55 protein-coding genes and 3 pseudogenes (2 of these 58 cut by a window edge) are annotated in these 54,721 nt (G+C 71.6%); 29 read left to right on the top strand and 29 right to left on the bottom strand.

Annotated elements, in window-relative coordinates; translation table 11 throughout:
- A protein-coding gene (locus ACZ6S4_RS16030; RefSeq protein WP_465475657.1) for an AAA family ATPase crosses the window boundary here: on the top strand, window positions 1–816 show its 3' end. Its footprint begins 1,974 nt before the window's first position; the window shows 816 of its 2,790 coding nt (coding positions 1,975–2,790); its start codon lies beyond the left edge, outside the window; the stop codon is at window positions 814–816.
- A gap of 18 nt (window positions 817–834) precedes the next feature.
- Here ACZ6S4_RS16030 and ACZ6S4_RS16025 read toward each other — a convergent pair whose 3' ends face one another.
- Window positions 835–1,512 carry a response regulator transcription factor gene (locus ACZ6S4_RS16025; protein ID WP_465475656.1) on the bottom strand — a complete coding sequence of 226 codons (678 nt, stop codon included), beginning with the start codon at window positions 1,510–1,512 and terminating at the stop codon, window positions 835–837.
- Window positions 1,509–1,778, bottom strand: a complete 270-nt coding sequence (locus tag ACZ6S4_RS16020) for a hypothetical protein (protein ID WP_465475655.1) — start codon at window positions 1,776–1,778, stop codon at window positions 1,509–1,511. Before ACZ6S4_RS16020 ends, ACZ6S4_RS16025 begins: the two co-directional genes overlap by 4 nt.
- Window positions 1,779–2,132: 354 nt before the next feature.
- Between ACZ6S4_RS16020 and ACZ6S4_RS16015 the strand changes: the two genes are divergently transcribed.
- The 5 genes from ACZ6S4_RS16015 (at window position 2,133) to ACZ6S4_RS15995 (ending at window position 4,829) form a co-directional block, all read left to right on the top strand.
- Window positions 2,133–2,777: a hypothetical protein gene (locus ACZ6S4_RS16015; RefSeq protein WP_465475654.1), complete on the top strand. Its 645-nt coding sequence runs from the start codon at window positions 2,133–2,135 to the stop codon at window positions 2,775–2,777.
- A 30-nt stretch (window positions 2,778–2,807) separates the two neighbouring features.
- Entirely contained in the window at window positions 2,808–3,197 is a 390-nt protein-coding gene (locus tag ACZ6S4_RS16010; RefSeq protein WP_465475653.1) for a Crp/Fnr family transcriptional regulator, read from the top strand.
- 421 nt (window positions 3,198–3,618) lie between these two features.
- Window positions 3,619–4,266, top strand: a complete 648-nt coding sequence (locus tag ACZ6S4_RS16005) for a hypothetical protein (protein ID WP_465475652.1) — start codon at window positions 3,619–3,621, stop codon at window positions 4,264–4,266.
- Between the two features lie 70 nt (window positions 4,267–4,336).
- Entirely contained in the window at window positions 4,337–4,726 is a 390-nt protein-coding gene (locus tag ACZ6S4_RS16000; RefSeq protein ID WP_465475755.1) for a FadR/GntR family transcriptional regulator, read from the top strand.
- Window positions 4,647–4,829 (top strand): hypothetical protein, encoded by a 183-nt coding sequence (locus ACZ6S4_RS15995; RefSeq protein WP_465475761.1) that lies wholly within the window; start codon window positions 4,647–4,649, stop codon window positions 4,827–4,829. The genes ACZ6S4_RS16000 and ACZ6S4_RS15995 overlap by 80 nt, the downstream gene beginning before the upstream one ends.
- An 8-nt stretch (window positions 4,830–4,837) precedes the next feature.
- Here ACZ6S4_RS15995 and ACZ6S4_RS15990 read toward each other — a convergent pair whose 3' ends face one another.
- Window positions 4,838–5,215 carry an ABC transporter permease gene (locus ACZ6S4_RS15990; RefSeq protein ID WP_465475651.1) on the bottom strand — a complete coding sequence of 126 codons (378 nt, stop codon included), beginning with the start codon at window positions 5,213–5,215 and terminating at the stop codon, window positions 4,838–4,840.
- Between ACZ6S4_RS15990 and ACZ6S4_RS15985 the strand changes: the two genes are divergently transcribed.
- The 3 genes and pseudogenes from ACZ6S4_RS15985 to ACZ6S4_RS15975 form a co-directional block, all read left to right on the top strand.
- Entirely contained in the window at window positions 5,204–5,584 is a 381-nt protein-coding gene (locus tag ACZ6S4_RS15985) for a methyl-accepting chemotaxis protein (protein WP_465475650.1), read from the top strand. The genes ACZ6S4_RS15990 and ACZ6S4_RS15985 overlap by 12 nt on opposite strands.
- A gap of 71 nt (window positions 5,585–5,655) precedes the next feature.
- Window positions 5,656–6,600 (top strand): acyltransferase domain-containing protein, encoded by a 945-nt coding sequence (locus ACZ6S4_RS15980; protein WP_465475649.1) that lies wholly within the window; start codon window positions 5,656–5,658, stop codon window positions 6,598–6,600.
- A gap of 62 nt (window positions 6,601–6,662) precedes the next feature.
- Window positions 6,663–7,046 (top strand): annotated as a pseudogene (locus ACZ6S4_RS15975) (hypothetical protein); the annotation flags it as partial.
- 84 nt (window positions 7,047–7,130) lie between these two features.
- On the opposite strand, the gene ACZ6S4_RS15970 reads toward ACZ6S4_RS15975, so the two are convergent.
- Window positions 7,131–8,111 carry a helix-turn-helix transcriptional regulator gene (locus tag ACZ6S4_RS15970; protein WP_465475648.1) on the bottom strand — a complete coding sequence of 327 codons (981 nt, stop codon included), beginning with the start codon at window positions 8,109–8,111 and terminating at the stop codon, window positions 7,131–7,133.
- 79 nt (window positions 8,112–8,190) lie between these two features.
- On the opposite strand from ACZ6S4_RS15970, the gene ACZ6S4_RS15965 reads away from it, so the two are divergent.
- The gene (locus tag ACZ6S4_RS15965; protein ID WP_465475647.1) at window positions 8,191–8,619 is read left to right on the top strand and encodes a RidA family protein; all 429 of its coding nucleotides are present in this window, start codon (window positions 8,191–8,193) and stop codon (window positions 8,617–8,619) included.
- Between the two features lie 109 nt (window positions 8,620–8,728).
- Here ACZ6S4_RS15965 and ACZ6S4_RS15960 read toward each other — a convergent pair whose 3' ends face one another.
- The gene (locus ACZ6S4_RS15960) at window positions 8,729–9,325 is read right to left on the bottom strand and encodes a TetR/AcrR family transcriptional regulator (RefSeq protein WP_465475646.1); all 597 of its coding nucleotides are present in this window, start codon (window positions 9,323–9,325) and stop codon (window positions 8,729–8,731) included.
- A complete protein-coding gene (locus tag ACZ6S4_RS15955) occupies window positions 9,318–10,154 on the bottom strand; it encodes an alpha/beta fold hydrolase (protein WP_465475645.1) in 837 nt (278 codons plus the stop codon). The genes ACZ6S4_RS15960 and ACZ6S4_RS15955 overlap by 8 nt, the downstream gene beginning before the upstream one ends.
- Window positions 10,155–10,280: 126 nt before the next feature.
- Here ACZ6S4_RS15955 and ACZ6S4_RS15950 point away from each other — a divergent pair, with 126 nt between their 5' ends.
- Window positions 10,281–11,309, top strand: coding sequence for a serine hydrolase domain-containing protein (locus tag ACZ6S4_RS15950; RefSeq protein WP_465475644.1), 1,029 nt, complete (start codon window positions 10,281–10,283; stop codon window positions 11,307–11,309).
- 6 nt (window positions 11,310–11,315) lie between these two features.
- Here the strand turns inward: ACZ6S4_RS15950 and ACZ6S4_RS15945 are convergent, their stop codons facing one another.
- Window positions 11,316–12,722, bottom strand: coding sequence for a diguanylate cyclase domain-containing protein (locus ACZ6S4_RS15945; protein WP_465475643.1), 1,407 nt, complete (start codon window positions 12,720–12,722; stop codon window positions 11,316–11,318).
- A gap of 113 nt (window positions 12,723–12,835) precedes the next feature.
- On the opposite strand from ACZ6S4_RS15945, the gene ACZ6S4_RS15940 reads away from it, so the two are divergent.
- The 3 genes from ACZ6S4_RS15940 to ACZ6S4_RS15930 all read left to right on the top strand — a co-directional run bounded on the left by ACZ6S4_RS15940 (window position 12,836) and on the right by ACZ6S4_RS15930 (window position 16,627).
- A complete protein-coding gene (locus tag ACZ6S4_RS15940; protein ID WP_465475642.1) occupies window positions 12,836–14,833 on the top strand; it encodes an ATP-binding protein in 1,998 nt (665 codons plus the stop codon).
- A 206-nt stretch (window positions 14,834–15,039) separates the two neighbouring features.
- Entirely contained in the window at window positions 15,040–15,984 is a 945-nt protein-coding gene (locus ACZ6S4_RS15935; protein ID WP_465475641.1) for an NADP-dependent oxidoreductase, read from the top strand.
- Between the two features lie 142 nt (window positions 15,985–16,126).
- Window positions 16,127–16,627, top strand: a complete 501-nt coding sequence (locus ACZ6S4_RS15930) for a cupin domain-containing protein (RefSeq protein WP_465475640.1) — start codon at window positions 16,127–16,129, stop codon at window positions 16,625–16,627.
- A gap of 226 nt (window positions 16,628–16,853) precedes the next feature.
- Here ACZ6S4_RS15930 and ACZ6S4_RS15925 read toward each other — a convergent pair whose 3' ends face one another.
- The 4 genes and pseudogenes from ACZ6S4_RS15925 to ACZ6S4_RS15910 form a co-directional block, all read right to left on the bottom strand.
- The gene (locus ACZ6S4_RS15925) at window positions 16,854–18,335 is read right to left on the bottom strand and encodes a gluconokinase (RefSeq protein WP_465475639.1); all 1,482 of its coding nucleotides are present in this window, start codon (window positions 18,333–18,335) and stop codon (window positions 16,854–16,856) included.
- Window positions 18,336–18,349: 14 nt separating this feature from the next.
- The gene (locus ACZ6S4_RS15920; protein ID WP_465475638.1) at window positions 18,350–19,747 is read right to left on the bottom strand and encodes an acyl-CoA synthetase; all 1,398 of its coding nucleotides are present in this window, start codon (window positions 19,745–19,747) and stop codon (window positions 18,350–18,352) included.
- Window positions 19,748–19,850: 103 nt separating this feature from the next.
- The gene (locus tag ACZ6S4_RS15915) at window positions 19,851–20,093 is read right to left on the bottom strand and encodes a hypothetical protein (RefSeq protein ID WP_465475760.1); all 243 of its coding nucleotides are present in this window, start codon (window positions 20,091–20,093) and stop codon (window positions 19,851–19,853) included.
- Between the two features lie 145 nt (window positions 20,094–20,238).
- Window positions 20,239–20,292: pseudogene (locus ACZ6S4_RS15910) on the bottom strand (hypothetical protein); the annotation flags it as partial.
- A 63-nt stretch (window positions 20,293–20,355) separates the two neighbouring features.
- Between ACZ6S4_RS15910 and ACZ6S4_RS15905 the strand changes: the two are divergent.
- Entirely contained in the window at window positions 20,356–20,526 is a 171-nt protein-coding gene (locus tag ACZ6S4_RS15905) for a hypothetical protein (protein WP_465475637.1), read from the top strand.
- Here the strand turns inward: ACZ6S4_RS15905 and ACZ6S4_RS15900 are convergent.
- Genes ACZ6S4_RS15900 through ACZ6S4_RS15885 form a run of 4 tightly spaced genes read right to left on the bottom strand, consistent with a single transcriptional unit; the run spans window position 20,500 to window position 24,735 of the window.
- A complete protein-coding gene (locus ACZ6S4_RS15900) occupies window positions 20,500–21,192 on the bottom strand; it encodes an SGNH/GDSL hydrolase family protein (protein WP_465475636.1) in 693 nt (230 codons plus the stop codon). The two genes, ACZ6S4_RS15905 and ACZ6S4_RS15900, sit on opposite strands and share 27 nt — an antisense overlap.
- Window positions 21,189–22,211 (bottom strand): alpha/beta hydrolase, encoded by a 1,023-nt coding sequence (locus ACZ6S4_RS15895; RefSeq protein ID WP_465475635.1) that lies wholly within the window; start codon window positions 22,209–22,211, stop codon window positions 21,189–21,191. The genes ACZ6S4_RS15900 and ACZ6S4_RS15895 overlap by 4 nt, the downstream gene beginning before the upstream one ends.
- Complete coding sequence (locus tag ACZ6S4_RS15890) at window positions 22,208–22,966, bottom strand: hypothetical protein (protein WP_465475634.1); 759 nt, start codon at window positions 22,964–22,966, stop codon at window positions 22,208–22,210. Before ACZ6S4_RS15890 ends, ACZ6S4_RS15895 begins: the two co-directional genes overlap by 4 nt.
- Window positions 22,963–24,735, bottom strand: a complete 1,773-nt coding sequence (locus tag ACZ6S4_RS15885) for a phosphatidylglycerol lysyltransferase domain-containing protein (RefSeq protein ID WP_465475633.1) — start codon at window positions 24,733–24,735, stop codon at window positions 22,963–22,965. Before ACZ6S4_RS15885 ends, ACZ6S4_RS15890 begins: the two co-directional genes overlap by 4 nt.
- Window positions 24,736–24,907: 172 nt before the next feature.
- Between ACZ6S4_RS15885 and ACZ6S4_RS15880 the strand changes: the two genes are divergently transcribed.
- Entirely contained in the window at window positions 24,908–26,164 is a 1,257-nt protein-coding gene (locus tag ACZ6S4_RS15880; protein WP_465475632.1) for a carboxylesterase family protein, read from the top strand.
- Window positions 26,165–26,177: 13 nt separating this feature from the next.
- Here the strand turns inward: ACZ6S4_RS15880 and ACZ6S4_RS15875 are convergent, their stop codons facing one another.
- The 3 genes from ACZ6S4_RS15875 to ACZ6S4_RS15865 are packed head-to-tail and all read right to left on the bottom strand — an operon-like array spanning window position 26,178 to window position 29,178.
- Complete coding sequence (locus ACZ6S4_RS15875) at window positions 26,178–26,927, bottom strand: ABC transporter permease (protein WP_465475754.1); 750 nt, start codon at window positions 26,925–26,927, stop codon at window positions 26,178–26,180.
- Window positions 26,928–26,932: 5 nt separating this feature from the next.
- Window positions 26,933–28,447: a DUF1349 domain-containing protein gene (locus ACZ6S4_RS15870; RefSeq protein ID WP_465475631.1), complete on the bottom strand. Its 1,515-nt coding sequence runs from the start codon at window positions 28,445–28,447 to the stop codon at window positions 26,933–26,935.
- Window positions 28,444–29,178, bottom strand: coding sequence for an ABC transporter ATP-binding protein (locus ACZ6S4_RS15865; protein WP_465475630.1), 735 nt, complete (start codon window positions 29,176–29,178; stop codon window positions 28,444–28,446). Before ACZ6S4_RS15865 ends, ACZ6S4_RS15870 begins: the two co-directional genes overlap by 4 nt.
- Before the next feature lie 118 nt (window positions 29,179–29,296).
- Between ACZ6S4_RS15865 and ACZ6S4_RS15860 the strand changes: the two genes are divergently transcribed.
- Both ACZ6S4_RS15860 and ACZ6S4_RS15855 read left to right on the top strand, forming a co-directional pair.
- Window positions 29,297–30,427 (top strand): sensor histidine kinase, encoded by a 1,131-nt coding sequence (locus ACZ6S4_RS15860; protein ID WP_465475629.1) that lies wholly within the window; start codon window positions 29,297–29,299, stop codon window positions 30,425–30,427.
- The gene (locus ACZ6S4_RS15855; protein ID WP_465475628.1) at window positions 30,424–31,086 is read left to right on the top strand and encodes a response regulator transcription factor; all 663 of its coding nucleotides are present in this window, start codon (window positions 30,424–30,426) and stop codon (window positions 31,084–31,086) included. Before ACZ6S4_RS15860 ends, ACZ6S4_RS15855 begins: the two co-directional genes overlap by 4 nt.
- Here the strand turns inward: ACZ6S4_RS15855 and ACZ6S4_RS15850 are convergent.
- Together ACZ6S4_RS15850 and ACZ6S4_RS15845 are read right to left on the bottom strand one after the other, a co-directional pair.
- On the bottom strand, window positions 31,073–31,588 hold the full coding sequence (locus ACZ6S4_RS15850) for a 3-keto-alpha-glucoside-1,2-lyase-like domain-containing protein (protein WP_465475753.1): 516 nt from the start codon (window positions 31,586–31,588) through the stop codon (window positions 31,073–31,075). The two genes, ACZ6S4_RS15855 and ACZ6S4_RS15850, sit on opposite strands and share 14 nt — an antisense overlap.
- 24 nt (window positions 31,589–31,612) lie before the next feature.
- Window positions 31,613–32,437: pseudogene (locus tag ACZ6S4_RS15845) on the bottom strand (glycoside hydrolase family 43 protein); the annotation flags it as partial.
- 103 nt (window positions 32,438–32,540) lie between these two features.
- On the opposite strand from ACZ6S4_RS15845, the gene ACZ6S4_RS15840 reads away from it, so the two are divergent.
- From ACZ6S4_RS15840 to ACZ6S4_RS15830, 3 genes are all read left to right on the top strand, one after another.
- On the top strand, window positions 32,541–34,400 hold the full coding sequence (locus ACZ6S4_RS15840) for a glycosyltransferase (protein ID WP_465475627.1): 1,860 nt from the start codon (window positions 32,541–32,543) through the stop codon (window positions 34,398–34,400).
- 63 nt (window positions 34,401–34,463) lie between these two features.
- Window positions 34,464–35,456: an RNA polymerase subunit sigma-70 gene (locus ACZ6S4_RS15835; RefSeq protein ID WP_465475626.1), complete on the top strand. Its 993-nt coding sequence runs from the start codon at window positions 34,464–34,466 to the stop codon at window positions 35,454–35,456.
- On the top strand, window positions 35,453–35,902 hold the full coding sequence (locus ACZ6S4_RS15830; protein WP_465475625.1) for a DUF6069 family protein: 450 nt from the start codon (window positions 35,453–35,455) through the stop codon (window positions 35,900–35,902). The genes ACZ6S4_RS15835 and ACZ6S4_RS15830 overlap by 4 nt, the downstream gene beginning before the upstream one ends.
- A gap of 102 nt (window positions 35,903–36,004) precedes the next feature.
- Here ACZ6S4_RS15830 and ACZ6S4_RS15825 read toward each other — a convergent pair whose 3' ends face one another.
- Window positions 36,005–36,202: a hypothetical protein gene (locus ACZ6S4_RS15825; protein ID WP_465475624.1), complete on the bottom strand. Its 198-nt coding sequence runs from the start codon at window positions 36,200–36,202 to the stop codon at window positions 36,005–36,007.
- A 22-nt stretch (window positions 36,203–36,224) separates the two neighbouring features.
- A complete protein-coding gene (locus ACZ6S4_RS15820; RefSeq protein WP_465475623.1) occupies window positions 36,225–36,635 on the bottom strand; it encodes a winged helix-turn-helix transcriptional regulator in 411 nt (136 codons plus the stop codon).
- A 103-nt stretch (window positions 36,636–36,738) separates the two neighbouring features.
- On the opposite strand from ACZ6S4_RS15820, the gene ACZ6S4_RS15815 reads away from it, so the two are divergent.
- Together ACZ6S4_RS15815 and ACZ6S4_RS15810 are read left to right on the top strand one after the other, a co-directional pair.
- Window positions 36,739–37,629 (top strand): alpha/beta fold hydrolase, encoded by an 891-nt coding sequence (locus ACZ6S4_RS15815; protein ID WP_465475752.1) that lies wholly within the window; start codon window positions 36,739–36,741, stop codon window positions 37,627–37,629.
- Window positions 37,521–38,177, top strand: coding sequence for a zinc finger domain-containing protein (locus ACZ6S4_RS15810; RefSeq protein WP_465475622.1), 657 nt, complete (start codon window positions 37,521–37,523; stop codon window positions 38,175–38,177). The genes ACZ6S4_RS15815 and ACZ6S4_RS15810 overlap by 109 nt, the downstream gene beginning before the upstream one ends.
- Before the next feature lie 13 nt (window positions 38,178–38,190).
- Here ACZ6S4_RS15810 and ACZ6S4_RS15805 read toward each other — a convergent pair whose 3' ends face one another.
- From ACZ6S4_RS15805 to ACZ6S4_RS15780, 6 genes are all read right to left on the bottom strand, one after another.
- Window positions 38,191–39,603, bottom strand: a complete 1,413-nt coding sequence (locus ACZ6S4_RS15805; RefSeq protein WP_465475621.1) for a serine/threonine-protein kinase — start codon at window positions 39,601–39,603, stop codon at window positions 38,191–38,193.
- A gap of 133 nt (window positions 39,604–39,736) precedes the next feature.
- Window positions 39,737–40,816, bottom strand: a complete 1,080-nt coding sequence (locus ACZ6S4_RS15800; RefSeq protein WP_465475620.1) for a sensor histidine kinase — start codon at window positions 40,814–40,816, stop codon at window positions 39,737–39,739.
- A 20-nt stretch (window positions 40,817–40,836) separates the two neighbouring features.
- Window positions 40,837–41,499, bottom strand: coding sequence for a response regulator transcription factor (locus tag ACZ6S4_RS15795; protein ID WP_465475619.1), 663 nt, complete (start codon window positions 41,497–41,499; stop codon window positions 40,837–40,839).
- Window positions 41,500–41,514: 15 nt separating this feature from the next.
- Complete coding sequence (locus ACZ6S4_RS15790) at window positions 41,515–42,198, bottom strand: VanZ family protein (RefSeq protein ID WP_465475618.1); 684 nt, start codon at window positions 42,196–42,198, stop codon at window positions 41,515–41,517.
- Between the two features lie 140 nt (window positions 42,199–42,338).
- Complete coding sequence (locus ACZ6S4_RS15785) at window positions 42,339–42,542, bottom strand: cold-shock protein (protein ID WP_023361248.1); 204 nt, start codon at window positions 42,540–42,542, stop codon at window positions 42,339–42,341.
- 426 nt (window positions 42,543–42,968) lie between these two features.
- The gene (locus ACZ6S4_RS15780) at window positions 42,969–43,982 is read right to left on the bottom strand and encodes a LacI family DNA-binding transcriptional regulator (protein ID WP_465475617.1); all 1,014 of its coding nucleotides are present in this window, start codon (window positions 43,980–43,982) and stop codon (window positions 42,969–42,971) included.
- 293 nt (window positions 43,983–44,275) lie between these two features.
- Between ACZ6S4_RS15780 and ACZ6S4_RS15775 the strand changes: the two genes are divergently transcribed.
- Window positions 44,276–45,244 carry a glycoside hydrolase family 6 protein gene (locus ACZ6S4_RS15775; RefSeq protein ID WP_465475616.1) on the top strand — a complete coding sequence of 323 codons (969 nt, stop codon included), beginning with the start codon at window positions 44,276–44,278 and terminating at the stop codon, window positions 45,242–45,244.
- A 364-nt stretch (window positions 45,245–45,608) separates the two neighbouring features.
- On the opposite strand, the gene ACZ6S4_RS15770 is transcribed toward ACZ6S4_RS15775, so the two are convergent.
- Window positions 45,609–46,787 carry a cellulose binding domain-containing protein gene (locus ACZ6S4_RS15770; protein WP_465475615.1) on the bottom strand — a complete coding sequence of 393 codons (1,179 nt, stop codon included), beginning with the start codon at window positions 46,785–46,787 and terminating at the stop codon, window positions 45,609–45,611.
- 310 nt (window positions 46,788–47,097) lie between these two features.
- Between ACZ6S4_RS15770 and ACZ6S4_RS15765 the strand changes: the two genes are divergently transcribed.
- From ACZ6S4_RS15765 to ACZ6S4_RS15745, 5 genes are all read left to right on the top strand, one after another.
- On the top strand, window positions 47,098–48,327 hold the full coding sequence (locus ACZ6S4_RS15765; RefSeq protein WP_465475614.1) for an RCC1 domain-containing protein: 1,230 nt from the start codon (window positions 47,098–47,100) through the stop codon (window positions 48,325–48,327).
- A gap of 39 nt (window positions 48,328–48,366) precedes the next feature.
- A complete protein-coding gene (locus ACZ6S4_RS15760; protein ID WP_465475613.1) occupies window positions 48,367–49,479 on the top strand; it encodes a glycoside hydrolase family 11 protein in 1,113 nt (370 codons plus the stop codon).
- A 457-nt stretch (window positions 49,480–49,936) separates the two neighbouring features.
- The gene (locus tag ACZ6S4_RS15755; protein ID WP_465475612.1) at window positions 49,937–51,985 is read left to right on the top strand and encodes a family 43 glycosylhydrolase; all 2,049 of its coding nucleotides are present in this window, start codon (window positions 49,937–49,939) and stop codon (window positions 51,983–51,985) included.
- Between the two features lie 97 nt (window positions 51,986–52,082).
- On the top strand, window positions 52,083–54,419 hold the full coding sequence (locus ACZ6S4_RS15750; protein ID WP_465475611.1) for a beta-L-arabinofuranosidase domain-containing protein: 2,337 nt from the start codon (window positions 52,083–52,085) through the stop codon (window positions 54,417–54,419).
- Window positions 54,420–54,452: 33 nt separating this feature from the next.
- A protein-coding gene (locus ACZ6S4_RS15745; protein ID WP_465475610.1) for an endo-1,4-beta-xylanase crosses the window boundary here: on the top strand, window positions 54,453–54,721 show its 5' end (the start). It continues 1,135 nt past the right edge of the window; the window shows 269 of its 1,404 coding nt (coding positions 1–269); its start codon is at window positions 54,453–54,455; its stop codon lies off the right edge, out of view.

The following is a 54,721-nucleotide window of genomic DNA, read 5'->3' as shown; positions in this document are numbered from 1 at the left end:
TACACGAACGTCGGCAACTATGCCAGGGCCTGCATCGCGCTCGAGCGGGGCGACTACACCACGGCCGGGCAGCTCCTGCTGCGCCGGCCGCTCGACCGCGGGACGCTCACGGCGCTGGGCGAGCTTTTGTCCGGCCGGCCGGCTGCCGCACTGTCGGTCCTGGCGGCGGCCGGCTACGCCCGGGCACCGGACGGCCCGGTGCGCGAGCCGGAGATCCAGTCCGAGCCGCACCTGGTCGCGAGCCACGCATACAGCCTGCTCGGCGACAAGGCCGCGGCTCTCGCCGAGGCCGAGCGCGAGCTCGCCGTCCGCCGCCGGCATGGGCCGCCGTTCCGGCTGGCGATCGCGCTCCGGCGCCGCGCCACTTTCGCGCCGAAGCCGGCGGAAGCCGTGGCCCTGCTGGCCGAGGCGGTGCAGATCTGTGCGGGCACCCCGCGCCTGCCCGTCCTGGCCAGGGTGCTCGCCGGCTACGGCGGCGCGTTGCGGCGGGCCGGCCGGCTGGTCGAGGCCCGTGTCCATCTCGCGGCAGCGCTCGACCTGACCGACCGCCTCGGCATGGTCCGGCTGCGGGACAGGGTACTGGCCGACCTGCGTTCGGCCGGTGGCCGAGTTCGACGAACCAAGGTCAGCGGCATAGAGGCGCTGACGGAGAGCCAGCGAACCGTCGCGGAACGGGCCGCGTTGGGCCACACCAACCGGCGGATCGCGGAGGAGCTGTACGTCAGCGTCAAAACGGTTGAGTCCCATCTTGCGGCGACCTATCGCAAGCTCGGCGTCAGCGGTCGTGACGGACTCAGGGAATTTCTCCCCACCTGACGTGGCGGCGGGCAAAGCTCACGCCGGAATGCGGACCAACCCGGAGCGGTACGCGACGACAACCGCCTTGGTCCGGTCCCGGCAGTCCAACTTCATCAGTATTCGCCCCACGTGCGTGCGAACCGTGGCCTCGCTGAGGAACAGCCGGTTGGCTATCTCCGTGTTGCCGAGGCCGTGAGCCAGCAGTACGAGTACCTCTCGTTCCCGGGCGGTCAGCCGCCGCACCACGGCCCACGCGGTCTCCCCGGTGATCGGCTGGCTCGCCAGCTCGACCAGCATGTCGCGCACCATGGCCGGGTCCAGCCAGGTTCCCGCGAGCGCCACCGCGCGGACGGCACCGACCAGCGCCTCCGGCGGGCGGGCTTTGAGCAGCATCCCGGTGGCGCCGGCGCGCAGGACCGCGTACGCGTCCCGCGGGCGGCACTCGTCGGTCATGGCGAGGACCCGGACGGGCCGCTCGGGGGCGTACCGGCCGCTGTCCGCCACGACCTTGCCGATCACGTCGAGGCCGTCACGGTCCGGCATTCTGACCGCCATCACCACGACGTCGGGCAGATGCACGGCGGCCGCCTTGACGATGTCCTCGCCGGCCACCACCTCGGCCGCCACCACGATGCCGGGCTGCGCGGCCAGCAGAGCACTGATTCCGGCCCGGACCAACGGATGATCGTCGGCCACCAGGACCCGGATGTTCATGCCGCCTCCCGGGCCCGGCCGACGGCTTCGGTGGCCGACCGGCGGAGAACACCGAGGGCCCAGCGCATACGCCGGGCTGCGAAGGCCGGATTCTCGCCGTACGCCGACGCCATCTCGGCGACGCAGCCCGCCACGCCACCGCGGGCGCGCAGGCTGTCGGCGATCGCGGTGTCCAGCTGTGCGGCGGTGACCGGCGACCCGGTCGGCACCGCGGAGACGAAGAGGGCCTCGGCTCGGTCGACCATGACCTCGGGTGTTGTCAACATGGGATTACCTCCGACTGACGATGTCGGATCCAGCGTGCGACCGGTGTCTGCCCCCGGCGTCAGGGTCCGCACCCTGAGATTTACGGCCCGTCGGCAAAGTTCAGGGTGGGCACCCTGACGCCGCCGCCCGGCCCGGACCCGACGATGGATGTCATCCACCCGTCACCTGCACTCAGCAGCCCGTCACCACCTCGAGGAGGAGCTATGGCGGCCCGGCACCCGCACAGCACCACACTCGCCGCCACCAACTGCGACCTTCCCGCCTTGGTGTCCGACGCCATCCACACCGTCGGACCGGGACGTGGGCCCAGGCACCCGCACACCGGCATGCCCCCGGCCCGCGGTGGCCTCACGGTGCCGCCCGGCGCCGGCCGCATCGACATCGTCATGCACGAGTACGACGCCATCCGCGGCGAGATCCAGGGAACGCTGGCCAATCAGGTCTCGGTGCTCACGTTCGGCTCGGCGACGGTCGGCCTGCTCGTGTCGTCTGCTGCGGAGTTGTGGGACTCCGCACCGGTCCTCGCCGGTCTGCTGTTGCTGCTCGGCGTTCCTCTCGTCTGTTTTCTCACCATGACCGTCTACACCGGCGAACTGCTGCGGCTGCTGCGTGCCGGGCTGTTCGTCAACTGCACGGAGAACTTCATCAACAGCGCCGCCGCCACCGGAGACACCGATGAGCTGGCGGTCGGGTCCGCCACCGTCCTCACGTGGGAGCAGTGGGGGGCGATCCGGCGCGGCGGATGCGATGTCGACAAACTCAACCGCATCGCCATCTCAGTGGTCTTCTACCTGCTGGCCGGCGGGTTCGGGGTGGCCGGACACCTGCGACTGCACACGGCGCCGGGCCTGCCGGAGGGCTGGGTGATCGCGACGACAGCCGGCGGAGCCGTGCTTGCGCTCCTGGCCGCCGCCTGGGTCGGGTATCTGTGCTCTTGCGCTTACCGCTTCCGCCGGCGCTACCGCTATTCCCACGACGGCACGGAGAGCATTCTGTAGTTCCGTTGTTCTCAATCTGGAGGAGTTTCCATGAATGACACGAACAGCCGGGTCGCGGCGGCCTTCGAGGCGGCCGGCGACCGGCGGCATCTCGCCGACGGCGAGCGACTGTACGACGAGGGCAGCGATGCGGTCGAGGTCTTCCTGGTCCGGGACGGCGCTGTCACCCTGCATCGGGGCGCACCCGCGGGCGACGGCGACCGGATCGGCGAGAAGCGGCCGGGCGAACTCGTCGGTGAGTCCGCCGCGCTGGACCGGTTACCGCGTACCGTCTCGGCCCGGGCGCGCGGTGCGGCCACCGTTGACGTGTTGTCCGCGGAACGCTTCCGCGACCTTCTGCAGGGCGACGCGCCGGCCTGTTACGAGGTCGCGGTGGCATTGGCGCGAACGCTCAGAACGGCCGGAACCCCGCCTGCCTGATCCATCGAGAATTGGTACCGCGCGTCCTGCCGGATCGGTGCCGGCGTGTTCGTGGAGGGGGTGAGACCACCGATCAAGGAGGAACTGACATGACTGCTGTCTACACCTGGGATGTGTTCTCCACCCTCGACGGCTACGGCTCGTACGCCGAGGGCGCGGACTGGGGTGGCTACTGGAGCAAGCAGGGCCCTGAGCTGCTCGCTCACCGGGCCGCCCTGTTCGGCACCGACCAGCGGATGGTTTTCGGAGCCACCACGTTCCGGGAGAACGCCGGGATCACACCCTGGAACTGGTCTATCGGCCCACCGCCCACTGAGAGTGCCGACATCCAGGGCCGTCATCGTGCCCTCCGAGCCCTTCCGGCGCTGCACCATCGGCCGGAGCGCGCCGCGCCGGGCCCCGAGGGACTACCTTGTCTCGCATGCGTCTGGCACCACCAGTACCCCCGCGGTCACCGACCACTGTGCGGTTCGCGTCCGCGCTGTTGTTCGGTGTCGCGGGGCTCTCCCTGCTGTCCGCCGTCCTCGAGCTGGTCTTCGTCAACACGGACCTGAGCGTCTATCGCGACGCGTACACCGGTGACACGGGATCCGGATTCCGGAGCATCGTCGGCGCGACGCTCGACATCTTCTTCGTCGGCGGGGCCGCCCTGCTGGCCGTGCTCAACGGCGACGGACGCAAGAACGCCCGGGTGACCACGTACGTGCTCGGCGGGATCTTCCTGGTCTGCGGCGGGCTCGGCAACCTGTCGGACCCCATCCACGCCCCGTCCGGATCCGCGGGCGAGGGCACGGTCGCACGGCTCATGCCGGCCGCGTACGGCATCAGCGCCGGCCTGCTCGACGCGCTCACGGTCCTGGCCGCGCTGGCGGCCCTGGTGCTGCTCGCCCTGCCGCCGTCCAACCGCTTCTTCGAGACCGTCCAGCGCAACCGGTACGTGCTGGTCGTGACGCCCCCACCGCATTTCGGCCACGACACTCCCAGCGGAAGCACACCACAGCGCGACCTGCCACCCCACACCGGCAGCATCCCGGCGAGCGACCCCTGGGCCCAGCCGGACGGCAGCTGACAGCCGTACGACCGCGGGACGGCCGCGCGCGCGGATACGATGATCGCCTCATGGCTTGCGGGAGGATCCGGTGGCGCTGACCGACGAGGCCATCACGCGGATCCGTGGGCTGATCCAGTCGGGAAAGTTGCCTCCGGGCGCCCGGCTGCCCACCGAGCAGCAGTTGTCGCAGGAGATGGGCCTGTCCCGCAGCGGCGTCCGGGAGGCCGTCAAGGTGCTGGAGGCGGCCCCCGTGCTCGACGTGCGCCGCGGCGACGGCACCTACGTGACGAGCCTGGCGCCGCGGCTGCTGCTGGAGGGGCTGGGGGTCGCCGTCGAGCTGCTCCGCGACGACACCCTGCTGGAGGTCAGGGCTCTCCGGGCAGACGCTGCGGGCGCGGGTGTGGCGGGGACTGATCGAGGGTGGCTCCGCGCACGTCACGCTCAACGAGCACGAGGCGATCTATCTGGCCCTGCGTGACCGGGACCAGCTGCTGGCCCAGGCGAGCGCGCTCATCCACGTGAACACGTCCGAGTCCTGGCTGCGTACGGTATTGGCCGCCGCGCCGCGGCAGCAGCTGTAGCGCCGCGGTCAGGTCTGGGCCTTGCCGCCGGTGATCCGGGAGACGACCAGCGCGACCAGGATGACCGCACCCTTGAGGAAGTTGGTCCACTGGGCCGGCACGCCGGCCAGCGTCAGCACGTTGATGATCATGAAGAGCAGCAGCACGCCGGTGAAGGCGCCGAAGACGGTTCCCTTGCCGCCGTTGAGGCTGACGCCGCCGATGACGGCCGCGGCGAAGACCTGGAAGATCGCCCCGTCGCCCTGCGCCGCCGTGACCGAGGCGAGCCGTCCGCTGATCAGCAGGCCGGCGAGGGCGGCCAGGGTGCCGGCGATGATCAGCGTCAGCCACACCACCCGGTCCGTCCGGATGCCGGCCGCCCGGGCGGCTTCGACGTGGTTCGTCACCAAGCCGGCCGGCACCATCTGCTGACCTCCGGCGCGCCCAGCTCGATCCGGGAGGTCGCCTCGAACGCCGCCGACGCCAGCCGGGCCGGCGCCGAGGCCGTCGACGTGGCGAGCGAGGCCACCCGGACCGTCAAGGAGCTCCGCACCTCGTCCGCCGGAATCGACAACGTCATCAAGCTGATCACCGCGATCGCCGAGCAGACCAACTTGCCGGCACTGAACGCCACCATCGAAGCGGCCCGGGCCGGCGAGATGGGCAAGGGCTTACCACCGCCTCGGCGGTCGAGGAGCAGACGGCGACCACCTCGGAGATGGCCCGCAACATCTCCGACGCCTCCGGCAGCAGCCGCGACATCTCCGGCAGCCTGACCGCGGTCGCCGGCCGCTGTCGGGCCTGCGTCATGGGCCGGGGTGACGAATCGGCCGGTAGGGTCGGGCTTGTGGATCTGCAAGACACCGCCTCACGGCTCGGAGTGCCCGTCGAGGACGTGGAGCGCGTGCAGCGGCTCGCCGGTGACCGGCCGTCGGCTCCGCTGCCGGCCAAGGCCGACGCGCCGGGGACGCTCGAGCGGCTGGCAGTGCGCCCGGACGACGCCGCGGAGATCATGGCCGGCTGGCCCGACCCGGGCTCTCCTCTATGGACGCCCGAGCTGCGCTGGCTGCTCGACCGCTCGACCGCCCTGGTGCGCGCGGACCTCGGGGGCTTCGACTGGCTGCCGCCCGGCCCGGTGCTGCCGCGCGACCGGGGACCGGCCTGGCGGCACCTTTACGTGTACGCGTATCTGGCCCTGGTGGACGTCGTCATGGCGTACCACCGTGAGCACGGCATCGCCGATGCCGTGTCGTGGGTGACCCTCGCGGACCTGGGCCGCAACCTCGCCGTCGACCGGCGGATGCGCGGCGAGGGCTGGCCGGTCATGCAGAGCTGGCTGACGTTGCACGCGCGCGGCGGCCTGTACGAGCTGGGCCGGCTGCAACACCAGCGCGGCGACACAGCCATCGGCCTGCACATCCCCGAGTCGGGACCGCTGACCCCGGAGGCGGTGGCGGCGTCGCTCGATCAGGCCCGGGCCTTCTTCCCGCGGCACTTCCGCGAGGAGCGGTACACGGAGTTCTCGTGCGGTTCGTGGCTGCTCGACCCGCAGCTGCTGGAGTATCTGCCCGAGGACTCCAACATCGTGCGGTTCCAGCGGCGGTTCGAGCTGGAGCCGTACGAGGAGCCGGAAGGCCTGGACGCCGACGAGGAGGCGTTGCGGTTCGTGTTCCGTACGCTGACCACGCCGCTCGACCAGCTACCCCGCAGCACGACCCTCCAGCGCGCGATCGTCGACCACCTGAAGGCGGGTGGCCACTGGCGCTGGCGCAAGGGCCGCTTCCCGATCTGATCAGACCGGCCTCGCAAGCGACCCGCCCGATACAGCTAGGTTCCTAGGATGCTGTAGAGGGTGTGTGGCTGGGCGGCGGCGTTGAGCAGTCCGGAGGCCGGCCCGCGCTCATCGGGAGCCGGCCCTTCGGTCCCGAGCCCGGTCGAGGCCACGGACGCGACCCCCAGGCCGACGCCCATCACGGCGAAGGCAGGCAGCATGGTTGCCACGTAGGACCCGGTCCGGAGCTGGCCCAGCGCGCCGGCCGCGACCGCCACCAGGCCGCCGACCATGGCGGCGCGTGGCCCCAGGCGGGCGCCGAGGGCGGCACCGGCGATGACCGCGAGGTTGAACGGTGCTGTGGCCAGGCCGGTGATCAGGGCGCCGGCTCGGCCGAGGTGGAGCGGCTCGGCTTCTGCGACGCGCCCGGCTGTGGCCAGTTCTTCCTGCGCGACCGCACCAACCAGCAGTGGTGCGGGCCGGCCTGCGGCACCCGCGTACGCGTCGCCCGGCACACCGCCCCGCCGCTGACCGCCGGGCTTGTCGCTCCCTCAGCTCTCGGCGGACGCTGCGTAGCAGGTCGCGATCGCGGTGGCACGGTCGTGCAGTGCGGCGCGCAACCATGCCGGAGCCAGGGCCTCGGCGGTCGTGGCGAGCTGCCACAGTGCCCATTCGGCGTGCCGGCGGTCCTGGAAGGTGACCTCCAGTCGTAGCCAGCCGTCCGCGTCGGCTTGCTCCGCTCGCACGGCGACCGCGGTGCCCACCAGCTCCTCGCGCCGCGCCGAGTGCACCCGTACCGTCGCGGTGACGGTGTCCTCGCCGGCGCGGAACCGCGTGCTGCGTTCCTGCCAGGCCCGGTCCAGATCGACCCGTTCCGGTCGGTCGGCGGGTTCGGCGAGCTCCTCGGCCGCCAGGACGCGGGACAGCCGGTAGGTGCGATCCGCGCCGGCTCTGGTGGCCAGCAGGTAGGCCTGCTCCCGTACGGTCACCAGCCCGATCGGATCCACCGTGCGCCACCGCGGGCTGTGGCCCGTAGCCGCATAGCGGATGCGCAGCCGGTGGCCGGCGAAGACCGCGCGCCGGACCGCTGCCGCGATGCTGTCGGGAATCTCCTCGGCGACCAGCCGGCGCGACAGCAGATCGGTCTGCGGGTCGATGAGCAGCCGGCCCACCGCGTCGGACGCGATGTCCCGGTACTTTTCGGGCAGCGCGTCGACCACCTTGAGCATGGCCGAGGCGAGCGCCGACCCCAGACCGAAGACCTGCGCGCCGCGCCGCGAGCCGGCGACCAGCAGAGCGAGCGCCTCGTCGTGGTTGAGTCCGGTCAGCTCGGTGCGGAAGCCGGGCAGCAGCGCGAAACCGCCGTGCCGGCCGCGTTCGGCGTAGACCGGGACGCCGGCCGCGGACAGCGCCTCGATGTCGCGCAGCACGGTGCGGCTGGACACCTCCAGCTCGCGGGCCAGCGCGGCCGCGGACAGCCGGCCGTGCCGGCGCAGCAGCAGCACCAGGGAGACCAGCCGGTCGGCTCGCATCGGCAAACTATGGCAGCAATACACGACACAGGGTGTCGTATATCGGCTGCGAGGCTCCCTCTCGACGAAGGGAGCTGTGATGACAATGCAACGATCGGCGGTCAACCCGTGGAGGTGGTCGGCGGAGCTGGGCTACAACCAGGCCGAGCTGGTCACCGGGCCCACCCGGACCCTGTACTGCGCCGGGCAGGCCGCGATGAGCAGCGACGGCAAGCCTCAGCACGACGGTGACCTGGCGGCGCAACTCGCCCTGAGCCTCGACAACCTGGAGGCAGTGCTGGCCGGGGCGGGTATGTCCTTGGCGGATCTCGTCCGGCTCACCGTCTACACCACCGACGTCGATCGGCTCTTCGAGCACTACGGCGTGCTGGCTTCGAGACTGGGCGCCACCGGGGCCGCTCCGGCCACCACGCTGCTCGGCGTGACCCGGCTGGCGATGCCGACCCTCATGGTCGAGCTCGAAGGGACGGCCGTCGCCGCGGCGGCCACCGGTTCGTCTCGGCGATGATCAGCGCGGTCGGGCCGCGGTCCGGAGCACCCGGACGTCACCGGCGCTCTTGAGGTGGCCCGCAACAGCAAGCCGCGCTCCTCGGCGAGCTCGGCCGCGGAGATTCTGATCAACGGCCGCCCGTGCGGTGCGGGGCCTCGGCCTGGTGCACCCTGAGTCCCTGGTCGATGAAGTTGAGCATCCAGGTGAAGCTGACATCGACATCAGCGGCGATCTGGAAGCTGCCGGCGGCTTCCAGGGTCGCGAATCCGTGCAGCATGCTGCGCAGCATCCGCAGGGCGTGGATCTCCTGGTCGGGGTCCAAGTGGTACCCGTGCAGCATGGCGGTCCACGAGGCGAGGACCCGCTGCACGGCCGGGATGAACGGGTCGTCCGGCCCCCTGACGGCGGCGACGTTGCCCGCCGCGTACCGGCCGGGGTGGGCCAGCACCCACGAGCGCATCGCCTGGGCCCCGGCGACGAGGGCTTCGCGGCCGGATCGCCCCTGCGTGGCGTCGCGGATGGTGTCCGCGAGCTCGTTCATGGACAGCACGGCGATCCCGTGGGCCAGATCGGCCTGGCTGGCGACGTGCTTGTAGAGCGAGGGCGTCCGGACGCCGAGCCGTTCGGCCAGCAGACCCATGCTGAGCCCGCTGAAGCCGACCTCGTCGACCAGGGCGGCGCCGGCCGCGGTGACCGTGGTCCGGTCGAGTCCGGCCCTAGGCATTGGTCAGCGTCCGGGCGAGGAACGGCAGCGACAGCGCGACGACCTCGTCCGGGGTCTGGGCGTGCGGGTAGTGGCCGGCGCCCTCGATCACGGCCAGCTGCCCGAGCCCGGCCGGCAGGTCGGCGATGATCTTGTCGCCCTCGGCGCGGGGGTCGGCCCAGTCGGGGTCGAGGCTGCCCATGACGATCAGGACCGGGCACCGGACGTCGGGCAGCCGCGCGCCGGCATCAGCCGGGCTGGTCTTGCACATGGCCTGCAGGGCCTTCATGCGGCCGGGCTCGTTCATCGTGGTCTCGATCCGCGCCAGCTCACCGGCCCAGTCGGCGGGCTTGGTGGGGTACGCCAGGTCGAGGTACTTCTTCCAGGCCGACAGGCTGCCCAGGACCATGGTCATGCCGAGCTGGATGGATCCGGTCCGGTAGCGCTTCACCCGCATCAGCCCGCCCAGCGAGACCGTCTGCGTACGGGTGAACGGCGCCAGCTCGATGACCCCGGCGATCAGCTCCGGCGCCGTGGCCGCGGCGATCGTCGCGGCGCCGCCGCTGATCGACTGGCCGATGATCACGGCCGGGCCACCGAGGTGACGCACGAGCGCGACCAGGTCACCGGCGATGTCGGTACGGCTGTAGCCGTCCCATCCGGGGCTGGAGTCCCCGCTGCCCCGGATGTCCAGGTTGGCGACCCGGTACCCGGCAGCGACCAGGGCCGGGGCGACGAACCGGTACGAGTGGCGACTGTCGCCCATGCCGTGCGCGAGGACCACCAGTGGCCCCTCGCCGGTCACGTCGTAAGCGATCTTGTTCCCGGCGATGTTCAGGTACTCGGTCATGCTGTTCTCCCGCGGCTTGGCTAACGCTGTTACCTCAAAAGCTATCGCCATTAGCCAGCGCCGTCAAGGTTGTACAGCGCTCCGAAATCGGTGGTCGGCAGGTGCCGGTCGGCATAGCGTCGCGGAATGGACGCCACCGACGACTGGGTACGGGCTTTCCGCGCGATCGCCGCGGCCGAGGCCGACGAGGGCCGGTTCGCCGGCGCCGTGCTGGTCGGCCGGGGCGAGGAGAGGATCCTGGCCGAGGCGTACGGCCTGGCTGATCGTGAACAGGGAATTCCCCACGCGGTGTCGGGTCGCTTCCGCAACGCGTCGCTCACCAAGATGTTCACCGCGGTGGCGGTCGGCCGGCTCATCCAGGCCGGTCTGGTGGATCCGGCGGCGCCGGTGGGCACGTATCTGACCGACTACCCCAACCGGGACGTGGCCACCAAGGTCACCGTTCATCATCTGCTGACGCACACCGGCGGCACCGGAGACATCTTCGAGCCGGAGTATGCGGAACGCCGCGAGCAGATCCGCACTGTCACCGACTACCTGCGGCTGTTCGGCCGGCGAGATCCGCTGTTCGAGCCGGGCGCCTGGTTCGACTACAGCAACTACGGATTCATCCTGCTCGGCGCCGTGATCGAGCAGGTCAGCGGACAGAGTTACGACGACTTCGTCGACGACCACGTGTTCGCGCCGGCGGGCATGACCCGCAGCGGGGCGCTGCCGTACGACCGGCCGATAGCCGATCTGGCGGTCGGATACACGGCCGAGAGCGGGCAACTGGCCCGGGACACCGACATGTTGCCCTACCGGGGATCCCCCGCGGGCGGCGGCTACACCACGGTCGAGGATCTGTGGCGGTTCGGCACCGCGCTGATCGGTCACCGGTTGCTCGACGCGCGGCACACCGACCTGGTGACCACGGCGAAGCTGAACGCCGGCTGGAGCGGCCGGTGTGTCGCCTACGGCTTCCTCGACCGCACGGTTTTCGGCATCCGGACGCTCGGGTGCATCGGTGGCTCGCCCGGTGCGAGCGCCGAACTGACCATCTTCCCCGGCTCCGGACACGTCGTGGCCGTACTGGCCAATCTGGACCCGCCCATCGCGTCGCAGGTCTCCGAGTTCATCTGCCACCGGCTGCCCGTCACCGCCCGGCGGCGTTGACGCCGGTCAGGGGTGCTGGTCGGCCATGTCGGGAGTGAACTGCTCCACCCGTCCCCGGCCGTTGCCCTTGGCCCGGTAGAGAGCCAGGTCCGCGTGGTGCAGCAGAGCCGCGGCCTCCTGGTGCTGGTCGTCGAGGGTGGCGATGCCGATGGAGACGCCGATGGTGATCGTGCGGTCGCCGATGACGAACGGGTCGGCCAGGTAGGCGCTGATGCGGTCGGCGACGGCACCCGCGTCGTCGGCGGTGCGCACACCGCGGCACAGGACCACGAATTCGTCGCCGCCGAACCGGCCCACGTAGTCGTCCGGGCGGGTCGCGTCGACCAGGCGCAGAGCGACCTGCTTGAGCAGTTCGTCGCCGACGGCGTGCCCGTACGTGTCGTTGACCGGCTTGAACCCGTCGAGGTCGAGGAAGAGCGCGGCCAGGGCGCCGTCGGTCCCGGCCTGCCGCCGGCGCCGCCAGTCCAGGACGGCGGTCTCGGCCCGCTCCATGAACAGCGCCCGGTTGGGCAGCCCGGTGAGCGCGTCGTGCAGGCGGGCGCGGGCCAGGCGCGCGGAACTGACCAGCGCGGCGGCACCGATCAGCAGGATCAGGATCATGGCGAGGCTGAAGGCGCCGAAGATCTGCCAGGCGACGCGGCTGGTCGACTGGACCGGAGCGAGCAGGGCCGATTTCGACGTCGTCATGACCACTCGCCAGGCCGTACCGGTCACCGGCGCCGCGGAGAAGTACGTGTCGCCGACGACGCCCTCGTTCCGCTTGCGCAGCGCCGACAGCAGGGCCGTCTCCGGCCCCTCGCCGGCCGGCCGGGCCGATCCGGTCGAGGTGATGACACGCCCGGCGCCGTCGATCAGGTACGAGCTGACACCCGGCAGGTTCAGGGTGCTGGAGAACAGTGCCGAGAGCTCCTCGACCGCGACGGGAGCCACGAGCACCCGGAGCCCGCCGGGCGCGGTGAAGGGCTGGAAGGCGGGCACGCTCGCACCGCTCGGGGTCGTCACGACCTCACCGAAGGCGAGCCGTCCCGTCTGATTCGCGATCCGGAGTCCCGAGCCGCCCGGCAGGCCCCGCGCGACGGCGTCGTGGGACGGGGGGTAGCTGGCCAGCTCGGTGCCGTCGGCTTCCAGGACGGCGTACCAGGGCGTGCCGAGCTGCTCCAGCAGCTTGCGGGAATCCCGGCGCAGCTGGGCCGGGGTGCCGGAGAACGCGGTGACGCCCACCGCCCGGGTCTTGGTGTCGCTGGCCCCCAGCGTGCCGGCGATGGCGTTGGCGCCGTCGCGGGGCCGCAGGCCGAACTCGTCGAAGATCTTCACCCGGGAGGCCTCGACGGTGTCCGCGAGGTAGTAGCCCACACTGCCCACCAGGGCCACGCTCAGGAACACGGCGACGCAGACCGCCAGCTTCCGTACCATCACTCATCCCTCACGCTAGGGGCCACATCTGTCCTATCGGCCGGTGAAGCCGGCTTCGTGAGCGGGGCGCAGTCCTCGGCGAGGGAAGATGATCCTGACGAGAGGGGACAGGCGTGGGGTCGACACCGCTGAGCGGGCGGCTGGCCGCGGCACGGGCCGAGGCGCTGGTGGGCCGGGAGGCCGAGCGCGCGGTGCTGGACCGGATGCTGTCCGGGGCGGCGGATGCCCCGCTGGTCGCGTACCTCCATGGACCCGGTGGCATCGGCAAGTCCTGGCTGCTGCGCTACGCCGGCCGGCAGGCCGAAGCGGCCGGCCGGCGCGTGGTGCCGATCGATGCCCGGTACCTCGACGCGGACCCCCGCCGGCTGGCCGAAGCCGCGGCCGTGGCGTGCGAGGAGCCCGGCGTGGTGCTGCTCATCGACACCTTCGAGCGCTGCCAGACGCTGGAGGCCTGGCTGCGTGACACCTTTCTGCCGGGGCTGGCCCCGGGGGCGGTGGTCGTGCTGGCGAGCAGGGTCGCCCCGGACGTCGAGTGGTCACTGGATCCCGGCTGGGCACGGCTGTTCGCCGAGTTGGTGGTACGGCCGCTCGACGCCGCGCAGTCCGACGCCCTGCTCGCGGCCCGCGGGATGCCGGCCGATCGCCGGCCCGACCTGGTGGCCTTCGCCGGCGGCAGCCCGCTCGCGCTCTCGCTCGGCGCCTCCGTCCGGGCCACCGGCGCGCCCTGGGAGCCGACCGGCGAGGTCCTCACCACCCTGATCGAGCGCCTGGTGGGCGACCTGCCGGGTCCCGCGCACCGGCGGGCCCTGGAGGTCGTCGCGCAGGCGTACGTCACGCGCGAGTCGCTGCTGCGCGCGGTGCTGGGTGACGAGGACGCCGCGGTGGTCTTCCCCTGGCTGCGCCAGTTGCCGTACGTCGAGGCCACTCCGGAAGGGCTGCATCCGCATGACGCGGTGCGTTCCACGCTGGCGGCCGACCTGCGCTGGCGGGATCCCGAGCGCTATGAGGACGTACGCGTACGCGTCTCGACTGCCTGCCTGCACGAGGCCCGGCGCGCCGCCGAGGACGACGCGCTGGTACGGGTGGCGGAGTGGATGTTCCTGTTCCGCGACGACTGCGGCCCGGACGACCCGTACGACTGGCGGCCGCACCCCCAGGTCGAGGACGCCCCGCTGCACCCCGCCGACGTGCCCGCCGTGCTGCGCATGGCGCAGGAATCGGGGCCGGCCGAGGCCGCGGCGGTCGCGCACTGGGCGCGCCGCCGGCCCCAAGGCTTCCGTGTCTACCGGTACGCCGGTTCGCCGGCACCCGTCGCGTTCGTGGCGTTCCTGCGGCTGGAGGCGCCGCTGTCCGAGGACCGGGCGGCGGACCCCGTCATCGCGGCACTGTGGGATTTCGTGGAGAAGGCCGCCCCGCTCGGGCCGGGTGAGCATCTGAGCGTCCGGCGCTTCGCGGTGCAGTCCGGCCGGGTCGAGCGACCGTCACCGTTCCTGGACCTGATCGGCCGGCGCGCCGTCGCCGCCGACCTGAGGGCCCGCGGACGCGCGATGAGCTTCGTGGTCGTCGAGGACGCCGAGCGGGTCCGGGGCTACCTCACCAGCGCCGGGTTGCAGGAGGTCGTGACCGCGGACGTCGGCGGACGGGAGCAGCATGTCTTCGGCCGGGACTGGCGGCGGCAGCCGGTGGAGCAGTGGGTGCAGGACCGGGCCCGCACCGGGGTGGTGCCCGCGGCCGGCTGGACCGACGCGGCGTCTGCCGGCGACGACCTGTCCCGGGAAGCTTTGGCGGAGGCGGTGGACGAGGCGCTGCGCACGTGGCACGTTCCGCGGGAATTCGCGACCAGCGTGCTGCTGCACTCGCGCCTCGTGCCCCTGGGTTCGACCGATCCGGTGGCGGACCTGCGCGGCGCCATCATGGCCGCGGTCGACGCGCTGCAGGTCGATCCGGTGGGTGTGAAGGCGTACGAGGCGCTCACCGCGACGTACCTGTCGGCCTCGCGCACCCACAAGGCCGCCGCCAGGCGGTTGGGAGTGCCGTACGGCACGTACCGGCGGCAGCTCGGCCTGGCCAAGGAGCGGCTCGTCGAGCACCTGCTGCGCCGGCTGGCCTGAACGGCTCCCTCGCCTGCGTAGGCACTGCTGAGCAGCAGTGAGCACCGCGGGCCATGGCCTGCGGGCCGGTCCGTGCCGCAGGGTGGTCAGGCGGGAGATGTCCTGTCGGCTGCGTCACGTCTCGTCCTGTTGCTTCGAATTCGAAGCACAGCTATGGTCAGTAAGTGCTTCGAAATCGAAGCAAATGCGGAAGGTGAGGATCAGCCATGAAGGCAGTGCGTTTCCACGAGTTCGGCGGCCCCGACGTCCTGCGGTACGAGGACGTCGACCAGCCCGTCCCGGGCGCCGGGCAGGTCCGGCTGCGGGTGGCCGCGACCACGTTCAACGGCGTCGACGCGAACATCCGCGGCGGCAACATGCAGGGTCCGATCCCCGTCGCCCTGCCGCACACCCCGGGCATCGACGTGGCCGGCACCGTCGACGCCGTCGGCGAAGGCGTCGACAACGTCGCCGTCGGTGACCAGGTGATCGGCTTCCTGCCCATGACGGGCGCCGGCGCCTCCGCCGAGTACGCGATCGCTCCCGCCGAGGTCCTGGCGGCGGCGCCTACGACCGTGCCGCTGGCCGACGCCGCCGCACTGCCGGTGGTCGGTCTGACCGCCTGGCAGGCGCTGTTCGAGCACGCCAAGCTGACCGCCGGACAACGTGTGCTGATCAACGGGGCCGGCGGAGCGGTCGGCGGCTACGCCATTCAGCTGGCCAAGAACGCCGGCGCCCAGGTCATCGCCACGGCGAGCCCGAGCAGCAGCGGGCGGGTCAAGGCCTCCGGCGCCGACCAGGTCATCGACCACACCAGCGCCGACGTCACCGCCGCGGTCACCGAGCCGGTCGACGTCGTGCTCAACCTCGCCCCGGTCGACCCCGCGCAGCTCGGCGCGCTCGTCACCCTCATCCGCGACGGCGGCGCCCTGGTGAACACAACCGTGTGGATGCCCGCGCCCTCCGACGACAAGCGGGGCGTGGCGGGGATCAACCTGTTCGTCCGCAGCGATACCGATCAGCTCGCGCAGCTGGTCAGCCAGATCGACGCGGGCCGGCTGCACGTCGACATCGCCGAGCGGGTCCCGCTGGCCGAGCTGCCCGCCCTGCACGCCCGGGCCGCCACCGGCGCACTGCCGAGCGGCAAAGTCACCATCACGGTGGCCGCCTGAGATGGGCCGGGCGTTGAAGCTGCTGATCAGCTCCGCCGACCGGACCGTCCCGATCACGGTCCAGCAGCGGACCCGACATGACCGCCGCCCTCGCGCGATGCGTGCAAGTGATCGAAGCAGAACCGGCAACGAGAGGCCAGCGATGATTCCCGACGACGATCCGGCCCGGTCGCTGACCGTGGCAGACCCTGACGACCCCGCCACCACGTTCGTGTCCCTGGTGGGCAACACGTACGCCATGCTGATCACCGGCGAGCAGACCGACGGCCGGTACTGCCTGATCGACATGCGCGTACCCGACGGCGGCGGCCCGCCGCCGCACCGGCACGACTTCGAGGAGATGTTCACGATCCTCGAAGGAGAGATCGAGTTCACCTTCCGCGGCGAGAAGCACGTCGTCAAGGCCGGCTCCACGATCAACATCCCGGCCAACGCGCCGCACAACTTCCGCAACGTCTCCGGCGCGCCGGCCCGGATGCTGTGCATGTGCACCCCGGCCGGGCAGGAGGAGTACTTCACGAAGATCGGCACGATCGTCGACGGCTGGGACGCGCCGCCGCCGCAGCTGTCGGCCGACGAGCTCGCCAACCAGCGCCGCCGCGCCGGGGAACTGGCCGAGACCTACCGCAGCGTGTTCCTCTGATTCACCGCTCCCCTTCCTCCGGGCTCGTGCCCGGAACGGTGCTACCCGACCCGAGGTGGCGGATAACTGACGGGTGCCCCGGATCGCACCGGCCCCCGCCCACCTCGACGACGACGAGCTGGCTCGCCGCACCGACGAGGAGCGGGGCCGACGCCGGGGTCTTCGACCACAACCCGCTCGGCGGGGACAACCCCTTCCCGCCGACGCGCTCCGCGGAGTCGGTTTCTCAGCCGCGCACGAGCGCGTCGTACACCTCGGCGAACCGCGCGCGGCGGCCCGCGTAGTACTCGACGTGCGCGGCCCTGGGTTCGTACGTCGCCCCGGTGGTCCTGGGCGCACGCGGGACGTCCGGGGCCAGCACGTCGAGGGCCAGCAGGGCCGTGCCGCGCTGTGTGGCGCGGCGCCGGGTCACGTGTGTGACGGGCCGGCCGAGCACGTCCGCGAGGACCTGGAGCCACTCGGGCTGGTCGTTGCTGACCCGGCCGGCCGCCGCGACCTCCAGCACCCCCGGGGCGGCCGGGTGCAACTCGTCGGCGACGCGCGCGTAGGTCATGGCCACGCCCTCGACGATCCCGCGGAACATGCTGTCGGCGTCCGTGGCGGCCGACACCCCGCCGAGTACCGCGCGTGCCCCGCCGACCCAGCCGGGCGCACGTTCACCGGTGAGGTACGGCAGCACGAGCGGCGTGGCATCGCTGGGCGGCGCGGTGAGGACGGCCCCGAGCGCCGGGCTGAGGCGCAACGTGCTCTCGGCCCAGCTGACGGCGCGACCGACGTCGTTGATCGCCCCGCCGAGCAGCGTACGGCGCGCGTCGACCCGGTAGTTCCACAACCCGAACGGCAGCGGATCGGCCGGGCCGTCGAGCAGCACCCGCAGGGCACCGCTGGTGGCGGTCGCCGCGGTGAGCACCGTGGCGTCGACCGCCCCGGCTCCGATGTTGCTGGCGAAGCCGTCGGTGATGACGGGGAACCACACTGCCCGGGCGAGGGCCGGCAAGTGCGCCGGGGTGGCTGGAGGTGCCGGCTGCGTCATGTCCCTCGGCGGGGAGAGCTGCTCGGGGCCGATGCCCGCGGCGGCGAGCAGCTCGGCGTCGAGCTCACCGGTGCGACGGTCGAGCAGACCGGTCCACGCCACGGTGGACGTCCCGGCGAGCGGCTGCCCGATCAGCCGGGCCAGGATGTACTCACCCAGGGACCACCAGGCGGCGGCCTCCGCGACGATGCGCGGCTGCGCGGCCGCCAGCCAGCGCAGGCGCGGGGCGTGATAGCTGGTGTGCAGCCGGGTGCCGGTGCGCTGCTGTACGGCGTGCTCGTCGAGCTCCTGACGGAGCGTGGTGACCGCGTCGCCGCTGCGGGAGTCGGCGTAGGTCAGGCACGGGGTGAGCGCGCGCCCGGCGGCGTCGACCGCGATCAGCGAGGCGGCGAAGGTGTCCATTGCGACACCGGCGACGCGGGTCCCGAGCCGCGGGTCGCCGGTCACCGCGGCGAGAACCTGCTCGACCTCCGCGGTCACCTGGTCGGGGTCGATGACCGAGGTGCCGTCGGGCGCGACCGTGAAGGCGTGCGGCACCTTGTGCTGCAGGCCGTGCACCCGCCGGCCCGACGCGTCGTGCACACCGCCGCGGGTGGCGGTGGAGCCGATGTCCAGGGCAAGGACCAGCGGGTCCAGCGCCGCGTCGAGGGTGACGTCATCGTCGGTCCGGGTCATCGCAGTCCTTGCTCTCACGATTTCAGCAGATGTTTCTGGACCTTACCCATCGCGTTGCGAGGCAGCGCGTCGACGAACCGCACCTGCCGTGGTCGCTTGTGGGCCGACAACGTGCGGGCCACGAAGTCGACGAGTTCACCGGCGGTCACTGCCTCGGCCACCACGAACGCGGTGACCTGCTGGCCGAGGTCGTCGTCCGGGGTGCCGAGCACGGCCGCCTCGCGGACCGCCGGGTGGGCGAGCAGGGCGTCCTCCACCTCGCCGGCGCCGATCCGGTAGCCGCCACTCTTGATCATGTCGGTGGACCGGCGGCCGACGATGCGGTACGCGCCGCCGGGCGTGGTGCGGGCGATGTCGCCGGTCCGGAACCAGCCGTCGGCGTCCAGCGACTGCGCGGTGACCTCGGGCCGGCCCAGGTAGCCGTCGAAGAGCATGGGGCCGCGCACCCACAGCTCGCCGATGGACTCGCCGTCGGCCGGCAGCGTGGACCCGTCCTCGCCGACGACCCGGGCCTCGACCCCCGCGACGGGCGTACCGACGAGGCCGGCCTCGCGTCCGGGGTCGCCGGCCCGGTTGCTCAGGGTGATCAGCGTCTCGGTCATGCCGTAGCGCTCGACCGGGCGGTGGCCGGTCAGCTCGTGCATGCGCGCGAACAGCGGGGTCGGCAGGGCCGCGCTGCCGGAGACCAGCAGGCGGGCGGAGCGCAGGCGCTCGGCCACGGCCGGCTGGGCGCACACCCGGGACCAGACCGTCGGTACGCCGAAGTAGAGGGTGCCGGCCGCGGCCGCGTACGCCTCGGGGTCGGGCCGCCCGGTGTGGTGCAGGCGGCAACCCACCCGCAGTGCGCCGAGCACGCCGAGGACCAGCCCGTGCACGTGGAACAGCGGCAGGCCGTGCACGAGCACGTCGTCGGGATGCCATGCCCAGGCGTCGACCAGTGCGTCGATGCCGGCCTCGAGGGCACGGTGCGAGAGCACTGCACCCTTCGGTGGGCCGGTGGTGCCGCTCGTGTACATGATCAGCGCGGCCTGCTCCGGCTTCGGCTCGGGATGCCGGTTGTCCGAGCTCCGGTGCAGGTCAACCTGACGTACGCGGATCTCGGCGGCCGGGTCCGGGCCGGCGGCGAGCAGCAGCGTCGCCCCGGAGTCGCGCAAGATGTGCGATCGTTCCCGCGGCCCGGAGTCCGGTGGCAGTGGGACGACCGCGGCACCGCCGAGCATCGCCCCGACGATCGCCACCACGGTCTCGGCGCTCGCGGTGGCGTGCACCGCCACGACCGGCTCACCGCGGACGTCGTCGGCGACCGCGTGCGCACAGGCGAGCAGTCGTTGCGGCGAGAGCGTGACCGTACCGATCCGGATCGTGTCGCCGGCCGTCGTGGGGGAGAGGGCCGTACCAGCCAGCAGGCGCATGTGCTGAACCTACGCCGTACCGGTGACGGTCACAGCCGTTCGTCCTCGGTAGGAAGTTCACTGTGGACGACGTACGATCCACCTCCGGCGGCGAGCCCGCCGATCAGGAGGTCGACGATCGGGCGGCCAGGCTCGGATCCACCGGCCGCGGCGAGCCGTCCGCGATCCCGGCGACCACGGCGGCGTGGAACATCTGCTCGCAGTCGCTGCGGAGGCGGTTCAGGTCTTTGAGGGCCTCGATCTGGCGCGCCTTCAGCGCCGCTGACACCTCGCCGCGTACGGCCTGGTGGACGACGTGGTGGTAGGCCAGGGCCTCCATCAGGTTGAGCAGGTGGGCGATCGACATCGCCACCCAGCCGGTCGCGGGCCGTTCCGGGCCCGGCGGTGTGCGGCTCGACGCGTTCGCGGACCCGGCGCATGCCCTCGCCGTAGACGGCCAGGAAGATGTCGAACTTCGACCGGAAGTGGTAGTAGATCAGGCCCTTGGTGGCCCGCACGTCGCGGGCGATGTCGTCGATCGTGGTGCCGGCGAAGCCGTTGCGCATGGACGCCTCGGCCGCCGCGTCGAGGATCTTCGCGCGCTGCCGATCATCGGCATCGCCTACTTCATGTCCTCCGTCGACCGGACCAACGTCGCCCTCGCGAAGACGGCGCTGGAGGCCGACATCGGGATCAGCGCGGCCGCCTACGGCCTCGGCGCCGGTCTGTTCTTCGTCAGCTACGCGTTGCTCGAGGTGCCGAGTGCTGACCGGTCAATGAGCAGCCGCGTACGCCGCTGACGCGATGGCCTCGTGCCCGGCCGCGTTGGGGTGATCGCCGTCGGCGGCGAGCAGCCACGTCGGGTCGCCGGTTCCGGTGCCGCCCTTGAACACGGGCAGCGTGTCGACGTAGGTGGCGCCCGCCTCGGCGGCCGCGTCGCGTAACGCCTTATCGCAGGCCGTCGTCGCCGCGACGGCCGCCGCGCGCCGGCTGTCGTCATTGCCCGCGGCGGCCCCGTCCTCCACGACGTTCCAGTAACCGAACACCAGCACCGGTACGCCCGGCCGCAGGTCGTGCATCGACCGCAGCACGGCCGTCACGTTGCGGCCCACCTGCGCGACGGGCGCCGCGTACGGGTCATCGTCGTCGAGCGCCGCGGCCACGTCGTTGGCCCCGGCCATGACCAGCACGACAGTCGCCCGCCGTACGGCGTCCCGGGCGGGCGCCCCGCTCAGCGTGCGCCGCACGTCGGCCGAGGTCGCACCGGCCTCGGACAGGTTCTCCGAGTCCGCCGCCGGGGACATCATCCGGGCATACAGATCAGGGAAGGGCGTGCAGCCGCACGCGGTGCCGGCCGGAACCGAGTCGCCGAAGGTCACCACGGTGACCGGCGGGGCCGACGCCGGTGGCGGCGTGGCGCAGCCGCCTAGCAACAGCACGCCGAGCACCGCGACCACCGCCCTCACGGCGTGACCGCGGGACGGGCGAGCCACGACGACAACCAGTCGAACGCGGGCGCCTCCATGGCCTGCCACACCGCGTCGCTGTGCCCGCCGTGGGCCACGACGGCCGTGGTGACCGACAGCGGCGGGCGGGCCAGCCGGGCCATGGTCAGACCGTCCCGGCGTGACGGCGGGTCGTCGGCGGCGTAGGCCAGATACAGCCCGGCCCGGGGTTGTGGGAGGTGCCGCAGCCGCCAGGCGACGTTGTGGGTGGTCACCTCGGAGCCGTCCCCGACCTTGATGCCGGGGGAGGCGTACCCGGACAGGCTGGCCGCGGCGGCGTACTGCCGCGGATGCCGCAGCAGCAGGTCGGCGGCGCAGAACCCACCGGCCGAGTAGCCGGCCAGGCCCCAGGCCGGGCCGTCGGGCCGGACCCGGAAGCCGGCCCGGACCGCCGCCGGGACGTCCACCGTCAGGAACGTCTCCGCCTTCGGACCGCCGGCCAGGTCGGTGCACTCGGTGTCGACCAGCGGGTCCGGCGTCTGGTAGGCGAAGACCACGACCGTCGGGGCCATCCGGCCGGTGGCGATCTCCTGGTCGAGGTGCCGGCGCACGTCGAGGCGGCGCAACCAGCTCTTCGGCGACCCGGGGAAGCCGTGCAGGGCCTCGATCACCGGATAACGCTCGTGGCCGCGGGCGTAGCCGGGCGGCAGGTAGGCGTACGCGGGCATGGTCATGCCGGAGGCCCGCCCGGCCACGGTGATCTCGACGATCCGGCCGCCGGGCCCCGAAGCGCCTTCGGCGGGCGGCGGCGGGACGGGCGGGTCCCCTTGTACGCCGCCGAGCGCGCTCCAGCTGGGGTAGGCCTCGGTAAGGCGGTTGAGCTCGATCGCCGACGTGGTCACCACGCTCAGCGTGCAGGCCAGGACGAGGCCGGTCCGCGCGATCCGGCCGGCCCGTTCCCAGCGCACCGCGACGGCCACCGAGCAGCCCATGACCAGGGCGATGCCGGTCAGCAGCAGCGGAACTCCGTCGATCCTCATGCCGGCAACGCCGTCGGGAGGACCCGGGCGGATGCGAGCGCGGGCGGGCTCTGCGCGGCGGCCCAGCCGGTGGCGGCGGACCAGGTCGTGAAGGCGCGCGTGAGGACCGGCGAGCCGGTGCGGGCGGGATCGCCGCCGACTATCGCCAGTGCGGCGAAACGTCCGGGGAACTCGGTGACCAGCCGCCGGGCGAGCGGCTCCTGGGTGTCCGCCGCCACCAGGACCCAGCCGCGCGGTGTCGTGCGCAGATCGGTCGCCAGCAGGCCGGGCAACCCGGCCAGTGAGCCGGTGCGCCCGCCGGGGGCGAGCGTGACCTCGATCAGGCCGGCGCCGGCCGGGCGGCCGCCCAGGGCGAGCAGCACGGGGTACGTCAGCGGGCGGACCGCGTACCCGGGCGGGACGGTCACCCGGGGCGGCGCCGCCAGATGCCACGCCGCTGAGCCGGGCGGCTGCCACGGGCGGCTGGGATCCCGGGCGAAGGTGGCGTCCAGCCGGCCGGTCCGGGCCGGGGTCACCCCCGCCGGGGCGCCGGTCTGCCCGGCCAGCGCCTGCCAGGAGGGATAGAACTGTTCCTGGCGGTTGTAGAGCAGTCCGGCGCCGAGCACCAGCAGGGCCTGGCTGAGCAGCAGGCTCAGCACGCGGGTGGGCACCCGTCGGTGCCGGCTGCCGCGGTTCCACGACCAGACCAGGAACGCGCCGGCCGACAGCGCCGCGGCGCCGGCGCCGAGCACGAGCGGCAGCCCGGTGAGCGTCATCGGCGGACCTCCGCCGGCGCCGCGGCGAGCGGGGCCCGCCGGCCGGGACCGGGCAGGAACGCCTCGGCCGACAGGACCGCGACCGCTATCCGCGGGAGCTCACGGACCGCGGGGAAGCACAAGTAGCGCGGCACCCAGGCGGGCTGGTACTTGGCGTTGGACCGGTACAGCGACTCGATCTGCCAGACCCGGGAGGCGGCCTTGAGGATCTGGTAGGACAGCCGCAGCACCGGCCCGGCCCCGAGCTCGTCGGCCCGGGCGAACACCGAGCGCAGCACGGCAAAGTTCAGCGAGACCCGGTGCACGCCCAGCCCGGGTGCGGCCGTCATGGTGGTCACCACCATGAACTCGGTCAGCCCGTTCTCGGCGGTCCGGTCCCCGCGCATCAGGTCCAGCGACAGCCCGTCGGTGCCCCACGGCACGTAGTGCAGCAGGCCACGGATCCGGCCGTCGGCGTCCCGGCAGACCACGAACAGGCAGTCACCGTCGTCCGGGTCGCCGAGGCGCGACAACGCCATGGAGAAGCCGCGCTCGACCCGGCCGTCACGGAACGCGTCGGCGGCCCGCTGCGCCTCGGCCAGGGCCTCCGGCGTGAGATCGCGCAGCCGGGTGACCGTACAGGTGTAGCCGGCCCGCTCCACCCGGGCGACCGCCTGCCGGACAGCGCGCATCGCCCGGCCCTGCAGGGTGAAACCGGCGACGTCGAGGATCGCCTCGTCACCCAGCTCGACGACGTCCAGGCCCGCTTTCCGGTACGCCCGGCCGGCGGCATTGCCACAGCCGAGCACAGCCGGCGTCCAGCCGTGCCGGGCGCAGTCCCGCAGCCACACCGCGATGACCTCCGGCCACTGCGACGCCAGGCCGATGGGATCGCCGGAGGCCAGGCTCACCCCGTTGATCACGCGGTACGCGATCACCGCCTTGCCCGACGGCGCCCACAGCAGCGACTTGTCCGGGCGCAAAGCGAAGTAGCCCAGCGAGTCGCCCGCCCCGTGCTGCCGGACGAGCTCACGGACCACCGCGTCGTCGTCGACGGTGCGTTGCGGCAGCCGGTTCGCCGGGCGCAGCAGCAGCACGACGGCCGCCGCGATCGAGAGCAGTCCGAACATGCCGGTGGTATAGCTGACCGTCTCGGCGCCCAGCGGGTACGCGAACCGGATCGGCCCCGAGACCCCGACCAGCCCGAGCGCGGATTCCTGCATCCAGGCGATCACTCCCGGACGGCCTTCGAGCCGGTTCATCCGTACGGCGATCTCGAGCAGCCCGACCGCGAACCCGGCGCCGGCGAAACCGATGAACGCGGCCAGCGCCCGCCACCGGTTCCACGGATCGGCCTGCGCCTGGAAGCGGCGGCGTACCACGATCAGCATCACCAGCAGCGCCACGGAGACCGCGGCGGCGTCGTAGTGCCAGCCCCGGGCCAGGTGCAGCACCACCCCCGCGCCGGCCAGGACGACCGCCACCTGCCAGGCCCGGTGCTTGCCCCGGCGCAGCCCGGCCCCGAGATAGACCAGCAGCAGCCCGGAGGCCGCGCTGGCCGCCCGGGCGGTGAGCACGCCGGCCATCGGCAGCAGCCCGGCCAGTTCCCCGAAGCGGCCGTGCGGCGACGGCAGCACCACCGTGACGACGTTGTAGATCCCGGCCAGCTGGACCAGCCGGGCGACCGCGACGCGGGACAACGGCGGCTGCGGCCGCCAGGGTTCCTCGGGATCGTCCGGCGCTGTTTCTTCGGGCCCGGTTGCTCCTGCGTGCCCTGCTGCCTGCCTCATAGCGCGATCGTCTGTCCACCCGCTTGGCATCCGCCGAGAGTTCTCTGTGTCCTTCCTGGGCATCCCGGGCCGCCGCGACGCCGGGCTTCCGCTCGGCACGGCCACCGTGATAGACCCATGTCAATGCACAATTTTTAACGGGATCGAAACAGGGGGCTGCATGGCCACGTCGATGAGCCGTCGATCCGTCCTGGCCGCCGGGGCCGGCGCCGCCGTGGGGCTGGCCCTGCCGGGTGCGGCCGCGCAGGCCGGCGGCCACTCGGCCACCAGGGCGCGATTCACCCTCAACGCCGAGACCTTGGACGGCGGCGAGCAGGTCACCTCGCTCACCATCCTCACCGGCGGGCTCGGCCGCATCGACCCGGCCGGCCTCACCACCGGCACCTTCACCGTGCACGCGAAGGCGACGAGCCCGATCCCGATCGCGCCGGGCGACCAGATCTTCAGCGAGTACGACCTGGACCGGGCGGTCACCGCGGTCCGGCTCGACCACCACGGCAACATCGTGCTCGACCTCGCGTACGCCGAGGGCCAGACCGGCGGTGGCACGCTCGGCTACATCGCGAGCCGGGGCCGCAACGTGCGGCTCGACCTCGTGTACACGATCACCCAGAACGCCCCTTTCACCGTACGGGGACACCGCCCGGTCACCATCAGCGAGTTCGTCCAGGGCCGGCTGTCCAACCCCGAGGTGGACGTGTTCCGCTACGCGATCTCCGCCTCGGGGATGAAGTACCGCCTGTACCAGCCGTCCCGCCGCTTCGCCGGTCGCGGCCGGCGCCCGCTCATCGTCTGGCTGCACGGCGGCGGTGAGGGAGCCTCGCTGCCGGACAACTACTACGACAACGAGACGACGTTGCGGGCCAACCGCGGTGCGCTGGGCTTCGCCACCCCGGAAGCCCAGCGGATCTTCGCCGGCGCCTACGTCGTGGCCCCGCAGAGCACGTCTTTCTGGCTCGAGGACGGTGACCGTTTCGCCCCCCTGATCCGCGAGATCATCCGTGAGGTCTCGCGCCGGCACCAGGTCGACCGCGACCGGATCTACGTGGCCGGCGCCAGCAACGGCGGCTACATGAGCCTGAAGATGACCACGGTCTATCCGGACCTGTTCGCGGCGTCGGTGCCCATCTGCGGCGTCGTCCAGTCCCTGCAGCCCGGCGGCCCCACGATGATCACCGACGCCGAGTTGCGGGCCATTCGGACCCCGACCTGGCTGGTCACCTCTCGCGACGACACCACGGTGCCGCCGGTGCCCAACACCGTCCACGCCCACGAGCTCATCGACGGCTCGTTGCTGTCGCTCTACGACAACGTCGTCTGGAACGGCCACCAGTTCCCCGGCCACTGGTCGTGGATCTACGTGGCCCGCAACGATCCGCGCATCGACGGCACCCGCATCTGGCAGTGGATGGCCCGGCAACGCACCTGAGCGGTCCGGGCCGTCAGGGATCGCGGAATCGAAGAGCCAGGCCGCCGCAGAGCAGGGCCGCGGCGGCCCAGGCGGCCAGGACGGCCAGGCCCGCCCAGGGCCCGACCGGGAGGTGGTCCAGGTCGGTGGTGGCCTGGACGGCCAGGCCGGCCGTCATCGGCGCGAACCGGCGCAGCGTGCGTTGCAGCTCCGGATCGTTGATCACCGCCGCGACCATCGGTACGGCGTACAGCAGGGCCAGCACCGCCCCCGCCGAGGCCGCCGCGTCCCGGATCACGGCGGCGACGCCGAGCGCCAGGAGCCCGATCAGCACCAGGTAGAGCACCGATCCAGCGGCGGCCCGCAGCGTCGGACCGTCAGTCAGTGACGGCGCTGCGATGCCGTTGCCGGGCAGCACCGCCCGGCCGGCGGCCACGCAGCCCAGCACGGCCACCGTCCCCACGACCAGGGTCAAGCCGCCGGTCAGGACCGTCTTGGCGGCCAGGACCACGATCCGGCGGGGCATGGCGGTGAACGTCGTGCGGAGCAGGCCCGTGCTCTGCTCACCGCCGATGGTCCACACCGCCAGCAGCACGACGAGAGCTTGGCCAAGCTGCACCCCGGCCAGGCTCAGCACCGCCGGATCGGTGCCGCATCCGCCCCCGGCGCAGCTGGCCGAGGCGACTGCGAACAGGCTCGTCAGCACCGTCGCCACCACGAAGCACGGCACCAGCCAGAAGGCGGCGGGTTCGGTGCGCAGCTTCGTCCACTCGGCGTACAGCATCCGGCTCACGCGTCGCTCCGGCGCAGCCGCACGACCGCCAGACCGAGAGCCAGCGTGGCGTACCCGGCCAGAACGGCGAGGCCACCCCACGCCGGCAGCGGGTAGTAGCCGGACGTGGGCGTGTAGCTCGCCAGCACGTGCGCGTACTCGGGCGCGACCTGCTGGAACGCGAAGGCCGCGGCCGGGGTCAGCCGTAGCAGCCATTCCGCGCCCGCGGTCGGCAGGCCCCCGATCATCGCCAGCAGGTACGGCAGCACGACCACCGCCACCGCGACACCCACCGCGGCCAGCCCACGCCGGAACAGCACCCCCAGCCCCAGCGAGAGCAGCGCGGTGCCCGCGACGAGCAGACCGGTCTCGACAGCCACCCGGGCCAGCGTGCCCAGCGGCAACTCCGGCTGCCGGAAGCCGTTGCTGGTCAGCACCTGCCAGCCGAGCGGGATGACCAGCGCGGCGGCGGCCGTACCGGCGACGAACGTGACGGCGCCGAGCACGATGGCCTTCGCCGCCACGACCCGGCCCCGCCGCGGGCTCGCCAGCAGCGTCACCCCGATCAGGCCGCGCCGGAACTCGCCGGAGACGGTACGGGCGGCCACCACGGTCACCACGATCAGGCCGATGACCAGCCCGATCAGCACCAGCTGGAGCCAGGGTCCGGTTTCGCCGGCCAGGGGAGCGATGTCGCCGTTGCCGGACACCGTCAGGACCCCGCCGGCCTCCTCGGCGCTGCCCGGGTGGTGCACGGTGCCGTCCGGGTTCGGCTCGGTCCCCACGTCGTCGCGCCGCCAGTCGCCGGGCGCGGTGCCGGTCGATGCGACGTTGTCGAAGGTGGCGGTCGCCGTGGCCAGCCGGGCCTGGACGCTGCCGCCGCCGGCCCCGCCGTTCACGGTGAGGTCGCTCGGTGACGTGACGAAGAGCCCGAGCTCCACGGGGCCCGCCAGCGTCGCGGTCCCCACCCTGCTCCAGGCGGTGCCGTCGGCCGACTCCTCTCCGGTGAGCGTGTCCCCGGCGCGGGTCAGCCGCAGCCAGCGCGGTGCGCCCGCCGAGACTGCGCCGGGTTTGCCCGCGGTGTCGTGGACGAAGTCGTGCTGCATCCGTACGCCGTGCTCCGCGGTGACCATCAGGGCCACGTACCGGGAGCCCACGGCGGTGCCGTGCTTGGCGATGACGCCGGCCTTCGCCCACTCCACCAGACCCGGGACGATCTTGTCGTGGTCCGGCGGCGGGTAGGTGATCACGCCGGTCATCGAGGTCACCCGTACGGTGATGGCGCCGTCCCCGGCCAGCGTCCGGTGCACGAAGTAGAACTTGTCGCGTACCGGCTCGCCGTCCGGGCCCAGCGGGAGCGCCGGGCACTCGATGTCCACCGTCCCGTTCGAGCAGGACGAGATGCTGTTCGACGCGACGAACAACCCCAGCAGCACGGTCACCACGGTCGCGGCCACCGTGCCGAGCACCCAGCCGCGGACCGTGCGGAACTTGACCCACTCGGCCCCTACGAGCCGTCCGAAGTCGCTCATCGGGCTGCCTCCCCACGGAACTCCACCGCGTCGCGGGTCAGCGCGAAGTACGCCTCCTCCAGCGACGGTGCCGCCGCCAGCAGCTCGGACACAGTGGTGTCGGCGAGCACCCGGCCCCGGCCGACGATCACCACGTGCGCGGCGATGTGCTGCAACTCGCTCATCAGGTGACTGGCGACCAGCACGGCCCGCCCCTGCGCGGCGAGGGTCCCCAGCAGCCCGCGCATCCACACGATCCCCTCCGGGTCGAGGCCGTTGAACGGCTCGTCCAGCATCAGCACCGGCGGGTCGCCGAGCAGCGCGGCGGCGATCCCGAGCCGCTGCCGCATGCCCAGCGAGAAGCGGCCGGCCCGGCGGCGGGCGACCTCGGCCAGGCCGGCCTGCTCCAGCACCTCGTCGACCCGCCGGGCCGCGAAGCCCTGCGAACGGGCCAGCCAGAGCAGGTGGTTGCGGGCGGAGCGGCTGGGCTGCACCGCCCCGGCGTCGAGCAGCGCGCCCACGTGGGTCAACGGCCGGCGCAACGTCCGGTACGGCACGCCGCCGACGAGCGCGGTGCCGGCGTCCGGGGCGGCGAGGCCGAGAACCACGCGCATGGTGGTGGACTTGCCGGCGCCGTTCGGGCCGACGAAGCCGGTGACGTGCCCCGGCCGTACCGTGCAGGACAGGCCGTCCAGGGCGACTGTGCGCCCGTACCGTTTGTGGAGGCCGGTGACCTCGATCGTGGGTTCCATGGCCCCGGTTCTACGCAGCAGGCCGTAACGGCGGCCGAACGCACACCGTCATTCCGCTGTTAGGTGCGGACCGGCATGCTGGTCAGGTGCCGGACGGCGGCACGGCAGGGGGAACGGGATGCGCACGGCTCGGCGTCAGTTCACGATCATGTACGTGGTGCTGTTCATGCTCTCCGGCGTCGCGCTGCTCGGCCTCACCGGCCTGATCACCATCTCCAGCACCAGAGCCAGCGTCCCGGTCGGGCAGCAACAGCAGCCGGTCGACGCAGCCGCGCGGATCGGGGAGCTGGAGGCGCAGCTGGCGGCCGTGCACCAGGACCAGGCGCGGCAGCTGCTCGCCGGTTCGGTGATCGCGCTGACCGTGATGGCCGTGGCCTCGGTGCTGCTCGGCCGGTCGGTCGCCGGGCGGGTGCTGCGCCCGCTGCGGACGATCACCGCCGCCACCCGGGCGATCACCGCCGACAACCTGCACGAGCGGCTCGCCGCGCCCGGCCCGGACGACGAGGTCAAGGCGCTCGCCGACACCATCGACGATCTCCTCGAACGCCTGGAGCAGGCGTTCGCGGCGGAACGCCGGTTCGTCGCCAACGCCTCCCACGAGCTGCGCACCCCGCTCGCCACGATGCGCGCGTCGCTGGACGTCGCGGTCGCCAAGCCCGGGCCGGTGCCGCCGCAGACGGTGGCGCTCGCCGGCCGCCTGCGTACCGAGCTGGACCAGGTCGACGGCCTGCTCGACGGGTTGCTCATCCTGGCCCGCACCCAGCACGGCGCGCTCGCCGACCGCGCCCCGGTCTCGCTGGGCGAGCTGGTCACGGAGGTGATGTCCGCCCGCGCCGCCGACCTCGCGGCCAAGCGGCTCACGGTCGACGCCGACGTGCGGCGCGACGCCTGGACCCACGGCAACGCCGTGCTGCTCACCCGGATGATCGGCAACGTCGTCGACAACGCGATCACCCACAACGAGCCGGACGGCTGGATCCGGGTGGTCGCCGCGGCCGAGAACGGCACCGCTCTGCTCACCGTCGAGACCGGCGGCCCACCGCTCGACCCGGAGCAGGTCGCCCGGCTCGGCCGGCCGTTCCAGCGGCTCGGCGTGGAGCGGACCGCCGGCACCGGCACCGGGCTCGGACTGTCCATCGTGGCGGCCGTCGCGGCGGCCCACGGTGGCACGCTGGCGTTGCAAGCCCGGTCCGAGGGCGGCCTGCACGTGGCGATCCGGTTGCCGCTGCTGCCGGAGGGGGCCGCGTGAGGGTGCTGGTGGTCGAGGACGCGCGGGCGCTCGCCGAGGTGGTCGCCGAGGGCCTGCGCGACCAGGGGATGGCCGTCGACGTCGCGCTGGACGGCCTGACCGCCGCCGAGAAGCTGGAGCTGGCGCCGTACGAGGTGGTGGTCCTCGACCGCGACCTGCCCGGCCTGCACGGCGACACGCTCTGCCAGATGATCACCGAGCGGGACGAACGCCCGATGGTCCTGATGCTGACGGCGGCCGGCGCGCCCGGCGACCGGGTCAGCGGCCTGACCCTGGGCGCCGACGACTACCTGGCCAAGCCGTTCCACTTCCCCGAGCTGGTGCTGCGGGTCCGCGCGCTGGCCCGGCGCCGCCCGTCGGCCCGGCCGCGGACGCTGCACGCCGCCGGCCTGGAGCTGGACCCGGCCCGGCGCACCGCCACCCGCGACGGCCGCCGGCTGGACCTCTCGGTCAAGGAGTTCGCCCTGCTGGAGGCCCTGCTCCGGGTGGCGCCGGCGTTCCTGAGCGCCGAAGCGCTGCTGGAGCAGGTGTGGGACGAGAACGCCGACCCGTTCACCAACACCGTCACGGTCACCATCGGCCGGCTGCGCCGCAAGCTCGGTGAGCCGCCGATCATCACCACCCAGGCCGGGGTCGGCTACCGCATCACCGGTTCGTGACCGCGAGATTGTCGAAGGCTGCTGCGGCGTTGTAGACGCGTACGCCCGAGGAGCCCGCTGTGTACGTACCGTCGGTGACTGTGATCCTGGGGTTTGTCATGTCTTTCACGAACACCTTCAGCGACGTGCCCACCGCCTCGACCCGCAGGTGGTAGCGCGTGCCCACGGTGACGGACAGGGCGGCGGCGCCGAGCCGGGTCCAGTTGTTGTTCGCCTTGCCCAGCACGACCTGGCCCGCCGGGCTGATGCCCGCGTAGTAGCCGCGGTAGCTGTCCGTGCCGACGGCGGGGGAGGTGGCCCGGAAGACCAGGCCGGCGTCACCCGCGCCGGAGGTGACCGTGACGTCGGCGTCGTAGACCGCGTCCGTGTGGTTGTCGGTCAGCAGCGCCTTGCCGCCGTACGAGTGCTGGGCCCGGTACTGCTCGCCGGTGGCCGTCCAGGAGCCGCCGTAGGTCTTCCAGCCGATCGCGTTGTTGTCGTCGAAGTTGTCCTTGACGAGCATCTTGACCCGCTGGATGGTGCCGTCGGCGGCGAAGTTCATCCGGTCGTAGGCCAGGTGGCGGGCGTTGCCGTCGGTCTCGCCCAGCGGCCGGCGGTGATAGAAGATGTACCAGGTGTCGGTGCCCGGGATGTTCACGACCGAGTTGTGGCCCGCGCCGCGGGCGACCGCGGCGTCCTGCGCCAGGATCTTGTCGAGGCGCTGGAACGGTCCGGCGGGTGAGTCCGCGATGGCGTACGCGACGGAGTAGTCCGGGCCGGTCCAGCCGCCCTCGGACCACATCAGGTAGTACCTGCCGTTGCGCTTGAGCATCTGCGGGCCCTCGACGTAGCCCACCGGCGTGATCTCCTTGAACACCGAGCCGTCGGGGAACGTGCCCAAGCTGGTCATGTCGCTGTTCAGCCGGGCGACGTTGGCGTGCCCGTGGCCGCCGTAGTAGATGTACGCCTGCCCGTCGTCGTCGATGAACACGTCCTGGTCGATCGGTTGCGCACCGTTGACGAAGCGGTCGATGAGCGGCCGGCCGATGGCGTCCCGGTACGGTCCCTCGGGCCGGTCCGCGACGGCGACGCCGATGCCGCCGAGCTCGGTGTTGCTCTGGATGTCGTTCGCCGCGAAGTAGAGGTAGTACCGGCCGTTGCGCTGGATCGGGGCGGGCGCCCAGACCGCGTACCTGGCCCAGGAGACGTTCGCGGTGCTCAGCACGGTCGGGTGCCTGGTCCAGGTGACCAGGTCGGTGGAGGAGAAGGCGTCCAGATAGGTCTGTTCGAGGTAGGGCCGGGAGGACGTGGGGAACACCCAGTACCGGTCGTTGTAGAGCGCGATGTCGGGGTCGGCGTAGCGGCCGTCGACGAAGGGGTTGCCGGCCTCCGCGGTCGTGTACGTGTGTCGTCAAGCGTTCTGCTCTGCGCACCGGATGGACGGCGGTCGCACGACCGGTCTAGGGTGCCGATCCGTGAAGGTCCTTTTCCTGCTCAACGACGGCTTCGGTATCGGTGGCACCATCACTACGACCTTCAATCTCGGCAGCGCCCTCGCCGAGCGGGGCCACCAGGTGGAAGTGCTCAGCACCGCGCGCCGGCGCGACGTGCCCCACATGCCGCTGCACCCGGCCGTCCGGCTGATGGCCCTCGTCGAGGCCCGGACCGACCACCCCGACTACCTCGCCGACGATCCGCTGCGCGGTCAGCCGGCGAAGTATTACCCGAAGGCCGACTACCGGTCCGGCGACTACGACCGGATGGTCGAGGGGCGGTACGCGCGCTACCTGGCGGCCAGCGACGCCGACGTGGTGATCGCCACCCGGCCCGGCCTGATCGCCTATGCCGGCCGGTTCGCCCCGGACCGGATGATCAAGATAGGCCAGGAGCACCTGACCCGCCTCCAGCAGCGCAAGACCATGCGCGAGGAGCTGCCCCGCCACCTGCGCAAGCTCGACGCCTTCGTCACCATCACCGCGCGTGACGCCGAGGACTACCGGGCGCACGTGCGGCTCACGGACACCGAGCTGACCTTCATCCCGAACAGCGTGCCGGCGCCGGTCGTGCCCCCGTCGCACGGCCGCGACAAGATCGTCGTGGCGGCCGGCCGGCTGGTCCAGGGCAAGCGCTACGACCTGCTGATCCGGGCCTTCGCCACGGTGGCGGCCGAACGTCCGGACTGGCAGCTGCGGGTCTACGGCCAGGGCAAGCTCCGCAACGAGCTGCGCGCCCTGGTCGCCGAACTCGGGCTGCACGACAACGTGCTGATGATGGGCCCGTACACGCCGATCGAGACGGAGTGGGCCAAGGGTGCGATCGCCGCCGTGCCCTCCGACCAGGAACCGTTCGGCATGACGCTGGTCGAGGCGATGCGCTGCGGGGTGCCGGTGGTCAGCACGGACGCGCCGTACGGTCCGGCCGAGATCCTCCAGGACGGGATGGACGGCCTGCTCACGCCGATCGGCGACGAGGCCGCCCTGGCGGCTGCGCTGTTGCGGGTGATCAATGACGACGCGCAGCGGGAGGCGATGGCCGCCGCCGCGCTGAAGAACGCGCAACGTTACGACCCGGCCCTGATCGCGGAGCAGTACGAGCAGTTGTTCGACCGGCTCGCGGCCCGCAAGGCCGGCCGCCGGCGCTGGTGGCCCCGCCGGGAGCGGCCGGCCCCGCCGCAGCCCGTGCTCGGCCCGGCCCCGACCTCCGCCGTCCCGACCGTCGACGCGCTGGTCACCGCGGACGGCGAGCTGATGCTGGCCGACAGCGCGGAACTGATCTGGTGGCGCGACGACGACAAGGTGCCGGTGGGTGGCGACCTCACCGAGGGGACCTGGCAGCTGCGCACCCCGGACGGCGCCGCGGTCCGGGCCGGCCGGCTGGACACCCGGGCCCTGATCCCCGGCAGGGCCGAGCGGGTCCAGCTGCCCTACCGGCTCAGCGACGGCTGCCTCGGCCTGCGCGTCTGGGACCGGCCGGTGTACGCCGAGATCGCCACTGTGCTGATCGACGCGGAGGGCCTGCGGATCGAGGGCCGCCTGATCGGCGCCGAGCCCGCCGAACCGGTGCTGGAGCTGCGGAGCACCGCGACCCGGGAGCTGCCGGGCTCGGCCACCGACGCGGGCTTCGCCGTACGGATCGGCGCCCTGCCGGCGGGCACCTGGCAGCTCTGGCTGCGCTACGCGCCGGGGGAGCCCGCGGTCCGGCTCGGCCGGTTCCTGGACGACGTGGCCCGCAAGGACATCGCGTACGTGTTCCCGCCGATCACCACCGGCGGCGTCACGATGCAGCCGCACTACGACGCGAACAACGAGTTCTCGATCCGCGTGACCCGCCGTTGATGAGTTTTTCCGCTCTCGGCCGTCATACCTGCGACGGGGCTGCCGAGACGGAAGGGTGACGTCATGGGTGTGGACGTGTTGGAGGAGCTGGGTGTGAGCGGACTGGGGGAGGTCAGCGAGTCGGCGTTCTCGGGGCTGGTCGAGGGGCACCGGCGGGAACTGCATGTGCACTGCTATCGGATGCTCGGGTCGTTCGAGGATGCCGAGGACGCCGTGCAGGAGGCGTTCCTGCGGGCCTGGCGGCGCCGGGAGACGTTCGAGGGTCGGTCGACCTTCCGGGCCTGGCTGTACCGGATCGCCACCAACGCCTGCCTCGACCTGCTGGCCAAGCGGCGCCCGGAGCCGGCCACCGGCGGCGAGGTGCGGTGGCTGCAGCCGTACCCGGACCGGCTGCTCGACGAGCTGCCCGCCGGTGACGGTGACGGGCCGGAGGCCGTGGCGGTCGCGCGGGAGACGATCGAGCTGGCGTACGTGGTCGCGGTCCAGCACCTCGCGCCGCGCCCCCGGGCCGCGCTGATCCTGCGCGACGTGCTCGGCTGGCCGGCCAAGGATGTCGCGGAGCTGCTCGGGGACTCGGTCAACTCCGTGAACAGCGCGTTGCAGCGGGCCCGGGCCGGCATGCGGGAGCACCTGCCCGCCGAGCGGCAGGACTGGACCGGCGGCGAGGAGGACGCGCAGACGCGCGAGCTGGTACGCCGCTTCACCGACGCCAGCGTGGCCACCGACATCGACGAGCTCGCCGCACTACTGCGCGACGACGTCCGCTGCTCGATGCCGCCCACCCCGGGCCTGTACGTGGGCCGCGACGCGGTCGTGCACAACTGGGTCGAGGACGGCTTCGAGGGCATGACGGGCCTGCGCGCGGTCCGCACCGCGGTGAACCGTCAGCCCGCCTTCGCCTTCTACCTCTGGCAGGAGGAGGAAGGCGCGTACCTGCCGCTGACCATCGACGTCCTGCGCATCAGCGGCGGGGCGATCACCGAGATCACCACCTTCCACGACGACCAGTTCCCGCGGCTCGGACTGCCGGAGCGCCTCCCGGCGGGAACGGCATGACCAGCATGGATGACGTCGGGGTCGCCGCCCGTTCGGCCTCGGCCGGCCGTACCCACCAGCTCCGAGGGCTTGTCGGCACCGGCCTGGTCGCCACGCTCGCGGCGGTGGTGGCCACCACGCTCGCCGCCGCACTCGCCCGGGCCGCGGGCGTCGACTTCGCGATCCCCGCCGGGGGCGAGACGATCCCGTTGTCCGGGTTCGCCGTGGTGACCGGCTTCTTCTCGATCGTGGGGGTGGTGATCGCCGCGGCTCTGCTGCGCTGGAGCGCTCGCCCGGCCGACCGGTTCCTGTGGACGGCAGGGGCGCTGACCGTGATCTCGTTGATCCCGCCCGTCATCTCCGGGGCGGACACCGCCACCATCGCCGCTCTGCTCGGCCTGCACCTCGTCCCGGCAGCGGTGATGATCCCGGCCTTGACGCGAAGCCTGCGCACCCCCGCCGGCTGACGATTCGGCGCAGGACGATCCCGCCGTGGACCGGGACAGCGTCGTGGCAGCAGCCGAGGAACTGGCCGCCCGCCAGTTCCTCGGCGTGCCGGGCGACTCCGGTCACGGGCCGAGGCGTGACCGACGCGGCCGACCGGTTCCGGGCCGGACGCCCGGATCGACGAGCTCGACCTGCTGGTCTACAACGACGCGCTCGGCGGCGACGTCGATCACGTCAAGCTGCTCGACGACCGGTACGGGCTGGGCGTCGCCGCGCTGCGCCGGACCGGCCGCGAGGTCCACGACGAGGTTCTGGCGCACACGGTTGATGGCGGGATGAGACCTACGACGAGACCTCTTCGGTCTCATTGGTATCCGGGGTTCGGGAGGTGCCGTTGTTGGCCGCTTCGATCTCGGCCATGTGCTCCTCGGCCCATGCCCGCACTGCTGCGAGCGGCTCGTCGAGGCTCACCCCCAGTGGGGTCAGCCCGTAGTGCACCCGCGGCGGCACGGTGTCCTGCACTCGACGGGTGACCAGCCCGTCAGCGGCAAGGCTCTGCAGCGTGTGAGACAGCATTTTCTGCGACACCCCTGGTACGCGGCGGCGCAGCTCGGCGAAGCGCACCTCAACGGGGTGCGCCTCGGCCAGCACCTTGATCGTCATCGATGTCCATTTGGTGCCGATGCGGTCGAGTAGCAGCCGCGTCGGACAGTTCGGCGCGAACAGGTCTCCGCGACGTGCAGAGGTGGTCACCTCCGGCTCACCACCTTCCCTGGAAGTGCCGTCTTCTCCACCACGGCAGCAGTCTCCTACGGTAACCACGTAACCAGGGAACCACCCAAGGAGCGCCGTGACCATGCATCAAACCCCTGCAGATGTGCACCTGCGGCGCGTTCCGCTCAAGGACGTAGAGCTCAACGTTGCGGTCGCCGGGGACGGTCCCGCTCTCGTACTGCTTCATGGTTGGCCCCACACCTGGCAGGTGTGGGCCTCGGTCCTGCCTCGCCTGGCGCAGGAGTACACCGTCATCGCCCCCGACCTCCGGGGTCTGGGCGACAGCTCGCGACCAGTCACCGGGTACGACGCCGGCTCCATCGCCGGTGACATCCGGGGTCTGCTCGACGCCCTCAGCGTCGAGCACGCGGCTCTTGCCGCGATCGACGCCTCCGTCCCGGCCGCGTTCCTGCTCGCGGTCCAGCACCCCGAACGCGTATCCCGGATCGTTTTGATGGAGTCGGCGTTACCGGCCCTCCCTGGGGCAGAAAAGTTCTTTTCAGCAGGGCCTCCCTGGTGGTTCGGTTTCCATGCAGTGCCTGATCTCGCCGAGACGGTGCTGGTCGGCCACGAGGCGGCCTACCTCGACCACTTCCTCCGGTCCGGGACCTTTGACCTCACCGGCGTCGACCCGCAGATTCGCGACGCATTCGTCGCCGCCTACACCGGAAAGGCCGCGCTGCGCGCCGGCTTCGAGTACTACCGTGCCATGCCGGCCAACGCCGAGCTCATCGGCACCCTGCTCTCCGCGGGTGCACGCCTGACCGTCCCCGCACTGGCCATCGGCGGAAACGCCGTAGGAGATGCCCTTCACCAGCAGCTGCGCGTAGTCGCCGATGACCTCACGGGACTGCTCCTTCCACAGTGCGGGCACATCGTCCCGCTGGACCGACCCCAGGCGCTCCTGGACACGCTGCTCGCGTTCCTGCGCCGGCCGGCTGCTGTTCCGGCTCGCAGAAACGGTCCATTCTGAGAAGAGATCCAGCACCCGGGCTGCCGCCGCCGATCCGTTCTCAGAACCCGTTCTCACGCAAGAGTGTTTGCGGCGTGGTTCTGAGAAATGTTCGTGCGCGCATTCTGGGCCTGGTTGGTGCGGAGGGACGCGATCCCGGAACCCGTGACGCCGATGATGTCGAGCGGCACCGGTGCCCGCGCTGTCAGGCGCAGCCCGGCTCGCCGTGCCGGTCGCGCTCCGGCGCGGTGGCCACCTCGTACCACACCGGCCGGTTCACCAAGGTCCGTCGGCTGAGCAAGGAGCTGCGGGTCCTGACCCCGGCCGACCGCGGCCCGGGGCCGGCCGTGGCGACCGGCTTCGCGGAGGTCAGCTTCACCGACGTGCACGAGCCCGTCTACTACGGCCCGGACAGCGCCGCCTTCGAGGCCGTGCGGCGCCTGTGGAAAGTGGCGGCCGCCGAGTCGGCGAACACGCGGCTGCGCACCGTCCTCGACGCCCACCGCAAGGACGACGGCGTGTACTTCGACTCGTGCGCCTGGATCGTCACGGCCCGGCGCGGTCGCTGACGACGGCCGGAGCTCACGAGTCGGCGAGGACGACTTCCTGCGCCGGGTCCACGGCCGGCGGCGACGGGTCCACCGGGTCCGGCTCGTCCGGCGGGTCCGTCGGCTCGGTCGGAGGCTCGGTGGTGGCCGGGGGCTCCGTCGGCTCCTCCGGCTCCGGCTCCGTCGTGGTCGGCGGCGGGTCGCTCGGCGTCGGGTGGGGCTTGGTCGGGCGGGTCGTCGGCCTGGTGGTCGGGGCCTCGCTCGTCGGCTTGGGCTTCGGCTTCGAGTACTGCGGCGGCGTCGTGGCCTCGCGGGTCCACGTGTCGGTGACCCGGCGTACCGGCCGGTCGCTGTCGTCCTTGGGGACGTCGGGCACCGGCTGGGTCGAGGTCGGGGTCGGGACCGGGGTGGTGATGGGCCGCGGAGCCGGGGGTACGGGGGCACCGTCGACGGCGGCCTCCGCCGGCCGGCCGGCCGGGGTCGCGTAGCCGTTGGCCACCTGGAGCCCGATGATGCTCGCGAACGCGGCGGCCACCGCTATCGACGCCGTGATGGCCGCGCGACTGCGGGAGCGCTTGAGCCGTACCGGTGGGATGGTCCGGGTGATCACGGCGGCCGGGCGTACCGTCGGGGTCTTGCCCGCGGCCCGCCGCAGAGTCTCCGCGACCTCGGCCGCCGACGGGCGCCGGGCCGGCTCGTCGGCGATGCAGGCCTCGTAGAGCCGGTTGATCTCGCGGGGGAGCCCGGCGATGGCCGGTAGCCGCGGCGCCCGCTGCTGGAAGCGGGCGGCGAGGATGTCGCCGACGCTGGTGCCCGGCCAGGCGCGGGTGCCGGTGAGGCATTCGAACAGCAGCAGGCCGAGCGCGTAGACATCGGCGGCCGGGTACGTCGGTTCGCCGCGCAGCTGCTCGGGCGCGAGGGTGGCCGGGGTGCCCCAGAGCTGCCCGTGCGCGTCGAAGCTGTTCTGCCCGGCGAGGGCGGCGATGCCGAAGTCGAGGACCTTCACGCCGCCCGGGGTCAGCATGACGTTGCGGGGCTTCACGTCGCGGTGCACCAGGTCCCGCGCGTGCGCGGCGGCCAGGGCGGCGGCGACATCGGCGCAGACCTCGGCGGCACGCGACCATTCGAACGCGCCGGTCGCGGCGAGCCGGTCGGCGACGGTGTCACCCTCGAGAAATTCCATGATCAGGTACGGGACCCGCTGGTCGCCGTCGCTCGCCTCGCCGTAGTCGTAGACGCGGGCGACGTTCGGGTGGCTCAGCGTCGCCGCGGCCCGTGCCTCGCGCAGCACGTCGAGGAACGGCGCGCCGCTGTCCGGCCGGTACGGCGAGAACAGCTTGATCGCGACGCGACGTTTGAGCGTACGGTCGTAGCCGCTGTGCACGACGGCGCTGCCACCGTGGCCGACCGGCTGCTCGACCCGGTAACGACCTGCCAGAGATCGCATGGTCATCCCTCCTGGCCGTCGCGCGAATCCGTCACCCACAGTGTGGATCTTTCCTGGCACCGATCCTGCTGCGAGTGTCGCATGTCATACCCAGTCGCGCACTGGTAGAAGCACGCCTGATTCGCCGGCGGTGTTACGGCGTACCGGGTAGCCGGACGGTGACGTGGAGACCGCCGGTGGGGCCGGGCCGGAGGTCGAGGGAGCCGTCGTGGGCTCGGACAATGCTGTGCACGATGGCCAGCCCGAGACCGGCGCCGGCGTGCTCGTCCGTGCGTACCCGTTCTGTTCCGCGCTGGAACGGCTCGGTCAGCGTCGGCAGCAGTTCGGGCGGGAGCCGGCGACCCGTGTTATCTACCTGCAACACGCTCGCGCCGTCGTGCGACTCAGTACGCACAGTGACGGCGCCGTCGACCGGGACGTTGTGGACAATGGCGTTCTGTACGAGGTTCGTCACCATCCGCAGCAGAAGCTGAGGCGAGCCGTTGGTCCGGGCCGCTCCGCCGGTGACCTCCAGCGTGATCCGGCGCCGTTCGGCGAGCGGCAGCAGCGTCTCGGCCGCTTCCTCGGCGAGCAGGGACAGGTCGACGCTCTCGTGGGCGAAGTCCCCGCGGTCGCCGCGGCTGAGCACCAGCAGGGCCTCGGTGAGGTCGATGGCCCGCTGGTTGACGGTGTGCAGGCGCTCGATGAGCTCACCCCGTACCCGGGTGGGGTCCTTACGGGCGACGTCGAGCAGCGTCCGCGAGATCGCGAGCGGGGTGCGCAGCTCGTGCGAGGCGTTCGCGGCGAACCGCTGCTGCTCGGCGACGTGGGACTCGAGCTGGTCGAGCATCGCGTCGAACGCGTCGGAGAGCTCGCGGAACTCGTCCCGGCGGCCCTTCATGCGGATCCGGTGCGACAGCGACCCCTGGCCGGTGGTCCGGGCCGCGTCCGCGATCTGGGTGAGCGGCGCGAGAATCCGGCCGGCCAGGACCCAGCCTCCGAGCAGGCCGAACACCAGCACGAAGGCCAGCACGGCGGCCGCCCGCGGAGCGAAGATGTGCAGCAGGTTGGACCGGACGGGGAAGACGCCGTCGATGCTCGTGTCGGAGCCGATCAGCAATGCCCGGTCGGGGACGTAACGCAGCAGGAACACCCACACGGCCGCGAGCAGCAGGGCACTGGCCAGCAGAAGGAAAGCGGCGTAGCTGAGGGTCAGCTTGAGACGGACGCTCATCCCGGGTGCTCTGTCCACGCTCACGCCTGATCGATGCGGTAGCCGACGCCGGGCACGGTGGCGATGACCCATGGCTCGCCGAGCCGTTTGCGCAGCGCGGAGACGGTGATGCGCACGGCGTTGGTGAGCGGGTCGGCGTTCTCATCCCAGGCGCGTTCCAGCAGCTCCTCGGCGCTGACGACCCCGCCCTCGGCGGCGACCAGGACCTCCAGCACGGCGAACTGCTTGCGGGTGAGCGCGACGTAGCGCCCGTCGCGGAAGACTTCCCGGCGGAACGGGTCGAGCCGCAGGCCCGCGATCTCGCGGACCGGGGGCCGGGCGTGTCCGCGGCGGCGGTCGAGGGCCCGGAGCCGGAGCACCAGCTCCCGCAGCTCGAACGGTTTGGTGAGGTAGTCGTCGGCGCCGAGCGCGAAGCCGGAGGCCTTGTCGTCGATCCGGTCGGCCGCGGTGAGCATGAGGATCGGGATGCCGCTGCCGGAGGCGACGATGCGCCGGGCCACCTCGTCGCCGGAGGGGCCGGGGATGTCGCGGTCGAGGACCGCGAGGTCGTACGAGTTGACGCCGAGCAGCTCCAGGGCCGCCTCGCCGTCACCGGCGATGTCGGCGGCGATCGCTTCGAGCCGCAGCCCGTCCCGGACGGCTTCGGCCAGGTAGGGCTCGTCCTCCACGATCAGTACGCGCATACCGGCAGCCTATGGTCAGCGCGGTCCGGAGGTGGCCGCTGCCGGTGCGGATCGATGCTGGTCGGACGGTACCTCCGTCGTGGTGCGCCACCAGCGGCGGGATGCCAGCGCGGCCAGCGCGGCGCCGGCCGCGTTGACCAGGACGTCATCCACCGACGACACCCGGTCCAGGCGGAAGACGAACTGCGCGGTCTCGATCAGGATCGAGCACCCGGCCCCGAGGGCCAGCATCCGCGGTACGGAGGCCAGCGCCGCGAACCGCATCGGGGCGAAGAAGCCCAGCGCGGCCAGGATCAGCAGGTTGCCGCCGATCCCGAGCGGTCCCATCGTGATGAGGTCCCGCAGCGGCACCAGACTGACCCGGCCGGGGACGACGCCCGCGCCGGGACCCGGCATCAAGGTCATCCAGATGAACGGCACCGTCCCGTAGACCAGGCCCACCTCGGCCATCGAGATCCGCCAGGCCAGGGAAACGCCGATGGCACGCCGCCGGGAGGCCAGGGCCCACACCAGCAGAGCGGCCAGCGGCAGCCCGACCAGCATCATCAGGATCAGGCCGTTCTCGGTGTCGTAGCAGCCGTGCCACCGGCCGGCCATGCATGCCGGAACGGCCATCACGAGCGGCCGCCGCACGACGAACACCGCGCCCGCGAGGCCGAGAACGGCCAGGCCGACGGACAGGGTTCTCCTGGGGCTCATGGCCTCATTGAAGAGGGCCCGCCGTTGCCGGGGCGTATGCGATTTTTCATACGTCGGCGATACCCGCGGTGCACCTCAACGGGAACGCCGAACGGCGGCCCGGCTGAATCAGTCGGGCCGCCGTCGGCGAAGAGTGAAGGTCAGAGCGGGCGGATGTTCTCCGCCTGCAGGCCCTTCTGGCCCTGGGTGATGTCGAACTCCACCTTCTGGTTCTCGTCGAGGCTGCGGTAGCCGCTCGTCGCGATGGCGGAGAAGTGGGCGAAGACGTCAGCGCCGCCGTCGTCCGGGGTGATGAAGCCGAAGCCCTTGTCGGCGTTGAACCACTTCACGGTACCTGTAGTCATATCTGCTCCTTCGCAGGCTGTAGAGGCCGCACTGTGCGGACTCTGACGCCGCCGCGTTGATTACCTGCGTCGAAACCGACACCCAAAACGAAAGCGCCCGAAGGGTTTTGGATAACCCATCAGGCGCCGGAAAACGTCTACGGAAATCAAAACTGCAACGGGACCACTGTAGCGCACGATCCGGGACAGGCGCAGCGGGGTGCCGGTCCGGCCTCAGAAACCCACGTCGGCCAGGCCCTCGCGGTCTTCCGCGGGCTGATCGGCGGCCTCGGCCCGGGCGGCCGCTCGCCGTCGGGCGCCGGACCGCGGAAGCGCGATGAGACCGACCAGCGCCACGACGACCGCGCCGGCCAGTCAGGGGGCAGCCTCGCCGAGGAGCCCCACGGGTCGTGGCGGGCCTGCTCGACCACGACCCGCTCGGCCCCATCATGCGGAATCGCGCACCACCAGCCTGGTGGGCAGGATGAGCGAAGTGCGTTCGCGGCCGGCGATCAGGTCGATCAACATGCGGGTCATCTCCTTGCCCAGGGCCTGGATCGACTGGTGGACCGTGGTCAGCGGCGGCTGCGTCCGCTCGGCTATGTCCAGGTCGTCGAAGCCCACCACCGCCACGTCGCCCGGTACGGATCGGCCGGACTCGGCCAGCACCCGCAGCGCGCCCGCAGCCATGTTGTCGTTGGCGGCGACCACCGCGTCCAGATCCGGGTGACTGTCGAGCAGTGTCTTCATCGCCGCGGCGCCGCCGGCCTCGGTGAAGTCGCCTTCCGTCATGCCGTACGGGATCAATCCGGCCATGATCATCGCCTCGCGGTAGCCGCGGTAGCGGGCCTCGCCGACCTCCGTGCCGGTCTGGCCGGTGATGGTGACGATGCGGGTGCGGCCCAGGCCGATGAGGTGCTCGGTGGCCAGGCGGGCCCCGCCGACGTTGTCGGAATCGACGTACCACTGCGGTTCGAAGGTCAACGGCCGCCCGCCGTAGACGGCCGGCAGGCCGGCCTGCCGCACGATCCGGGTCAGCGGATCGTCCCCGCGCAGGGCCATCAGCATGATGCCGTCGACGCCACGGGTACGCAGGAGGTTGGTCAGCCGGGTCTGGCCGCGGCCGGAGCTGGCCAGGCACAGCACCAGGTGCAGCTCGGTGTCCTCGAGGGCCGCGGACACGCCGACGATGACCTGCGCGAAGAACGGGTCGGCGAACAGCTCGGGGGCGTCATGGGAGACCGCCAGGGCGACGATGCCCGTCTGCTGGGTGGCCAGGGCGCGGGCCGTGCGGTTGGGCTGGTAGCCGAGCTCCTTGACGGCCCGTTCGACGGCGGCGCGGGTGGCCCGGCTGACGTGCGGCGCCTTGTTGATGGCCCGGGACGCGGCTGAGCGGGACACGCCGGCGCGCTCGGCCACCTCGTCGAGGGTGGGCTGGCGCCGAGGGGTGTCTGCTGCCATCGCGTTGCCGGGTCCTTCCTGCGGGTGGCGCCGGCTGTCGGCTCGGCCCGCGGCGACCCGTCGCCCGGGTGGTGCGGATTCGCCGCTCGATGATATCGACCGCCTCAGCCCCGCGTGATCCATGTCGATGTGGCTGGAAGCGGTCCCAGAAATTGTCGCCATGCGCCTGGGGCGGATGTACCACGACAACGGTCGATCTCTTGACATTACGGGAGTGTTGCCAGACATTGACATCGGCCTACATCTCTGGAAGCGCTTCCAGTTTTCCGCACCGAGACTGAGGAGATCCGCCGATGAAACGACCGACCCGACCCCGGGTGTTCGCCGCCGCGCTGGCGTTGGCGATCCCCGCGGTCCTGCTCGTCGCGCCCGCCGCTCACGCCGATCCGGTCAGCCAGACCAGTGGCTTCTACGTCAACCCCAGCTCCAGCCCCGCGTCGTGGGTCGCCGCCAACCCCAACGACGGGCGCGCCGCCGCCATCCGGTCCCAGATCGCGCAGCGGCCGATGGCCAGCTGGTTCGGCAACTGGAGCGGAGACATCGCGGGCGCGGTGAGCAGGTACGTCGGAGCCGCCGATGCCGTGGACAAGCTTCCCCTGCTGGTGGCGTACAACATCCCCGGCCGCGATGCCTGCGGCGGCCACTCGGGAGGCGGGGCCGGCAGCGTCGGCGCGTACGACGCGTGGATCTCCTCCTTCGCGTCGGCGATCGGCAACCGCCCCGCCGTGGTGGTCCTCGAGCCGGACTCGCTGGGCGACTTCAGCTGCATGAGCCAGGCCCAGATCAACGACCGGGTCGGCATGCTCTCGCGCGCCGCCAACCAGTTCCGCTCCAAGGCGCCCAACACCTGGGCCTACCTCGACGCCGGCAACCCCGGGTGGATCGACGCCCAGACGATGGCGCAGCGCCTCACCATGGCCGGCGTGGCCAACGCGCACGGCTTCGCGCTGAACGTGTCGAACTACTTCACCACCGGCGACAACACCAACTACGGCAACCGGGTCGCGTCCGCGCTGCGGTCGTACGGGTACAGCAAGCCCTTCGTGATCGACACCAGCCGGAACGGCAACGGCGGCAACGGCCAGTGGTGCAACCCCGGCGGTCGCAGGATCGGCACCCCGACCCAGATGGGCGGCGGCGCGGAGATGCTGCTGTGGCTCAAGACGCCGGGGGAGTCCGACGGCAACTGCGGGGTGGGGGGCGGGTCTTCCGCCGGGCAGTTCCTGCCTGAGGTGGCCTACAAGATGATCTACGGGTACTAGCCCAGCGTCGCGAGTCGGCGGTCCCGGTCCGCACGCAGGGCCGGGACCGCCGTTCTGGTTACCGGGGGCTGAGGCGCTCGTGAGCCTGCTCGCTTGTCCTGGGTCGCCTTGGCAGAGCCACCCGGCCTACCCGTCCGACGGTCCTCGCAGCCGGTCGGCGCCGGTGGCTCGCAATACCGCAGGGCAAGGTGGTCGGCCAGCCGTCATTTCAGGCGGCGCCACGGAATTCGCGCGGGCGAATGCCATCCATCCCAGCGGCTCCCGGCTCCGGCCGCCCCGGCGGAGAGCAGGCGTCTCCTCGCCACATCCGGCATGGCGATCCTCCCGGTGGACGCCCGGCGTCGGGCCGCGAACGCGCCCGGATTCAGGTCGCAGCGCAGGTGACGGTCGCGCCGCCGCCGGTTCCGGCTCCTTGGAAGCCGAAACTGGCGCTCTGGCCGGCGCTCAGCCGCCCGTTGTAGCTCTGGTTCGTCATCGTGACGGTGCCGCTGGTGCCGTTCACCACGGCGTTCCAGGCAGAGCTGATGGACGCTCCGGCCGGCAGTCCGAGAGTGACACGCCACCCGTCGAGCGCGGTGGTCCCCGCGGTGACGGTCACAGCGGCGACGAATCCACCGTTCCATTGGTTCTGCACCGAATAGGCCGCGGAGCAGGTGCCGGCACCGTTGCCCGGCGGGGGCGTGGTCGGCGGGGTCCCGCCGCCGAGCGTCAGGTTCTTCTGCTGGACAGTCCACGGGCCCCGGCACAGCCCGCAGTCGGTCCCGACGAAATTCGCGCCCGCGGTGACGTCACCTTTCAGGCGCCATTTGAGATACAGCACCGCCACGCGGCCGAATTCGCCGCCGTTGGGCTGGTCGTAGGTGCCGCCGTGCCCCACGTTCAGGTTGCCCATGAAGGCGGGCAGCCCGGCCGGCAGCTTGCCCCAGTCGTCCATGGCGTTCGGGTACGCGATGTCGCTCGGCCCGCCGATGAAGTAGGCGATCGGCCTGGTCAGCCCGCGTACCTGGTAGTCGTCGGCGTCGTTGAGCAACCCGCTGCTGAAGATCATGGTCGTGGTGATCCGCGGGTCGGCGGAGACGGCGTACGCCTCCAGGCCTCCGCAGGAGAAACCCGCGACGGCGATCTTGCTGGTGTCGAGTTTTCCGTAGTACTTGCTGCCGGGCCGGGTGTTCTCCGCGACGGCCCAGTCGATCGACTGGGTGAGCATCCGGGACGTGGTGGAGCCCGATCCGTTGGGCGCACCGTTGGCGATGGCCAGGAAGCCGTGCGACGAGATCTCCCGCAGGAAGTTGACCTGTGCGGTGCCGCTGGCCACGCAGCCGCCGTTGCCCCACACGAGGACGGGCAGCGGTTCGGACGGCAGCGTCTGCGGCCGATAGATGGTGTGGTCGGGCAGGCCGGCCGAGGTCTCGTAGTCGGCCGGGTAGGGGCCGGAGCCGCCGGCAGCCGCATCGGCCGGGGTCGCGCCGAGCGCTAGGACGGCGGCGGTGAGTGAGACGACGACGGCGGCCAGGGCTGTGCTGATCTTCGATCTTCTCCGCACTTCACCCTCCAGGCGCGGCAATGGGATGCCCTCGGCTGGCCATTGACTGCGGGCAATGTTGCCAGACCATTTTGCCCAGTTCAACGCGAAAGTTGGGGCGGTGAAAAGCGTTATGTCGCGGCATTCGACAGAGTCGGTGGGAGCGCTCCCATGAAAACTCTTGAATGTCTGGAAACATTCTGGCAATCTCCGGAACAGGCGTAACTGCTGTCGCCGCACGCCGTGACCTCAGCCCGGCCCGGCAGCGAGGGGGCGTGTGACGCTGACGCTCCCTGCTGCCGGACCGCCCCCCACCGAGCAGGGAGTACACATGAGACACAGCTTCGCCTCCGGGCGTCGTGACCGCTGGCGCCGGGTCGCCCGGGGCATCGCCGTCGCGGTCGCGACGGCGACCGGATTCGCCGCGCTGAGTTTCGGAGGCCTGACCGGCCCGGCCGCCGCCGCGACCAGCCCAGCCGCGCCCAGCCCCGCAGCGCTGAGCGTCGCGGCCGTCTCTGAGGTCGCCACCGGCTACGGCCACACCTGTGCGGTCCGCACCGACGGCTCCCTGTGGTGCTGGGGCAGCAACTACCTCGGTGAGCTGGGCGACGGCACCACCACCGCCCGGACCACCCCGGTACGCATCGGCACCGCCACCACCTGGGCCAGCCTCGACGCCGGCACCAGCTACACCTGCGGGATCCGCACCGACGGCACCCTGTGGTGCTGGGGCAACAACTTCCGCGGCCAGCTCGGCGACGGCACCACCACGATGCGAACCGCTCCGGTGCAGGTCGGCGACGCCACCACCTGGGCCAGTGTCAGCGCCGGCGACAGCCACACCTGCGCCACCCGGACCGACGGCAGCCTGTGGTGCTGGGGTTTCAACCGTTTCGCGCAGCTGGGTATGAGCTCGGACACCTACATCGCGACCGCTCCGGTACGGGTCGGCACGGCCACCACCTGGGCCGGCGTCGCGACCGGGTACGCGCACACCTGCGCCGTCCGCACCGAGGGCACCCTGTGGTGCTGGGGCAACAACACGGACGGACAGCTGGGCGTCGGCGGTCTGAGCTACCGGGACGCCCCGGCGCAGGTCGGCACCGCCACCACGTGGACCGGCGTGACCGCCGGCTACGCCTACAGCTGCGCGGTCCGCGCCGAGGGCACCCTGTGGTGCTGGGGTGAGAACGGGTACGGCCAGCTCGGCGTCAGCGGAACCCACCAGACCACCCCGGTCCAGGTCGGCACCGCCACCAGCTGGAGCACGGTCCGGGCGGGCTTCGACACGGCCTGCGCGGTCCGGACCGACAGCTCCCTGTGGTGCTGGGGCAACAATTCGACGGGCCAGCTCGGTGACGGCACCACGACCCACCGGTTCGCACCCACCCGGATCGGCACGGCCACCACGTGGGCAAGTGACTTCGCGCCCGGCTACCACATCTGTGGCTTCCGGACCGACGACAGCCTGTGGTGCTGGGGCAACAACGCCAACGGGCAGCTCGGCGACAGCACGACCACCCAGCGTCCGGCTCCCGGCCAGGTGACTCTGCCCGCCTGATCTGCCCGACGTGCTCACGACGAGTAAAGGATGTTGTCCGTGAACGACCATTCCGTTCCACCCCCGGGTCGCCGGCGCGGCCGGCTGAGGACTCTCCTGGGGGGCGTCACCGTCGCCGTACTGGCGGCAGCCTCGATCACCGTGGCCGGCATCGCCCACGCCGACGCCGACCGGACCATCACCTCGAACCTGACCGGCACCCACAACGGCTACTTCTTCTCGTACTGGAAGGACAGCGGCAACGTCACGATGACGCTGGGGGCCGGCGGCAACTACAGCGTCCGGATGAGCGGCATCAACAACTGGGTCGGCGGCAAGGGCTGGAAGCCCGGCTCCAGCCACTCCGTGAACTACTCGGGCACGTTCAACCCGAACGGCAACGGCTATCTGGCGCTCTACGGCTGGACCACCAACCCGCTCATCGAGTACTACGTCGTCGAGGACTTCGGCACGTACAACCCGAGCTCGGGCAGCCAGCGGCTGGGTTCGGTCACCACCGACGGCAGCACGTACGACATCTACCGCACCCAGCGGGTCAACCAGCCGTCCATCATCGGCAACGCGACGTTCTACCAGTACTGGAGTGTCCGCCAGCAGCACCGCAGCAGCGGCACCATCACGACGGCGAACCACTTCAACGCCTGGGCCCGGCTCGGCCTGAACCTCGGCACGCACGACTACCAGATCATGGCCACCGAGGGTTACCAGAGCAACGGCAGCTCCACCATCACCGTCAGCGAGGGGTCCACCCAGCCGACGACCCCGCCCCCGACCACGACTCCGCCGACAAGCCCGCCGCCGACCACCCCGCCGCCGACCACCCCGCCGCCGTCCCAGGGTGGTGCCTGCCGGGTCACCAACACCGTCAGCGCGTGGAACAGCGGGCTGACGGACACCATCACCATCACCAACACCGGTACGGCGCCCATCAACGGCTGGCGGCTGAACTTTGCCCTGGCCTCCGGGCAGACCATCACCAGCGGCTGGAGTGCCACGTACGCGCCCACCAGTGGCCAGGTGGTGGCGACCAACGTCGGTTACAACGCCACCATTCCACCGGGTGGCTCGACGAGCATCGGCTTCCAGGCCAACCACAACGGCAACGCCGCCGCGCCCAGCGGTTTCAGTTTGAACGGCGCCGCCTGCAGCTGATTGTCCGTACCCGCCTGGCCGGAACAGCGAATGCTGCTCCGGCCAGGCGTCTTCATTTCGTCGAATGGTCGGCGGTCACCATTTGTGCAAATGGACAGGCGCATTTCGCGAAAGCGCCGTCGGAAAAGTGTTACGTCGGACCGACTTCGCTGTACATCTGACGTTCGAAGGGTGTGGCGGTCAGGCCGGTTCAGTCGCCCGAGCCTCATTGCAAGCCCCTCATCAGGCAAAACGTTGTTAGGGACAACTTTGAGCGCTGCCGCTCTTGAGTGCAGCGAAACACTCTGGCAACATTGCCATTCTTGAATGTCTGATGTCTGGATCCCCCTTGAGTTCGGCCACCGGGCATCCGTCTTCGGCAAGTTGTGAACGTTCACTATTTCGGGATCCCCCGGCAAGGAGCGGCGAAATGTACGCACGCGGCACACCCCCGAAAAGGCGCTGGCGGCGCGGATACATGGCCATTACCGCAGTGCTGGCCCTGCTGGCCGGTATCGCTGTCACGGTTGTCGCCGCGCCGGCGGCCTCGGCCGCCGCCGTGGACCTGAACGCGTGGTACGTCCTGGTCAACCGCAACAGCGGGAAGGCGCTGGACGTCTACAACCTGGCCACCACCGACGGCGCCCGGCTCACCCAGTGGTCGCGCAACGACGGCAACCAGCAGCAGTGGCAGTTCGTCGACTCCGGCGGCGGCTTCTACCGGCTCAAGTCCCGGCTGTCCGGCAAGGTCCTGGACGTCTCCAACGCGTCCACCGCGGACGGCGGCGCCGTCGTGCAGTGGACCGACAACAACGCCGCCAACCAGCAGTTCAGCATGCAGGACATCGACGGCTACATCCAGCTGATCAACCGCAACAGCGGCAAGGCCCTCGAGGTGCAGGGCGCCTCCACCGCCGACGGCGGCAACATCGTGCAGTACAGCGACTGGAACGGTACCAACCAGCAATGGCAGCTGGTCCAGGTCGGCTCCGGCACACCGACGACCGGCCCGACCACGCCGCCGCCGACCGGGACCTTCACGAACCCGGTGGTGTGGCAGGACTTCGCCGACGGCGACATCATCCGCGTCGGCGACGCCTACTACTACTCGGCGTCGACGATGCACTACTCGCCCGGCGCGCCCATCCTGCGCTCGTACGACCTGGTGAACTGGGAGTACGCCGGGCACTCGGTGCCGCGGCTGGACTTCGACTCCAACGCCTACGACCTCAACGGCGGCCGGGCCTACGTCAAGGGCATCTGGGCGTCGGCGTTCAACCACCGGCCCAGCAACAGCACCTACTACTGGCTGGGCTGCACCGAGTTCAACCGCACCTACATCTACACCTCGGTGTCGATCGGCAGCGGCTGGAGCAAGAAGGCCCGGATCAACAAGTGCTACTACGACGCCGGCCTGCTGTTCGACAACGACACCCCGTACGTGGCCTACGGCAACGGCACCATCAGCGTCGCGCAGCTCAACTCCGACCTGACCGCGGAGGTGCGCTCGCAGACGGTCTACCAGACCCCGTCGAGCATCGGCACCCTCGAAGGCGCCCGCATGTACAAGCGCGGGAACTACTACTACATCTGGCTGACCCGCCCGGCCAACGGGCAGTACGTGCTGCGCTCGACCAGCCCGTGGGGGCCGTACGAGCAGCGCCAGGTCCTGCTCAACCTGCCCGGACCCATCTCCGGCGGCGGGGTCCCGCACCAGGGCGGCCTGGTGCAGACGCAGAACGGTGACTGGTGGTACATGGCGTTCACCGACGCCTACCCCGGTGGCCGGATGCCGACGCTGGCGCCGATCACCTGGAGCGGCGACGGCTGGCCGGTGCTGCAGACGGTCAACGGCCGCTGGGGCGCCAGCTACCCGAAGCCGAACATCAGCACGACCAGGACCGTGCAGTCGATGATCGGCCCGGACACGTTCACCGGCTCCGCGCTGGGTCAGCGCTGGGAATGGAACCACAACCCGGACACCTCGAAGTTCAGTGTCGGCAACGGATTGCGGCTGTCGACGGCCACCGTCACCAACGATCTCTACAACGCCCGCAACACCCTGACGCACCGCATCCAAGGGCCCACGTCCACGGCCACGATCCAGCTGGACTACTCGGCCATGGCCAACGGTGACCGGTCCGGCCTGGCCATGCTGCGCGACCAGTCGGCGTGGATCGGCATCCGCAAGGACAACGGCGTCACCCGGGTCTCGATGACCAACGGGCTGTCCATGTCCACCAGCGGCTGGACCACCACGGGGACCGGCGCCGAGGCCGCCGGCGCGGCGGTGTCCGGCGGCACGATCTGGCTGCGGGCCACGGCCACCATCCAACCCGGATCCGGGCGTACGGCCACCTTCTCGTACAGCACCAACGGCAGCACGTTCACCAACCTCGGCCCGGCGTTCACCCTGAACAACGACTGGCAGTTCTTCATGGGCTACCGCTTCGGCATCTTCAACTACGCCACGCAGGCCCTCGGCGGCACGGTCACCGTCAACCGGTTCGACCTCACCGCCCCGTAACCCCCGCACGCCGTGCGGCCCGGCCCGTCCGCCGGGCCGCCCGGCGCCCCCATACCGGATCCACCGTTTCCCGACCACCTCCGACAGGAGTTCCCCCATGTCGTCCTCCGCTTTCAGCCGCCGTCGCCTGCTCCAGGCCACCGGTGCCGCCGCCCTGGTCAGCACGGCCGGAGCCGGCGTCCTCGACGCCCGGCCCGCCGCGGCCGCGGTCGTGCCGCCGGTGCGTCCGGACATCGGCGCGGCCGCGTTCGCCTTCCGGCCGGGCGAGGTGCGGCTGACCGCGGGCCGGTTCCTGGACAACCAGAACCGCACCCTGAGCTACCTGCGCTTCGTCGACGTCGACCGGCTGCTCTACGTCTTCCGGGCCAACCACCGGCTGGGGACCAACGGCGCGGCGACCAACGGCGGCTGGGACGCCCCGTCCTTCCCGTTCCGCTCCCACATGCAGGGGCACTTCCTGACCGCCTGGGCCCAGGCCTACGCGGTGCTCGGCGACACGACCTGCCGGGACAAGGCCGACTACATGGTGGCCGAGCTGGCCAAGTGCCAGGCGAACAACGGCGCCGCCGGGTTCGGCGCGGGTTACCTGTCGGGCTTCCCGGAGTCGGACTTCACCGCGCTCGAGGCTCGTACGCTCTCCAACGGCAACGTGCCCTACTACTGCGTCCACAAGACCCTCGCCGGGCTGCTCGACGTGTGGCGCCTCACCGGCAACGACCAGGCCCGTACGGTGCTGCTCGCGCTGGCCGGCTGGGTCGACACCCGCACCGCGCGGCTGAGCGCGAGCCAGATGCAGGCCACGCTGGGCACCGAGTTCGGCGGCATGAACGACGTGCTGGCCGACATCTACCAGCAGACCGGCGACACGCGCTGGCTGACCGTCGCGCAGCGCTTCGACCACCAGGCCGTGTTCAACCCGCTCGCCGCCAACGTCGACGAGCTCAACGGCAAGCACGCCAACACCCAGGTACCCAAGTGGATCGGCGCGGCCCGCGAGTACAAGGCGACGGGCACCACCCGCTACCGGGACATCGCCGCGAACGCCTGGTCGATCACCACGCGGGCGCACACGTACGTCATCGGCGGCAACAGCCAGGCCGAGCACTTCCGGCCGCCGAACGCGATCGCCGGTTACCTGAGCAACGACACCTGCGAGCACTGCAACACGCACAACATGCTCAAGCTCACCCGCGAACTGTGGCTGCTCGACCCGAACAACGCCGGCTACTTCGACTACTACGAGCGGGCGCTGCTCAACCATCTGATCGGTGCGCAGAACCCGGCCGACAGCCACGGCGGCGTCACCTACTTCACCCCGCTCAGGCCCGGTGGGCGTCGCGGTGTCGGCCCGGCGTGGGGCGGCGGCACCTACTCGACCGACTACAACTCGTTCTGGTGCTGCCAGGGCACCGGCATCGAGACCAACACCAAGCTGATGGACTCCATCTACTTCTTCGCCGGCACCACCCTGACCGTCAACCTGTTCGTGCCCTCGACGCTGAACTGGTCGCAGCGCGGCATCACGGTCACCCAGTCCACGACGTACCCGGTCAGCGACACCACCACCCTGACCCTGTCCGGCACCATGAGCGGCACCTGGAGCATCCGGGTACGGATCCCGTCCTGGACGCAGAACCCGGTCCTCGCCGTCAACGGGGCCGCCCAGGCAGTCACCGCGGCGCCGGGCAGCTACGCGACCATCACCCGGGCCTGGGCGGCGGGGGACACGCTGACGGTCACCCTGCCGATGCGGGTCGTCATGCTGGCCGCCAACGACAACGCCGGCGTCCAGGCGATCACGTACGGGCCGGCGGTGCTCTGCGGCAACTACGGCAACACCGCGCTGTCCTCGGCGCCGTCGCTGACTGTCTCGTCCATCGCCAGGACGAGCACGTCGAGCCTGGCCTTCACCGCGACGGCCAACGGCACGAGCGTGCCGATCGGGCCGTTCCACGACGCGCACGGCTTCAATTACACCGTCTACTGGGCCAACAACAGCACCCCCGGCGGCGGTGAGACCTACAAGCTGGTCAACGTCGGAACCGGCACGGTCCTGGGCGTGAAGGACATGTCCACCGCCGACGGCGGGCTCGCCGTGGCCTGGGGCGACACCGGGACGGCCGACCACAACTGGGTCAGGATCACCGACGGCACCGCGGTCAGGTTCCGCAACGTCAACAGCGGCAAGGTCCTCGGCGTCGAGAACATGTCGACCGCCGACAACGCCCGGGTCCTGCAGTGGTCGGACAACGGCACCGCCGACCACCGCTGGACGCTGGTCGACCTCGGCAACGGCACCTACAAGATCCGCAACGTCAACAGCGGGAAGCTGCTGGCCATCCTCAACGGCGCCGGCACCTACGGCGCTCAGGCCGTCCAGGACTCCGACAACGGCTCCGCCGACAACGTCTGGCGCCTGGTCAAGCTCGCCTGACCCGGGCTCGTGCATCGAGGAGGAAGTGTACTGATGACCATTCTTGCCGCCCGTGCCCGACTGCTGCTCGGCGCGGCCTGCGCCGTGGCCGTCGCCGTGTCCTCGGTGGCCGTGGCCACCCTGGCCCACGCCGATCTCACCGGTCCGCCCGGCACCACCCTCAAGGCCGCCGCCGAGCGCAGCGGCCGGTACTTCGGCGCCGCCATGGGCGGGGACCGCCTCAACGACTCCGGCTTCCTGACCATCGCCAACCGTGAGTTCGACATGATGACCGCGGTCAACGAGATGAAGCCCGACGCGAC

The sequence above is a fragment of the Actinoplanes sp. NPDC051405 genome (assembly GCF_055586185.1).
The sequence above is the reverse complement of the archived record's forward strand: the minus strand, read 5'-3'. Positions and strand labels throughout refer to the sequence as shown.

What these genes read in the sequence shown, in the direction of transcription:
- ACZ6S4_RS16025 (WP_465475656.1), bottom strand. Translation starts at nt 1,512, where the DNA reads ATGAACATCCGGGTCCTGGTGGCCGACGATCATCCGTTGGTCCGGGCC.
- ACZ6S4_RS16020 (WP_465475655.1), bottom strand. Translation starts at nt 1,778, where the DNA reads ATGTTGACAACACCCGAGGTCATGGTCGACCGAGCCGAGGCCCTCTTC.
- ACZ6S4_RS16010 (WP_465475653.1), top strand. Translation starts at nt 2,808, where the DNA reads ATGAATGACACGAACAGCCGGGTCGCGGCGGCCTTCGAGGCGGCCGGC.
- ACZ6S4_RS16005 (WP_465475652.1), top strand. Translation starts at nt 3,619, where the DNA reads ATGCGTCTGGCACCACCAGTACCCCCGCGGTCACCGACCACTGTGCGG.
- ACZ6S4_RS15970 (WP_465475648.1), bottom strand. Translation starts at nt 8,111, where the DNA reads ATGCGAGCCGACCGGCTGGTCTCCCTGGTGCTGCTGCTGCGCCGGCAC.
- ACZ6S4_RS15965 (WP_465475647.1), top strand. Translation starts at nt 8,191, where the DNA reads ATGACAATGCAACGATCGGCGGTCAACCCGTGGAGGTGGTCGGCGGAG.
- ACZ6S4_RS15960 (WP_465475646.1), bottom strand. Translation starts at nt 9,325, where the DNA reads ATGCCTAGGGCCGGACTCGACCGGACCACGGTCACCGCGGCCGGCGCC.
- ACZ6S4_RS15955 (WP_465475645.1), bottom strand. Translation starts at nt 10,154, where the DNA reads ATGACCGAGTACCTGAACATCGCCGGGAACAAGATCGCTTACGACGTG.
- ACZ6S4_RS15950 (WP_465475644.1), top strand. Translation starts at nt 10,281, where the DNA reads ATGGACGCCACCGACGACTGGGTACGGGCTTTCCGCGCGATCGCCGCG.
- ACZ6S4_RS15945 (WP_465475643.1), bottom strand. Translation starts at nt 12,722, where the DNA reads ATGGTACGGAAGCTGGCGGTCTGCGTCGCCGTGTTCCTGAGCGTGGCC.
- ACZ6S4_RS15935 (WP_465475641.1), top strand. Translation starts at nt 15,040, where the DNA reads ATGAAGGCAGTGCGTTTCCACGAGTTCGGCGGCCCCGACGTCCTGCGG.
- ACZ6S4_RS15930 (WP_465475640.1), top strand. Translation starts at nt 16,127, where the DNA reads ATGATTCCCGACGACGATCCGGCCCGGTCGCTGACCGTGGCAGACCCT.
- ACZ6S4_RS15925 (WP_465475639.1), bottom strand. Translation starts at nt 18,335, where the DNA reads ATGACCCGGACCGACGATGACGTCACCCTCGACGCGGCGCTGGACCCG.
- ACZ6S4_RS15920 (WP_465475638.1), bottom strand. Translation starts at nt 19,747, where the DNA reads ATGCGCCTGCTGGCTGGTACGGCCCTCTCCCCCACGACGGCCGGCGAC.
- ACZ6S4_RS15915 (WP_465475760.1), bottom strand. Translation starts at nt 20,093, where the DNA reads ATGTCGATCGCCCACCTGCTCAACCTGATGGAGGCCCTGGCCTACCAC.
- ACZ6S4_RS15905 (WP_465475637.1), top strand. Translation starts at nt 20,356, where the DNA reads ATGTCCTCCGTCGACCGGACCAACGTCGCCCTCGCGAAGACGGCGCTG.
- ACZ6S4_RS15895 (WP_465475635.1), bottom strand. Translation starts at nt 22,211, where the DNA reads ATGAGGATCGACGGAGTTCCGCTGCTGCTGACCGGCATCGCCCTGGTC.
- ACZ6S4_RS15890 (WP_465475634.1), bottom strand. Translation starts at nt 22,966, where the DNA reads ATGACGCTCACCGGGCTGCCGCTCGTGCTCGGCGCCGGCGCCGCGGCG.
- ACZ6S4_RS15885 (WP_465475633.1), bottom strand. Translation starts at nt 24,735, where the DNA reads ATGAGGCAGGCAGCAGGGCACGCAGGAGCAACCGGGCCCGAAGAAACA.
- ACZ6S4_RS15880 (WP_465475632.1), top strand. Translation starts at nt 24,908, where the DNA reads ATGAGCCGTCGATCCGTCCTGGCCGCCGGGGCCGGCGCCGCCGTGGGG.
- ACZ6S4_RS15875 (WP_465475754.1), bottom strand. Translation starts at nt 26,927, where the DNA reads ATGCTGTACGCCGAGTGGACGAAGCTGCGCACCGAACCCGCCGCCTTC.
- ACZ6S4_RS15870 (WP_465475631.1), bottom strand. Translation starts at nt 28,447, where the DNA reads ATGAGCGACTTCGGACGGCTCGTAGGGGCCGAGTGGGTCAAGTTCCGC.
- ACZ6S4_RS15865 (WP_465475630.1), bottom strand. Translation starts at nt 29,178, where the DNA reads ATGGAACCCACGATCGAGGTCACCGGCCTCCACAAACGGTACGGGCGC.
- ACZ6S4_RS15860 (WP_465475629.1), top strand. Translation starts at nt 29,297, where the DNA reads ATGCGCACGGCTCGGCGTCAGTTCACGATCATGTACGTGGTGCTGTTC.
- ACZ6S4_RS15850 (WP_465475753.1), bottom strand. Translation starts at nt 31,588, where the DNA reads ATGCTCGTCAAGGACAACTTCGACGACAACAACGCGATCGGCTGGAAG.
- ACZ6S4_RS15835 (WP_465475626.1), top strand. Translation starts at nt 34,464, where the DNA reads ATGGGTGTGGACGTGTTGGAGGAGCTGGGTGTGAGCGGACTGGGGGAG.
- ACZ6S4_RS15830 (WP_465475625.1), top strand. Translation starts at nt 35,453, where the DNA reads ATGACCAGCATGGATGACGTCGGGGTCGCCGCCCGTTCGGCCTCGGCC.
- ACZ6S4_RS15815 (WP_465475752.1), top strand. Translation starts at nt 36,739, where the DNA reads ATGCATCAAACCCCTGCAGATGTGCACCTGCGGCGCGTTCCGCTCAAG.
- ACZ6S4_RS15805 (WP_465475621.1), bottom strand. Translation starts at nt 39,603, where the DNA reads ATGCGATCTCTGGCAGGTCGTTACCGGGTCGAGCAGCCGGTCGGCCAC.
- ACZ6S4_RS15800 (WP_465475620.1), bottom strand. Translation starts at nt 40,816, where the DNA reads ATGAGCGTCCGTCTCAAGCTGACCCTCAGCTACGCCGCTTTCCTTCTG.
- ACZ6S4_RS15795 (WP_465475619.1), bottom strand. Translation starts at nt 41,499, where the DNA reads ATGCGCGTACTGATCGTGGAGGACGAGCCCTACCTGGCCGAAGCCGTC.
- ACZ6S4_RS15790 (WP_465475618.1), bottom strand. Translation starts at nt 42,198, where the DNA reads ATGAGCCCCAGGAGAACCCTGTCCGTCGGCCTGGCCGTTCTCGGCCTC.
- ACZ6S4_RS15785 (WP_023361248.1), bottom strand. Translation starts at nt 42,542, where the DNA reads ATGACTACAGGTACCGTGAAGTGGTTCAACGCCGACAAGGGCTTCGGC.
- ACZ6S4_RS15780 (WP_465475617.1), bottom strand. Translation starts at nt 43,982, where the DNA reads ATGGCAGCAGACACCCCTCGGCGCCAGCCCACCCTCGACGAGGTGGCC.
- ACZ6S4_RS15775 (WP_465475616.1), top strand. Translation starts at nt 44,276, where the DNA reads ATGAAACGACCGACCCGACCCCGGGTGTTCGCCGCCGCGCTGGCGTTG.
- ACZ6S4_RS15765 (WP_465475614.1), top strand. Translation starts at nt 47,098, where the DNA reads ATGAGACACAGCTTCGCCTCCGGGCGTCGTGACCGCTGGCGCCGGGTC.
- ACZ6S4_RS15755 (WP_465475612.1), top strand. Translation starts at nt 49,937, where the DNA reads ATGGCCATTACCGCAGTGCTGGCCCTGCTGGCCGGTATCGCTGTCACG.
- ACZ6S4_RS15750 (WP_465475611.1), top strand. Translation starts at nt 52,083, where the DNA reads ATGTCGTCCTCCGCTTTCAGCCGCCGTCGCCTGCTCCAGGCCACCGGT.